Raw genomic sequence first — 57,352 nt, forward strand, 5'->3', positions numbered from 1 at the left:
GGCCACCGGCTTGCTCCTCAACGCCTTCCCACCAGAAGAATGCGCCAACTATCTCAGAAACTCAGGCTACGCCGCCTAATCTCAACAGGCTCTAGAGCAAATCGCGCGATATAGGAATCGCACGATTTGCTCTAGCTCTTTGTTTTCGCATCGCTTTGCGGAAAGCCGGCATCCACTTTTCCGCGCGATGCTCTAGGCCGCCCGGTGGGTGGCGACGACCTTCTGCGGGCCTTCGCGGAAGCGCTTCTCGGCGACCACGATGCGCTCGCACAGGGCGTCCAGGTCGCTGAGCAGCGAATAGGTGGCGTAGATCGGGATTTCCATCATCGCCACCTGGGCGCGGGGCATGAACTCGCAGTACTTCTTCCACGCCACATGGTTGTCGCGCGCGTTCATGGCCCGCTGGCCCAGCGGGTTCCACAGGTTCAGGCCCATCAGCTCGTCCCGGCACTCCTTCATCACTGGCAGGGCGATGTAGAGGAACAGGAAGGTCGGGGTGGCGGCGCGGGCGAACTGCGGCTGCACCTGCATGTGCCAGATGCGGAAGGCCTCGAAGAAGTTGGCCTTGCGGGTCGGGTCCGGCGGCAGCCACTGCAGGTCCGGATTGATCAGCTCCTGGGCCGAGCCCGAGCGCTTGACCAGTTCGTCGGCCGAGCGGCCGTCGGCCATGGTCTTGTTCAGGGCGTTGATCGGGATCGCCAGACGCTTGGCCACCTCGGTATAGGCCACCTGCCGGCCAGCCATCGGCGTCCATTGGCCAAAATTGGGGGCGTTGGGGGCCTGGGCCCGCTTCATCGCCGCCGCCTGGTGCATCAGCTGCTGAGCCTCGCGGCTCTTGGCGGCCTGCTGGCGATCGAACTCTTCCTCGTGGACGGCCTGTTCCTCGGCCGTCATCCACCGCGCCCGTCCGGGGCCGTAGGTGCGTTCGTTGCGATTGAGCAGGATGAAGTTGTGGGCCTCGCTGGGCCGGCGGCCGACGGCGATCAGGAAGGCCCGGAAGTCGCGCCATTCCGGCGCCAGGCCCGTGCCCCGGCTCATCAGCATGTTGCGATGCAGCGACGCCTCGTGGGTGTACTTGCGACACAGGGTCGGCAGCGTCAGGTCCTGAAGGTCGTGCGCAAACTCGGCGTCAGTAATCGTCGTCAACGCCAGCCCTCCCCGCGCAAAGATCCCGCCTGCCTGGTCATAGGACCGAATGTCGCACGATCTGTTTTAACATTTCGTCACGATGCCGAACGCGGTTCGACGTGGCAAAGCGACGCTTCGAGGCCGGAATCAGCAGGTCAAACGCTTGCCAGGCTTGGCCGTAGGCGGGTTTCGGCTCGACGCGAAAGCCGCCTTGCGACAAAAGACGCTCATGAAATTCTTGGACCAGTGCAAAATCTATGTCCGCTCCGGCAACGGCGGCGGTGGCGCGGTCTCGTTCCGACGCGAGAAGTACATCGAATACGGCGGCCCCGACGGCGGGGACGGCGGGCGAGGCGGCGACGTGTGGATCGAGGCGGTCGAGGGCCTCAACACCCTGATCGACTACCGCTACCAGCAACACTTCAAGGCCGGGACCGGCGTCCATGGCATGGGCCGGGCCCGCCACGGCGCGGCCGGCGAGGACGTGATCCTGAAGGTTCCCGTCGGCACCCAGGTGCTGGAGGAGGACAAGGAGACCCTGATCGCCGACCTCGACGCCCCCGGCATGACCCTGCGCCTGGCCAAGGGCGGCAACGGCGGCTGGGGCAACCTGCACTTCAAGGGCCCGGTCAACCAGGCGCCCAAGTACGCCAATCCCGGCCAGGAGGGCGAGGAGCTGTGGGTCTGGCTGCGGCTGAAGCTGATCGCCGACGTCGGTCTGGTTGGTCTGCCCAACGCCGGCAAGTCGACCTTCCTGGCCGCCGCCAGCGCCGCCAAGCCGAAGATCGCCGACTATCCGTTCACCACCCTGACCCCGAACCTGGGCATGGTGGACCTCTCCACCAGCGAGCGGTTCGTGATGGCCGACATCCCCGGCCTGATCGAGGGCGCCAGCGAGGGCGCGGGCCTGGGCACCCGCTTCCTGGGCCATGTCGAGCGCTCGGCCGTGCTGATCCACCTGGTCGACGCCACCCAGGACGACATCGCCGGGGCCTGGACCACGATCCGCGGCGAGCTGGAAGCCTATGGCGACGAATTGGCCGACAAGTCCGAGATCCTGGCCCTGAACAAGATCGACGCCCTGGACGACGAGACCCGCGCGGCCAAGGCCGCCGAGCTCGAAGCCGTGGCCGGGACCAGGCCGATGCTGGTCTCCGGCGTGTCCGGCGAGGGCGTCACCGAGCTGCTGCGCGCCGCCTACACCCAGGTGCGCATCCGCCGGGGCGACGCGATCGAGGAGATCGAGGACGACGAGGATCACGTCGAGGAGACCCCCGGGGGCTGGACGCCTTAGATGAGTGTTTCGGGGGAAGCCCTCGCCAGGGCTCGGCGCGTCGTGTTCAAGGTCGGCTCCGCCCTGCTGGTCGACGCCGCCACCGGTGCGCCGGATCGCGCCTGGCTGACCGCCTTCTGCGCCGACGTCGCCCGGCTGCGGGCCCGGGGGCAGCAGGTGGTGGTCGTGTCTTCCGGCGCTGTGGCCCTGGGCCGTCGGCGCCTCGGCCTGACGGGACGCAAGTCCCTGACCCTGCCGGAGAAACAGGCCGCCGCGGCCGCCGGCCAGTCGGTGCTGATGCGGGCCTGGGAGGAGGCGCTGGAGCCGCATGGCGTCGGCGCGGCCCAGATCCTGCTGACCCGAGACGACACCGAGGTCCGCCGCCGCTGGCTGAACGCCCGCGCCACGGCCGAGACCCTGATCGCCCTGAACGTCGTGCCCGTGGTCAACGAGAACGACACGGTGGTGACCGAGGAGATCCGCTACGGCGACAACGACCGCCTGGCGGCCCGCGTGGCCCAGATGGTCGGCGCCGATCTGCTGGTGCTGCTGTCCGACATCGACGGCCTCTACACCGCCGACCCGCGTCGTGATCCGTCGGCCACCCATATCGAGCGGGTGTCCGAGATCACCCCCGAGATCGCCGGCATGGCCGAGGGGGCCAACGCCTCGGCCGGGGTCGGCACCGGCGGCATGGCCACCAAGATCGCCGCCGCCCGCATCGCCCGAGCCGCCGGCTGCGCCACCCTGATCACCCTGGGCTCGCGCCCCGCCCCGCTGCAGGCCATCGAGGACGGCGCGCCGGCCACGGTGATCGAGGCCGGCGCCTCGCCCGCCGCCGCCTACAAGGCCTGGATCGCCGGTTCGCTGGCGCCCCAGGGCTGGCTGACCGTCGACGCCGGCGCCGCCGCGGCGCTGGCCAGCGGCAAGAGCCTGCTCTGCGCCGGGGTCCGCGCCGTCGAGGGCCCGTTCGACAAGGGCGACGCCGTGCGGGTCCGCGACGAGACCGGCCGCGAGGTGGCCCGCGGCCTGGTCCGCTACGACAGCGCCGACGCCCACCGCATCGCCGGCCTGCGCTCCGACGCGATCGAGGCCGAACTGGGCTTCACCGAAGGCCCGATGATCCACGCCGACGACCTGGCGGTGGGAGGCTAGGATGCGGACTGCGCTGCTGTCCGTGCTGGCCGGCGCGACGCTGCTCTGCGGCTGCGCCGGCCTGACGCCGGCGGCCTGTCCGGCCGGCCAGAGCCCGGGCCGCACCGCCCAGCTGTTCTTCGGCCGCGACATCGGCGATCAGGTCGGCGTCTCGGACGCCGACTTCGCCCGCTTCGTCGACGAGGAACTGACGCCGCGCTTTCCCGACGGGCTGACGGTTCTCGACGCCGCCGGCCAGTGGCGCTCCAGCGCCGGGCCGATCGTCCGCGAGCCGTCGAAGGTGGTGGTCCTGGCCCTGCCCGGCCGCGCCGGCGGCGAAGACCGGCTGGAGGCCGTGCGGACCGCGTACAAGGCTCGCTTCTCCCAGGAGGCGGTGATGATCGTCACGCAGCCGGTCTGCCTGGGGTTCTAGGCCCTGTCCCAGGGCGATGGCGCCGGCTGCGACGCGGTCGCCTTCAAGTCCCGCTGGGAGAACTTTTCCGCGAGCGCTCTTCTGTATACAACTGAAGGGTGTTAACCTCTTCCAACACAAGGGGAGGGCGACATGCTCGACAGACGCACGATGCTGGGCGCGGGTCTCGCCGCGACCGGAGTTTCCACGGGACTGGGCCTGACCACGGGCCGGGCGCTGGCCGCGCCTTACCGCACCCGGGCGGCCTGGCCGGCGTTCGTCGCCAGCCCGTCCTATCCGAAGTTCCTGGCCGCGGTGAAGGCGATGCGGGCCAACAAGGACGCCAGCGATCCCAACAGCTGGTACTATTGGGCCAATATCCACCAGAACTTCTGCCCGCACGGCCAGCCCTATTTCCTGACCTGGCACCGGGGCTACATCTATCGGTTCGAGCAGCAGGTGCGGGCGATCTCCGGCGACCCGGCCTTCAACCTTCCCTACTGGGACTATTTCGCCAATCCCAACCTGCCCAAGGAGTTCACCACGCCGGGCGACGCCACCAACCCGCTGTGGACCCAGCGCAAGAACACCAACGTCGCCGCCGCCCTGGGCTATGGCTTCACCCAGCCGCAGTACGTCAACTTCCCGCGCAACTGGCCCTCGCCGATGGAGCCGCAGATCGAGAGCGTGCCGCACAACCCGGTGCACAACATCATCGGCGGCTTCATGCCCACCCTGCAGTCGCCGCAGGACCCGATCTTCTGGGTCCACCACGGCAATATCGACCGGCTGTGGTGCGCCTGGATCAGCGCCGGCGGCGGGCGGACCATGCCGGCGGCCGACAGCGCCTACTGGAACGGCGCCTTCGTCTATGGCGCCAGCCCCGGCATGGCCAAGATCCAGACGCGGGACACCACCAGCGTGCTCGGCTACGTCTACGACAATGAGCGCCTGCCCCGCCCCCCCGTCTTCCGGACCCCGGCCCGCCCGATGCTGCGCGCCGTGCCGATGAACGGCGAGAAGGCCCTGGACGGCGTGGTGTCGCTGGGCGACAGCCAGGGCGCCCTGACCCTGGACGACCGCTCGTTCAGCGTCAGCGTGCCCCTGGGTCCGCAGGGCCGGCTGAAGGCCGGCGCCCTGGCCGCCGCCCCGCCGCGCGGCCCGACGCCGACCGAGCTCAACATCGTGCTCGACGAGGTGGCCCTGACCGAGGTCGGCAAGGACGGCGGCTATTTCTACAAGGTCTATGTCAACCTGCCCGCCAACGGCGGCGCGCCGGAGGAGAAGCACCTGATCGGCACGGTCGGGGCGTTCGAGATCGCCGGGGCCCTGCACCATGCCGAGGGCGGCGAGCACGCCGGCCACGACATGGGAGCGGACGGCAAGGCCCGCCTGGTCCTGCCGGCCACCGACGTGCTGCGCGGCCTCTCGCCCGGCCAGCTGCGCCAGCTGGTGGTGTCGTTTGTCCGCGTCGACGGCGCCAACGCGCCCAAGGGCCCGGCGATCACCATCGGCGACTTCAGCGTCCAGGCGGCGACCCCGGCGCGGTGAGGACGGCGACGGCCTATTTCCCATAGCCCGTCATGCTCATCGGCCGGTCCTTCGCCGCCGTCGCCCAGGTCTTGTTCGGGGTGGCGCTCATCGTGAAGACCAGCTCGCCGCCGGCCCGCAGCTCGGCGTCGCGGACGAAGCTGCGCGTCAGCGGCCGGCCGTTCAGGGCGATCGCCCCGACATAGGGCTTGTCGTCGGACAGCCCCACGGTCCGCACGGTGAAGCGTTTGCCGTTCGGCAGGTTGAGCACCGCCCGCTCCACGAACGGCCGGCCGATGACGTATTCGTTGGAGCCCGGCGCCACCGGATAGAAGCCCAGGCTCGTGAACACCAGCCAGGCCGACATCTGGCCCAGGTCGTCATTGCCCGACAGGCCGTCCGGCGTGGGCTTGTACTGGCTTTTCACGATCTGGGTCAGCCGCGCCTGGGTGCGCCACGGGGCGCCGGCGTAGTCGTAGAGATAGGCCACGTGGTGGCTGGGCTCGTTGCCGTGGATGTACTGGCCGATCAGGCCGGCGATGTCCTCGGCGTGCGAGTAGTCGAGCTTGGAATTGTCGAAGTCGAACATGGCGTCCAGCTTCCGGACCGTGGCCGCGTCGCCGCCCATCAGCCCCACCAGCCCGCCCAGGTCCTGGGGCGCGAACCACGAATATTGCCAGGCGTTGCCCTCGGTGTAGTCGCTGCCGTAATTGATCGCCGTCGGGTCGAACGGCGTCCGGAACGTCCCGTCGCTCCTGCGGGCCCGCAGGAAGCCGGTCCTGGCGTCGAAGCTGTTCCTCCAGTTGCCGGCCCGCGTCTCGAAGGTGGCGGCGACGTCGCTGCGGCCCATGGCCTTGGCCATGCGGGCGATGGTCCAGTCGTCATAGGCGTATTCGACGGTCTTGGAGGCCGCCTCCGGCTCCTTGTCGATCGGCACATAGCCAAGGGCCATGTAGTCGCCCAGGCCTCCATAGGGGGCGTAGGTGGCGCTCCTGACCATGGCGTCCAGGGCGGCCTTTTCGTCGAAGCCGCGGATCCCCTTCAGCCAGGCGTCGGCGATCACCGGCACGGCGTGGTAGCCGATCATCGTCCAGGTCTCCTGGCCGTGGAACTGCCAGACCGGCAGGATCCCGTACGGGCTCTCCTGTTGCGAGGCGATCAGCGAATTGACCACGTCGCTGGTGCGCCGCTCCGGCTGGACCAGGGTCAGCAGCGGGTGCTCGGCGCGGAAGGTGTCCCACAGCGAGAAGGTCGAGTGGAAGGTGAAGGCCTTGCCGTCCGAGGTCCTGGCCGTGTGCACGGCGTTGTCCGGCCCGCGATAGCGGCCGTCGACGTCGCTGAATACGCTGGGGGCCAGCAGGGCGTGGTAGAGGGCGGTGTAGACATTGGTCCGCATTGCGGGCGGCGCGGCGATCTCGACCGCGCCCAGGGCCGTCTCCCAGTCGGCCTTGGTGCGGGCCCGCAGGCCGTCGAAGTCGAAGCCCTTCTCGTCGCTGTCCAGGTTGAGGATCGCATTGTCCTCGCTGACCGACGAGATGGCGACCTTGGCGACCAGCGGCCCGTCGATCGTCCCGAAGTCGAAGACCCCGACCAGGGCGCGGCCCTCCAGCTGGGCGCGGTCGCCCGGCGTGCGGCCCGGCTGGGCGAAGCCCTTGTAGGGAATGTCGGCTTCGGTGTTGTAGAGCGCCTTGCCGACCAGCGGCCGGCTGAAGCGGATCGCGAAATAGAGCTGGCGGCCGGGCGCCCAGCCGCGGGTCTCGCGGAACCCGGTGATCGTGCCGTCGTCGGCGACGCGGATCCGCGACCAGCTGACCTTGCCCGGATAGTTGTAGATCGAGGTGCGCAGGTCGAGCAGCACCTGGGCCCGCGCGCCCTTGGCGTAGCTGTAGCGGTGCAGGCCGGTGCGCAGGCCGGCCGTCAGCTCGGCCCGCACCTGGCTGTCGGTCAGGGTCACGGCGTAGTAGCCGGGCTGGGCGACCTCGCCGTCGTGGGTGAAGCGCGAGCGGTAGCCGGAGCCGGGCTTGTCGGCCTCCCCCGGCTCCAGCTTCGCCTCGCCCGAGACCGGGGCCAGCAGCACGTCGCCGAGGTCGGAATGGCCCGAGCCGGAGAAGTGGGTGTGCGAGAAGCCCAGGATCGTCGGGTCGCCATGGCGGTAGCCGGCGGCGCGGGAATAGCTCTGCTTGAACGGCAGGATGTCGGTGTCGGGGCTGAGCTGGACCATGCCGAACGGGGCCACGGCGCCGGGGAAGGTGTGGCCCTCGCCGCCCGTGCCGATGAACGGATCGACGGCCTGGTAGGGGGTCTTGTCCTGGGCCAAGGCCGGAGCCGCCGACAGCGCCGCGATCACGGCCAGCACCAGTCCAGGACGCATGGGATTCTCCTCCGCTTCGACGGCGACCCTAGCGGGGGAAGGCCGGCGGCGTCACCCGGTTTGACTTGCCCCCTACGGACCGCTGCGCGGTCGTCTTCCCCCAGAGGGGGAAGAGCGCTGTCGTAGGCGCCGTGCGAAGGCTCCGCCCCCTCGCCGCGACAGGCGGCGAAGCCGCCAGGTGGGGGCAAGTGGGCGCGATCTCACGCGATCTCTCGCTGAGCGTATGGAAAGGGTCGCGAAGCGCCGGACATCGTCCGGTGTGTTTGAGTATGTGTACCGTTTCGACGAAGCCCAGATCGCTCCGCGCGGTCGTTATCCGGAAGCGCGCGACGCCGAGCCCTGTTCGAGCCTCGCCGCCTTGAAGCCTCCGACGGGCGGGCCAGGTCAACGACACCCGGTCCCGGACCGCGAGCGCGTCACCGCCCGCCTGTTGCTAAGTCAGCCCTTGCATCACGTCGTATCTGTGTTCCAGGCCCGACCGGCACCAGAGACGCAAGGTTTGGTCCTGTCCTTACGCACGCGGACAGCACCGCCGACAGAGCTTCCCGCTCGATCGCCCCCCGCCGCCGCATCGGTCGCTGGCCATGCGCCCTTTCCCTGCGACGAGGTGAGGTCAGGATAATGGTGGTTTGAAGGGGTGAGGATGGATTGGGGTCGAGAAAGTTCAGGGCGTTGAAATCGCTGGGGTTCATTCTCGATACCCCAAGGATAAGCCCGCCACCGGGGGACACGCCCTTGCGGCGTGTCCCCGCGCGAGGAGGCGGGGACAGGATCGCAAGGCAAGGCCTCCGCGGGCCTGCCGAAGCTTCGGGGGTGCGTGCCTGTCCCCTAAGTCATCCGCGGCGCGTGATCGCTCGTCCTGAAGAGCGGGTCCAAGGCCGGACTCAGCGGATCAAGGAGGGGACACGCACTCACGGCCGCCACCCTGCAAACCCGCTAACGCCTTGCCGTGAGTGCGCGTCCCCGGTGCGAAATTTTCCGCCCCAGTCCCCATCCGCCCGCAGCGGCGAGGCCTCGCCTTAGACCCTTGATGGCGAGCCTGCTCTGGCGTCTGGCCGTGTCAAGGACCGGCCTCCGGCCGGCCGCGCCGCGGTCGCCCCGCGGGGCGATCCTTGACACGGCCAGACGCCAGAGCTCCGATCCACCAAGGGTTTAAGGTGAGGCTTCATCCGCCGGGGCGGATGGCGCCATGCACCTCACAAATGTCAGAACAAACTTCAGCTTAGGGTCGCCACACCGCGCTCAAGCGCTTATCTGTTCAGTATGACCTATCCGGACCTGCATAGCACGATCGCGATCTACCCTCTGAGATACACTGCGGCGGACCTCAAGGTCGTGCCTGAAGACGAAGCAGTATTCTTCTTAATGTGCGGACAATTACAGAACGATATAGTAATTCTGCTACGACAAGTGATCCAAGCTCGTATTGTCGATAGCGATATCGAGCCGCTTCGTCTCGCAGCAGCCACGGCCGGCATGATGAATATACGCATGCTGGCAGCAAGGATTTCGGAAGGTTGGAAGCTGATCAAGGACCGCTTCCAGATCATTTTCATGAAGACATATGGCGACACAATCGACCAGACAGCGAAGAACGATCTGGCTTGGCTCAAAACTTATTTCAGTAACTCCAACCTGGTACGCCAGGTGCGCGATAACGCAGTTGCGCACTTCGATCCCAAGATGGCGCTCGAAGGCTTTCGACGGCTAAAGGCAGAAGAGCCGATGATCGACCTGCATGCGAGAGAAGAGGGGAACACAATCTTCTTCTCCGCGGAATCCCTAATGCTGTCATCACTCCATCACATGGTCGGAACTGATGAGCCTCTTGAGGCTCTGAATCGCATTGGAGAAGAGGTTATCGACATCACACGGAAGCTGGGAAACGTTGTCCGCGCCTATCTGAAGGCGTTTTCGCAGCGACACTTGGCGCGCCACCTCGAAGGGTTGGGCGCGGAGAAGATTCTAATAGAGGGTCAACCAAAGCTATCGACATTCACGGCACCGATTTATCTCGCAGTTCCTAGGTCATCGGGGTTTGCTCGACGGCTATTTTCAGGCACTTCTCCGAGCGCAATTAACTGGTTCTCCAAATAGCGCCCCTCCCCCAACAGCCCCGCTAACACCGCCCGCACCCTTTCCCCATTCCCCCGCCGCCCCAAAGCGCCTAGGTAAGCCTCACTCTGAGCATATCAGGGCGGACATATCCGGGATCGGATCAAGGCGATGGACGACGCGGGCATGAGCTTGCAGGCGACGATGACGGCGATGGGACAGGCGGCTCGGCATGGGGCGTCGGCCCTGCGCGTGGCCACGCCAGCCCAGCGCACCGACGCCCTGCGCGCCATGGCCGCCGCGATCCGCGCCGACGCCGCCGTCATCCTGGCCGCCAACGCCCGTGACCTCGAGAAGGCCGGGGCCGGCGGCCTGACCGCGCCGATGGTCGAGCGGCTGATGCTCAATCCCGAGCGCCTGGAAGGCGTGGCCGCCGGGGTCGAGGCCGTGGCCGCCCTTCCCGACCCGCTGGGCGTCGAGACCGCCCGCTGGACCCGGCCCAACGGCCTGGACATCGCCCGGGTGCGCACCCCGATCGGGGTGATCGCCATGATCTTCGAGAGCCGCCCGAACGTGACGGCCGACGCCGCCGCCCTGTGCGTGCGCTCGGGCAATGCGGTGATCCTGCGCGGCGGGTCCGAATGCCTGCAGTCCAACCTGGCCATCCACGCCGCCATCGCCAAGGGGCTGAAGGCGGCCGGCATCTCGGCCGACGCGGTGCAGATCGTCAGGACGCCGGACCGCGACGCGGTGGGGGCGATCCTGGCGGGCCTGGACCGCACCATCGACCTGATCATCCCGCGCGGCGGCAAGAACCTGGTGGCGCGGGTGCAGAAGGAGGCCCGGGTGGCGGTGCTGGGCCACCTGGAGGGCCTGAACCACGTCTTTGTGCATGAAGCGGCCGATCCGAAGAAGGCGGTCGAGATCGTGCTGAACGCCAAGATGCGCCGGGTGTCGGTGTGCGGCGCGGCTGAAACGCTTCTCATTGACCGCGCGGCGGCCTCGCGCCTGCTGCCGCCGATCGCCGACGCCCTGATCAAGGCCGGCTGCGAGCTGCGCGGCGACGGTCCCTCGCGGGCCATCGAGCCCACGATGAAGCCCGCCGTCGAGGCCGACTGGTCGACCGAATATCTGGCGCCGGTGATCTCGGTGGCCGTGGTCGACGGCGTGGAGGGCGCGGCCGCCCACATCGCCGCCTACGGCTCGGGCCACACCGACGCGATCCTGACGCAGGACGTGGCGGCGGCCGAGCGGTTCATCGCCCTGGTCGACAGCGCCATCGTGCTGGTCAACGCCTCGACCCAGTTCGCCGACGGCGGCGAGTTCGGCTTCGGGGCCGAGATCGGCATCGCCACCGACAAGCTACACGCCCGCGGCCCGGTCGGGGCCGAGCAACTGACGACGTTCAAATATGTGGTTCGCGGGACCGGCCAGACTCGTCCCTGAGGCCGGCCGGCCCGCCGCGCAGAGGCTGGGGCTCCACCTGGAGCCCGGCATGCGCGTGGGGCTGTTCGGCGGCAGCTTCAACCCGGCGCACGAGGGCCACGCCCACGTCGCCGAGACGGCCCTGCGACGCCTGGAGCTGGACAAGGTGGTCTGGCTGGTCTCGCCGCAGAACCCGCTGAAGTCGGCGCACGAGACCCGGCCCCTGGCCGAGCGGCTGGCCGGGGCCCGGCTCCAAGCCCGCGGGGGGGCCCGCGGATCGGGCATGATCGTCTCCGACGCCGAGACGCGGCTTTGCTCGCAATACACCATCGACACCCTGCGGGTGCTGCGGGCGCGCTATCCGGGCGTCAAGTTCGTCTGGATCATGGGGGCCGACAGCCTGGCCACCTTCCACCGCTGGCGCGGCTGGACCCAGATCATGCGCGAGGTCCCGGTGGCGGTGATCTCGCGGCCGTGGATCGCCCTGAAGGCCCGCACCTCGCCGGCCGCCCGCCGCTTCGCCTTCGCCCGCAAGCCGGCCAGCGCCGCCGCCACCCTGGCCGACGCCACCGCCCCGGCCTGGGTCTACCTGACCGGCCCGCTGAACTACGCCTCATCGACGGCCCTGCGGAAGCGGCAGGCGAAGGGGTAGGCCTTCTCCCGCAAGGAGAGGAGGATCTGGGCGCCCAAATCCCCCCGCGACGACGAACCCCCTCATCATTTGGAGTCTTCCGTGCTATGGGAGGGTTTGCGCGAACCCACCAAGGAGCATTTCCGCTGCGTAGCGACCCCGCGCCAAGTGCGCACGAGGGTACGGTTTCCACCGAAACCTCGACCAAGACAGAGTCCGAGCTGGACCTGAGTATCAAGGCCCTCGAGACCCTGATCCTGTCGCGTCTCGACGACGACAAGGCCCAGGACATCGTCCACATCGACCTGACGGACAAGAGCTCGGTCGCCGACAGCCTGATCGTGGCGTCCGGCCGGTCGCACCGTCACGTCGGCGCCCTGGCCGACCACATCATCCGGGCGCTCAAGGAGAGCGGCTTCGGCAAGGCGCGGGTCGAGGGCCTGCCGCATTGCGACTGGGTGCTGATCGACGCTGGCGACGTGGTGGTCCACCTGTTCCGCCCGGAAGTCCGCTCGTTCTACAACATCGAGAAGATCTGGGCCGTCGACGCGCCGCACCGGCTGGCGTCGAACTAAGCGGGTCCGCCCTCGTCCTTCGACAAGCTCAGGATAAGGGCTACTTTGCCCACAGCGCCATTGGGACCTCATCCGGAGCCTGTCGAAGGACGAGGCCTCGACGCACGACCATGAAGATCACCCTCCTCACCGTCGGAAGGCTCGGCCGCATGGCCGAGGCGCAGCTGGCCGTGGACTATGCGTCCCGGGCCACGGCGTTCGGCCGCGCCCTGGCCCTGGGGCCGGTCGAGATCGTCGAGGTCGAGGCCCGCAAGCCCGGCAAGGCCGCCGAGGCCGAAGTGCTGCGCCCGCACCTGGAGGGCGCCTATGTGATCGCCTGCGACGAGCACGGCAGGGTGCGGCCGTCGCGCGCCTTCGCCGAGCACCTGGGCCGGCTGCGCGACGACGGCCAGCGCCGGGTGGTGTTCCTGATCGGCGGAGCCGACGGACTGGATCCCGCGATCCTGGAAGCGGCCGACGAACGGCTGGCGTTCGGCCCCCAGACCTGGCCGCACGCCCTTGCACGAGCGATGTTGGCCGAGCAGGTCTACCGCGCCGTCACCATCCTGGCGGGCTCGCCGTACCATCGCGATTGAGCGATCCATTTTCCGGGCATGGGATTAGGTTGTCGCTGAAACCCAATCGGCGCATTGATCCTGGCATGTCGCGCCGCGTCGTCCTGATCACCGCCAGCCTCCTGGCCGCCCTGCTGGGCGCGGGCGGGCTCGTCGCGGCCCAGGGCGGCAAGCCGGTCAGCCAGCGGGCCAAGGACGAGCAGGCCGCCGCCGACACCCGGCGCGAGATCGCCGACCTGCGCGGCGAGCTGGACGCCCTGGGCCGCCAGCGGGTCGACGCCGGCGACGACGTGGCCGCCAAGCGCGCCCGGCTGGAGGCCCTGCACCAGCGGGAATCGGCCCTGGTGGCCGAGCTGGGCCGCGACCGCGGGCAGCTGGCCCGGCTGCTGTCGGCCCTGCAGCTCTTCCGCCGCGATCCGCCGCCGGCCCTGCTGGTCAGCCCGGGCGACGCCCGCGACGCGGTGCGGGCCGCGATCCTGATCCGCGCCATGACCCCGGAGCTGCAGGCCCGGGCCGACGGCTACGCCCGCCAGGCCCGCGCCGTCTCGGCCCTGCGCCGCGAGGCCGCCGCCGCCTCCGAGCAGCTGTTCACCGCCGAAAGCCTGGTCGCCGACCGTCAGGGCGATCTGGAGCGGATGATCGTCGAGAAGACCCAGCTGGAACGCGCCTATGCGCAGGAAGCGCTGACCGGCGACGACCAGGGCACGCTGGGCGCCCTGACCGACGGCCTGGCGCCCCGGCCGGCGACCGGGCCGCTGGTCCTGGCCTCGCCCGTCCCCGGGCCGCTGGCGCGCCGGTTCGGCCAGGCCATGCCGGCCGGGGGCCGCGCCGCCGGCCTGACGATCCGAACGGAAAAGGGCCACGCCGTGGCCAGTCCCGCCGCCGGAGTGGTCGAATACGCCGGACCGCTGAACGGCTGGGGGACGGTCTTGATCCTGCGCGCCCGAGGCGCCTACGCTGGGGGCGCCTACCATCTGGTGCTGGCCGGCCTGGACCAGGTTTCGGTCGGACCCGGACAATCTGTCGCACCCGGCGCGACGGTTGGCCGGATGGCGGACCATGGCGCCTCGGAGCCAGAACTCTATTTCGAGGTGCGGGAAGACGGCGTTCCGGCCGACCCGGAGCGCTGGCTGAAACAGGGATCGCGGTGAACGGCTTTTTCAGCGATGATGGCCGTCAAATGAACAAGGGTCCGCTGCAGTCAGGCGGAACGACGAGTTTTCAACGCGGCGCGACGGCGCCGTCAGGGAGCCATTTCGGCCACATGCGCAAGTACCTGCTCATCGGTGTTTCGGCCTTCGTCCTCGGTGCGGGGACCATGGCCTATGTCAGCCCCATCGCCCAGGCGACCAGCGCGAGCAAGGGCCAGACCTACAAGATGCTGGAGCTGTTCGGCGACGTCCTGCAGACGGTCGACAACCAGTACGTCTCGGAGGTCGACAACAAGAAGCTGATCGAGGCGGCGCTGGACGGCATGCTGACCAGCCTGGACCCGCATTCCGGCTACCTGTCGCCCGACAGCTTCGAGGACATGCAGGACACCACCCGCGGCGAGTACGGCGGCCTGGGCATCGAGGTGACCAGCGAGGACGGCGTGGTCAAGGTGATCTCGCCGATCGACGGCACCCCGGCCATGCGGGCCGGCATCCAGGCTGGCGACTACATCACCGCCGTCAACGGCCAGTCGGTGCTGGGCCTGACCGTCAACGAGGCGGTCAAGCAGATGCGCGGCGCGGCCGGCGAGGCCGTCACCCTGACCATCGCCCGCGAGAAGACCGACCCGTTCGACGTCAAGCTGGTGCGCGAGGTGATCAAGCCCAAGGCCACGATCGCCCGCATGGAAGGCGACTACGGCTATGTCCGCCTGCCCGGCTTCAACGAGAAGGCCACCGACGCCCTGACCGCGTCGATCAACGACCTGAAGGCCAAGAACCCCCACATGAAGGGGCTGATCTTCGACCTGCGCAACAATCCCGGCGGTCTGCTCGACCAGGCCGTGGGCGTTTCGGACGTGTTCCTGGACGGCGGCGAGGTGGTCAGCCAGCGCGGCCGCGACCCGCGCGACATCCAGCGCTACAACGCCAAGCCCGGCGACCTGCTGAACGGCCTGCCGGTGGTGGTGCTGATCAACCAGGGCTCGGCCTCGGCGGCGGAAATCGTCGCCGGCGCGCTGCAGGACCGCCACCGCGCCCAGCTGGTGGGCATCACCAGCTTCGGCAAGGGCTCGGTGCAGACGGTGATCCCGCTGCGCGGCGGGGCCGACGGCGCCCTGAAGCTGACCACGGCCCGCTACTTCACCCCGTCGGGCCGCTCGATCCAGAAGACCGGCATCGAGCCCGACCTGGAAGTGGCCCAGACCAAGGAGCAGGCCCAGGACATCGCCAACCGTGTGTGGTTCAGCGAGGCCAGCTTCAAGAACGCCCTGAACGCCGACGAGGGCAAGAGCCGCCAGGGCGTCCATACCCCGGCCGAAGCCCCGCCGCCCGGCTTCGACGACAAGAAGGGCGACTTCCAGCTGGAGCGGGCCATCGCCGTGCTGAAGGCCGGCTCGGTCGAGGCCGTGCCCAAGCTGCCCAAGCCCACCGCCAAGATCGCCGAAGTCACCGCCAAGGCCGCCGCCGCGGCCGGCAAGGCGCCGGTGGTCGAGAAGAAGTAGGACCCTCTCCCTTCTCCCCTTGCGGGAGAAGGTGGCCTGCGAAGCAGGTCGGATGAGGGTTTTCCAGACTGATCCGCCGCGTCCAGCCTGACCGCTGGGTGCGGCGGTTTCGTTCTTCGACCCCTCACCCGTCGTCCTCCGGACGACCCTCTCCCGCAAGGGGAGAGGGAATTCGAACCATTCCGCCGCACCCCCATTAACCATATATTCGGCGCTTGCCCGTAAGGCTCGGACCATGGCCGTGACCTTCTCCCGCAAGCCCGCCTATGGCGCCGACGCGCCCGCGTCCCGGCGCGAGGACGGCGACCTGCGCGCCAGGATCCTGGCCGCGGCGGCCAATCCCTATATCGGCGCCAGCGCGGCGGCCTTCCTGTTCCTGCTGAGCCTGGCCCTGCTGGTGCTGGTCACCGGCGACCCCAACAAGGGCTCGCCCCTGGTGCGGGTGGCCCTGGACCAGGTGGGCGCCACCAAGAACGTCCCGCCCGGTTGGCGCGAGGCTCTGACCGGCGAGAGCGAGCAGGAGGCCCCGCTGCTGCCGGGAGCCCTGGACCTGTCGAACCTGCCGTTCCTCAGCCACCCTCCGGCCGACGACGCCGAGGCCGGGGCGATCGCCGCTCCGCCGCCTCCCGCCTCGGCCGACGGCCCGCTGCCGCCCGCCCCGATCGCCGGGCTCTACGCCCCCGGCCCCGGCGGCGGTTCGCTGCCGGTGATCGCCCCCGACGGCCGCACGGCCGCCGACGCCTACGCCCGTCCGTTCACCGCCGACGGCCGCCCCAAGGTGGCCCTGGTGATCGGCGGCCTGGGCCTCAACCCCCAGACCACCCGCGCGGCCATCGAGACCCTGCCGCCCGAGATCACCCTGTCGTTCGCGCCCTATTCCGAGGGCCTGCAGGGCTGGATCGACCTGGCCCGCAGCCATGGCCACGAGGTGCTGCTGGAAGCGCCGATGGAGCCGGTCGACTATCCCGCCAACGATCCGGGCCCCTACACCCTGATCGCCGCCAACCGCCCCGAGGACACCGTGCGCAAGCTGGAATGGCTGATGTCGCGGGCCACCGGCTATTACGGCCTGACCAACTATCTGGGCTCGCGGTTCGTCACCAGCGACACGGCCATGACCACCTTCACCCTGGCCCTGAAGGCCCGGGGGCTGGCCTTCATCGACGACGGCCAGGCGTCCCTGCGCGGCGGGCCGATCCCCCGCGCCTCCGCCGACCGGATCATCGACGACGAGCTGGCGGCCGGGGCGATCGACGGCCAGCTGAAAATGCTGGAGGCTGGCGCCGCCGGCCGCGGCCAGGCCCTGGGCTCGGGCTTCGCCTATCCGGTGACCATCAACCAGGTGCGGCTGTGGGCCGCCGGCCTGTCCGGGAGGGGCTTGCAACTGGCCCCCGCCTCGGCCATGGCCAAGCGATGAGCGCCAGCGACTCCTATCCCGATCACCGCCCCAATGTCGGCGTCGTCCTGTTCCACCCGGACGGCCGCGTCTGGCTGGGCAAGCGCCACAACCAGCCGCCGCCGCATAACTGGCAATTTCCGCAGGGCGGGGTCGACGACGGCGAGGACCTGCTGGCCGCGGCCCGCCGCGAGCTGGCCGAGGAGACCGGCGTCACCTCGATCGAGTATCTGGGTCGCACCGAGAACTGGCTGATCTACGACTTCCCCGCCGATTTCGCCTCGTCGAAAAAAGCCCGCGGATTCAAGGGGCAGAAGCAGGTGTGGTTCGCCTTTCGCTTCCTGGGCGAGGAGTCCGAGATCGACCTGGAGGCCGACGCCCATGTCGAGTTCGACGCCTGGAAATGGGGCGCTCTCGACGAAACGCCCGAACTGATCGTACCTTTCAAGCGCGCGGTGTACGAACAGGTCGTCGCCGCGTTCGGTGGGTTCGCGCGCGGCGGCTGAAGTCTCGCCGCGCTCCAGGGGGGCGGAATGGCGGAAACGATCCTGCTGATCCACGGTTACGGTTGCGCCGGGGACGTCTGGGATTCCGTGGCCGAGCGGCTGCGGGCCGAAGGCTACCGCGTCGTGGCCCCGACCATCCGTTCGGCCGTGCGGACGGTCGACGGCCCCCGCGCGGGCCTGGCCGGCCTGACCCTGGCCGACTATGTCGCCGAGATGAGCGCCCTGGCCCAGTCCCTGGCCAAGGAAGACGGCCGCAAGCCGATCGTCTTCGGCCACTCCATGGGCGGACTGATCGCCCAGAAGATCGCCGAGGCCGGCCATGCCGATCGCCTGGTGCTGTTCGCGCCCGCCTCGCCGGCCGACGCGCGCGGCAAGCCCAAGCTCTCGCCGGTCTTCACCTTCCTGAACCTGGCCCTCCAGTCCAAGCCCGAGACCCGGGCCGGCAAGATGTGGAAGACGGGCTTCAAGTTCGGCGTCATGAACGCCGTGCCGGCCGCGCGGCACGACGCGCTGTACGCGGCCATGGTCCACGACAGCGGCCAGGTGCTGGCCGACCTCGCCTGGCCGCACAAGGATCCGAACAGGACCGCCCATGTCGACGCCGCCAGGGTGACCGTCCCGGTCCTGGTCCTGGCCGGCGCTCTCGACCGCACCACGCCGCTCGAGGACGTGCGGCGCGTCGGTCGGAAATACCCGGTCGCCGACCTCAAGATCTACCCCAGCAACGCCCACTACCTGATAGACGAGCCAAACACGATGAGCATTCTCGACGACGTGATCGCCTGGCTGACGGGCAAGAAGAAAGCCGCTTCGGCCGCGACCCCGGCTCCGGCTCCGGCGCCCGAACCCGCGAAGGCGGTGGAATCCGCTCCGGCGCCGGCGCCCGCCCCGGCTCCTGTCCCGGTCGCCTCCGAGCCGGCCCCGGCCGCCAAGCCCGCCGCTTCGAAGACGCCCGCCGCCAAGGCTCCGGCGAAACCGAAGGCCGAACCCAAGCCCGCGGCCGCCAAGTCCAAGGCGGAGGCGAAGCCGGCCGTCGCGCCAAAGGCGAAACCCAAGGCCGAGGCCAAGCCCGCCGCCGCCAAGGCGCCGGCCGAGGCCGCCGCTCCGAAGGCCGCGCCGGCTCCGAAGGTCGCCAAGGCCGCTCCGGCCGCCAAGCCCGCCGCGGCCCCGAAGGCGGCCGCGAAGCCGAAGACCGAGGCCAAGCCCGCAGCCGGCAAGGCGCCGCCCAAGGCTGCTCCGGCGCCCAAGGTCGCCAAGGCTGCTCCGGCCTCCAAGCCCGCCGCCAAGCCGAAAGCCGAGGCCGAGCCCGCCAAGGCCGCCGCCGCGCCGAAAACGGCCAAGGCCAAGCCGGCCGCCAAACCCGCACCGGTCGAGAAGACCCCCGCCGAGGCGGCGACGCCCAAGGCCTCGCCCGCCTCAAAGGTCACCCGAGCGGCCAAGGCGACACCGGCGAAGGCCGCCGCCAAGGCGGATGCCGAAGCCAAGCCCGCCAAGGCTCCCGCCACGCCGAAAACGGCCAAGGCCAAGCCGGCCGCCGCCGCCGCGAAACCCGCCGCTGAGCCGAAGGCCAAGGCCGCGCCCGCCGTCAAGGCTCCCGCGTCCGAAAAACCAGCCAAGGCGGTTGCGACGAAGTCGACCGCCAAATCTTCGCCATCTGCGAAGAAGAGCGTGTAGGCTGAAAGCTCGGCGCTCTGGCCGATCCTGGAGCCCCGACCTGACCTTCGTCAGGCCGCGGCTCCAGATATTTGTTTTGACGCATTTTCCGACGACGAACCGGTGTCCGCTTCGTCGGAAAATGCTCTAGCGGCGAGGCGCGCGTGGCGAGTCCGGTGATCATGGTGCACGGCGCCTTCTGCGGCGGCTGGACGTTCGACGCGTTCCGCCGTCCGTTCGAGGCCGCCGGCCACCTCGTCCAGACCCCGAACCTGCTGGGGCATGGCGACGGCGCTCTGGTGGCCGGCCGGTCGATGCACGACTACGCCAAGCAGATCGCCGCCCTGTGCCGGGCTTGCGACGAGCCGCCGGTGCTGATCGGTCACTCGATGGGCGGGCTGGTGGCCCAGATGGCCGCGAGCCGCGCGCCGATCTCGCGGCTGATCCTGCTGGCCCCCTCCCCGCCCTGGGGCATTTCCGGCGCCACGATCGAGGAGGCCGTCTCGGCGGTCAGCCTCTACGCCCTAGGGCCCTACTGGCTGCAGGCGGTCGAACCCGACTACGGCGTGGTGCGCCGCTACAGCCTGGACCGCCTGCCCCGCGACCGGCGCAAGGCGCTGTACGGCCGCATGGTCGCCGAGAGCGGCCGGGCGCTTTGGGAGACGCTGAACTGGTTCATGGACCCGTTCATGACCACCAATGTCGGGCCGGTGGGCGTGCCGACCCTGGCGATCGCCGGCGGTCGGGACGTGATCCACCCGCCGGCCACCGTCCGCCAGACCGCCGCGCGGCTGGGCGGATCGTGCGAGGTCTTCCCGTCGATGAGCCATTGGCTGCCCGGCGAGCCCGGCTGGGAACAGGTGGCCGAAACCTGCCTGGACTTCATCGCCGACGAGAGCCGCGCCGCGGCCTGAGCCCACGGCGTCGCCACTTTAGCAGCCCTGTCAAATAAGGCCCTTTCACGGCCGATCTTCGGCCCAGGCGGGGCAAGTGCGCTCGTATTTGACAGTATTCGACCGCGTTTTGCTCACAAATTTAGCGTTGATACACTAATGTCACCGAGCACCTGAACTTGCGGAACCTTGAGGCGCGGGACGAGTTTCCGCGCGGAAGAGGTTTTCATGCACGCCTATACGCATCCGCTACAACGACGCGAGTCGGAGCGCCGTTCCTTCGGGGACTCGGACCAGATTCCAGACGCCGCCACGCCGCCGCCGGCGCCCCTGGCCATGCCCGACCAGCCGCTGCACCGCGCCGCCGAGCCGCGTCGTTTCACGCCGGAACCGGGCCTGGGACGGCGGAGAGCAGCCCTGGCGGCGTTCTGCGCCCTGGCGACCGGCCTGGCGGTGTTCGCGGTGACGGCGGCCATGGCCCGCGACGGGCTGGACCCGCTGGAGGTCGTGCATGTGAGCCTGATCCTGGTGCTGTTCGGCTGGATGGCCTTCTCGTTCGCGGCAAACCTGGGCGGCCTGTGGCTGTCGCGACGGGCCGACGCCTGGGAGCGGGCCATGGCCCGGGCCCCGCTGCCGGCCCTGACCACCCGCACCGCCCTGCTGGCCCCGATCTATCACGAGGACGTCGGGCCGTTCTTCGCCCGGCTGGCCACCATGCGGGCCGGGCTTCACGCCCTGGGCCTGACGCCGGTGTTCGACCTCGTCGTGCTCAGCGACAGCCGCCGGCCCGAGGTGGTCGCCGATGAGCAGCGGCGCTTCGCCGCCTTCCGGCGCGGCGGCGTCGGTCCCCGGGCCTATTACCGCCATCGCCCCGAGAACACCGACCGCAAGGCCGGCAATGTCGCTGAATGGGTGCGCCGCCACGGCGGGGCCTATGACCACATGGTGGTGCTGGACGCCGACAGCCTGATGGACGGCCTGACCCTGTGGCGGCTGGTGGCGGCCATGGAGGCCGACCCGTCGCTGGGCCTGATCCAGACCGCCCCGACCATCGTCGGGCGCCGCACGGTGTTCGGCCGGCTGGAGCAGTTCGCCAACAATCTCTACGGCCCGCTGGCCGCCTGGGGCGTGGCCTGGTGGAGCGGGGCCGAGGGCAACTATTGGGGCCACAACGCCATCGTGCGGGTGGCGGCGTTCGCCCAGGCTGGCGGCCTGCCGCACCTGAAGGGCAAGAAGCCGTTCGGCGGCCACATCCTGAGCCACGACTTCGTCGAGGCCGCGTTCCTGCGCCGGGCCGGCTGGGGCGTGCGCCTGGCCCCGGCCCTGGGCGGCAGCTTCGAGGAGAGTCCGCCGACCCTGATCGACCACCTGATCCGTGACCGCCGCTGGTGCCAGGGCAACCTGCAGCATCTGGGCGTGGTGAGCGCCGCGGGCCTGCATCCGGTCAGCCGGCTGCATCTGGCGCGCGGCGTGCTGAGCTACGCCCTGGCCCCGCTGTGGATCGCCCTGGTGGTGACCGGCGCCCTGCTCTCGGCCCCCGACGCGGCGACCGGCGAGGCCGGCGGCTACCCCCTGGCCGGGGCGGCCGTCCTGGCCGTCAGCCTGGGCTTCGTGCTGCTGCCCAAGCTGATGTCCTACGCGATGATGCTGTCCGAGGGGCGGGCCCAGCGGTTCGGCGGCGCCTGGCGGGCCTTGGCCAGCGTCGGGCTGGAGACCGTGGCCTCGACCCTGACCGCCCCGATCATCATGGCGGCCCACACCCGCGCCCTGCTGTCGGTGGCCCTGGGCCGCGACGCCGGCTGGTCGGCCCAGCAGCGCGACGAGGGCCGGCTGAGCGGTCGCGCGGCCCTGGCTTTCCACTGGCCCGAGATGGTGATCGGCCTTTCCCTGGCCGCGCTCGGCCCGGCGATGGGCGCGGGCCTGTCGCCGTGGCTGGCGGTGGCCGCCGCCAGCCTGGTCGCCGCGCCCTTCATCGTCTGGTGGACCGCCAGCATCGCCCGCGGCGTGCGCCTGAGGGACGCGGGCCTGCTGCTGACGCCGGGCGAGCGCGCGACGTCGCCGGTTCAGGTCGAGGGCGTGAACAGCTTCAGGCCCAGTATGCCCGAGACGATCAGCGCCAGGCAGACCAGCCGCCCGGCCGTGGCCGGCTCCTTGAACAGCAGGATGCCGACGATGGCCGTGCCCACGGCCCCGACGCCGGTCCAGACCGCATAGGCCGCGCCCAGCGGCAGGGACCTCACCGCCCAGCCCAGCAGGCCCATCGAAGCCACGAGGCTGACCGCGGTCAGCACCGTGGGGATCGGCCGCGTGAAGCCCTGCGTGAACTTCAGGCCCACGGCCCAGCCGATCTCGAACAGACCGGCGACGAAAAGGATAATCCAGGCCACGACGGGCTCCCATTGCCCCCGAAGGGGTGAGCGGGGTCGTCCCCGGGACAGCAAAAAAGGCGCAGGGTCGTCCCCGCGCCTTTTCTAGATAGGACCACCGGACCGGGCGGCAAGCCCCGACCGGGCCACCGCCTAGCGGCTGGTGGTGCTGTACAGGATCTGGGCCTGCTCGTAGTTCTTGCCGATCGAGGTGTCGTCCAGCTTCTTCAGGCGCATATAGACCAGGCCGGCGTGGCCGTCGGCCCAGGCGTCGTCCCACGACACCGTCAAGCGCTTGACGTCGCTGACCGTCAGGTCGTTGCGGATCAGGCGCAGCTGCGGCTTGTTCTCCCAGGTCGCCCAGTCGTGCAGGGCGTTGGCCAGGGCCTGGGCCTGGGCGTCGCCCTGGGCGTACTGGATGGTGATGGTGCAGACGTTCTTGTTGCTGCCGGGGTTGTCGACGGCGATCAGATACGGCTTGCCGATGTCCAGAACCCACTGCTCTTTCTTCTTCTTCATGCCCGCCGCCTTGGTCAGCGCCGCATAGTCGCCGCCGACGACACCCGGCTTGCAGACCTTGTCCAGCACGCCCAGCAGCTGCAGCGCGACCGGGTCGGTGGTCGGCGGGCCGCGGGTCGGGGCGACGTATTCCGGGGCCTGGCCGGCAGGCGGCGCGGCCACGGCGGGCGTCGCCGTCATGGTGTCGGACGGGGTGGCCGGCGTGGCGGGGGTCTGGGCCGCCGGATCGGCGGCGGGCGCGGTGGCGGGAGCCGTAGCGGTCGGAGCAGTCGGAGCGGTTTGCTCCTGGGCGACGGCGGTCGAAACCGCGCCGAGAGCGATCAGGCTGGCAAGCGCAAGGCGCATGGTCGAGTTATCCCCGTTAGGCAAGAGGTCGGCATTAAAACCGACAAGCGGTCCCTCGCAACCCTTATGGTGGCCGATTAAGGCGGAGAAGCGGTCACAGGTGTAATTTTTTCACCGGAGATATGCGGCGTGGCGCCTCAGGGCTTGTCAGTAGTCAGGTAAAAGTTTGGCGCATCCGGAAAATTGGCCACCACCACGCGCATCTTCAGCCCCGGATAGGCGGGCGAAACATAGGTCCCCTGCTGGATCAGCACCGCGTTCTCGCCCGTCTTGACGAAGCCGGAGCCGACGGCGAGGCCGGCATGGATCATGATGTCGTGCAGCTTCTTGGAGAAGGCGGCCGGATCGGTGACGACTTCCTGGCCGTCGTAATAGCCGACCTGACAGAAGCCTTCGGTCGGCGCCTGGGCGAGGTAGAACCGGGCCGTGGTCGGCGACACCCAGACCTTGGTCGCCGGCCCCTGCCCCGCCGCCTTGATCGTGGCCGGCGCCGGCTTCCAGCCCAGCTTGGCGGCGGCGACGCCGACGGCCCCGGCGTTGGTCCCGGCCGACAGGCAGACCGACTTGAAGACGTCGACCACCTGCTGGCGGTAGGTCGGGGCGGCGTCGGCCGAGCCGGCCGCGAGCAGCGCCGCCGTGGTCAATAGGATCGCAGCCCGCATCGCGGTTTCTCCCCAGCGCCGAAACGGCCCGAAGCCAGGTTAGCCATAACCGCCAAGTGAGAACAGCGTTATCCAAATTCGCCATCTGTCCGCCGTCGCCCGGCTTTGAAAGGATAGGGTGGGATGCAGGACACCCCGATCGTCGGCCTCGCCTTTCTTCCCGGGCGCGACCAACGTCGAAACCAGCCCGTGCGACAGGTGCGGCAGATCGCCGCCAACACGATGTCCGGTCCATTCGACCGCCGCTATCAGGGTGCGAGATGATCTCGCGCAACTCGCTGAATTTATTCGATTTATTTGCGGTCAGAAAGATTTTGACTCGCAGCAGGCGACTCGAATCGAACGGCTGTAGCCCAGGTGCGACAAACCGAACTTCGGCGTTTTACCGTTCGTTGACCACGGATCGGCTCCCTTGCAGGAAAGCTTATAGGGGAAACGCCGATGATCGGCCTAGGCACGCGTTCGAATGGTCATTCGGCCAACACCCTGGTTGCGCTGGACCGCTCGCTGGCCACCATAGAGTTCGACCTGAGCGGCAAGATCCTGACGGCCAACGCCAATTTCTGCGCGGCGATGGGCTACAGCCTCGGAGAGATCGCCGGCAAGCACCACAGCCTCTTCGTCGAGCCCGACTATGCGGCCAGCCGGGAGTACCGGGAGTTCTGGGCCAAGCTGGCGCGCGGCGAATTCGACGCGCGTGAGTATCTGCGGATCGGCAAGGGCGGACGCCAAGTCTGGATCCAGGCGTCCTACAATCCCGTGCGCAACAGAGCGGGCAAGGTCGAGAGCGTGGTGAAGGTCGCCACGGTGATCACCGAACAGAAGCTGCGCAATGCGGATTTCGAGGCCAAGCTCGCCGCGATCAGCCGCGCCCAGGCGGTCATCGAGTTCTCGACGGACGGTTCGGTCCTCGCCGCCAATCAGAACTTCCTCGACGCGCTCGGGTACAGCCTTGCGGAAATCAAGGGTCAGCCCCATCGCATGTTCGTCGAAGAGACCTATGCCAGATCTCCCGAATATGCCGACTTTTGGCGGCGGCTGAACGCCGGCGAATATGTCGCGGCCGAGTTCAAGCGCATCGGCAAGGGCGGCCGGGAGATCTGGATCCAGGCGTCCTACAATCCGGTGTTCGGCGCCAAGGGCCAGGTCGAGAAGATCGTCAAGTTCGCCACGGTGGTCACCGGCCGGGTCGACGCGATCAGCCAGATAGCGGCGGCGCTGGAACGTCTGGCCGCCAACGACCTGACCTGCCGCCTCGATCGACCGATCGATCCGCAGTTCCAGAAGGTGCGCGACGACTTCAACGCGGCCCTGACCGCCCTCGACGAAGCCATGAGCGCGGTGGCCGCGATCACCGGCAGCGTCGGGGCCGGCGCCGATGAGATCTCCAACGCCTCGGACGATCTTTCACGCCGCACCGAGCAACAGGCCGCCAGCCTTGAGGAAACCGCCGCCGCCCTCGACGAGATCACCGCCACGGTCAATCGCAGCGCCGAAGGCGCGCGCCAGGCGGCGACGACGGCGGGCGCGGCCCGGCTTGACGCCGCGCATTCGGGCGAGATCGTCAGCGACGCCGTCGCGGCGATGGGCGAGATCGAGGCGAGCTCGGCCCAGATCGGCCAGATCATCGGCGTGATCGACGAGATCGCCTTCCAGACCAACCTGCTGGCCCTCAACGCCGGCGTCGAGGCGGCGCGCGCCGGCGACGCCGGCCGCGGCTTCGCGGTCGTCGCCCAGGAAGTCCGGGCGCTGGCGCAGCGTTCAGCCGAGGCGGCCAAGGAGATCAAGACCCTGATCTCCAACAGCGGCGCTCAGGTGGAGCGCGGCGTGAAGCTTGTCGGTCAGACCGGTCGGGCGCTGGGCGAAATCGTCGAGAAGGTCAGCCAGATCGACAACCTGATCTCCGAGATCGCCCAGTCCTCCCGCGAACAGGCCACCGGGCTCAGCGAGGTCAATGTCGCGGTCAACCGGATGGATCAGGTGACCCAGCAGAATGCGGCCATGGTCGAGGAGGCCACCGCCGCGTCGGCCGGCTTGAGGGCCGAGGCTGGCGAACTGCGGCGGATGGTCGGCCGATTCAATGTCGGCGGCGCCCCCGCCGCGCACACGGCGCGGACGTCTCGCGAACGTCCCGGCGCGATCGAACGCCCTCGTCCGGCGGCGCGGGCGCCCATGCCCTACCGAGGCTCGGCGGCGCCGGCGGTCGCCACTTGGGAAGAGTTCTGATCAAGCCCGCGTGACCCCAGGGCGACGCGCCTGGCGCGCCCGTTCCGGCTGACCCCTGCCCCCGACCGGCGGAGCCGTTCGCAAGGTCGGGTCGGCGGCCGGGCGCCAGACGCAGAACGGCCCGGACGCTTGCACGCCCGGGCCGCAATGTTCGCCGCGAAGGGCCCAGAAACCCTTAGACCGCCTCGACGGCGTGCTCGGCCAGGATCGTCAAGCCGTCCGGCCCGACATCGGCGAAGCCGCCCTGGATGTCGAACAGGCGCACGGTCGAACCGTCGCGGACCGTGACCCGGCCTTCGCGCAGGGTGGTCATGAACGGGGCGTGGTTCGGCAGGACGCCGAAGTCGCCTTCCGTGCCCGGCGCGTCGACCTGGTCGACCTCGGCCGAGAACAGTTCGCGCTCGGGCGCGACGAGGGAGAAGTGCAGCTTAGCCATCAGTCATGAGTCTCCACGGCGCCCAGGGCCGCTTCGATGTCTTCGTCGGTCTGGATCTCGGTCCCGCAGAACGGGCAGAAGCGGATGGTGGCCAGGACCGTACCCGTCTCGCCATCCTCTTCCCGGTGACCCAGGTTGAGCAGGATCAGGCCGCTGTCATGCTCGATGAGCGAGGCCTCGGGGTCCGAAGACACCGCCTCCTCCAGCTCCTCGCAGCAGAAGCCGACCTGATCCTCGTAGTCGGTCATCAGGCTTCGCCGGCCAGCTTTTCAGCCTTGGCCACCGCTTCCTCGATCGGGCCGACCATGTAGAAGGCGGCTTCGGGCAGGTGGTCGTACTCGCCGTCCACGATGCCCTTGAACGAGCGGATGGTGTCCTTCAGCTGGACGAAGGCGCCGGGCGTGTTGGTGAACTGCTCGGCGACGTGGAACGGCTGGCTGAGGAAGCGCTGGATCTTGCGGGCGCGGGCGACCGTCAGCTTGTCCTCTTCCGACAGCTCGTCCATGCCCAGGATGGCGATGATGTCCTTCAGGGCCTTGTACTGCTGCAGCACTTCCTGGACCGAGCGGGCCACGTTGTAGTGCTCCTCGCCGATGACCAGCGGGTCCATGATCCGCGAGGTCGAGTCCAGCGGATCGACGGCGGGGAAGATGGCCTGGGCGGCGATGTCGCGCGACAGCACGGTGGTGGCGTCCAGGTGGGCGAACGAGGCGGCGGGCGCCGGGTCGGTCAGGTCGTCGGCGGGCACGTAGATGGCCTGGACCGAGGTGATCGAGCCCTTGTTGGTCGAGGTGATGCGCTCCTGCAGGTTGCCCATCTCGGTGGCCAGGGTGGGCTGATAGCCCACGGCCGAGGGAATGCGGCCCAGCAGAGCCGACACTTCGGCGCCGGCCTGGGTGAAGCGGAAGATGTTGTCGACGAACAGCAGCACGTCCTTGCCTTCTTCATCGCGGAAGTACTCGGCGATGGAGAGGCCGGTCAGGGCCACGCGGGCGCGGGCGCCCGGGGGTTCGTTCATCTGGCCGTAGACCAGGGCGCAGCGGCTGCCTTCGGTCGAGCCGTTGTTGGCCTTCGGATCGACGTTGACGTTGGACTCGATCATCTCGTGATACAGGTCGTTGCCTTCGCGGGTGCGTTCGCCCACGCCGGCCAGCACCGAGTAACCGCCGTAAGCCTTGGCGATGTTGTTGATCAGCTCCTGCATCGTCACGGTCTTGCCGACGCCGGCGCCGCCGAACAGGCCGATCTTGCCGCCCTTGGTGTAGGGGCACATCAGGTCGATGACCTTGATGCCGGTGACCAGCACTTCGGCGGTGTTGGTCTGGTCGGCGAACGACGGGGCGTCGCGGTGGATGGTGCGGAAGATGTCCGACTGGATCGGGCCCTGCTCGTCGATCGGCTCGCCGATGACGTTCATGATCCGGCCCAGGGTGCCGGGGCCGACCGGAACCCGGATCGACTCGCCGGTGTCGCGCACCGCCTGGCCGCGGACCAGGCCTTCGGTGGCGTCCATGGCGATGGCGCGGACGGTGTTCTGGCCCAGGTGCTGGGCGACTTCGAACACCAGGCGCTGGCCCGAGGCCTGGTTGACGGTTTCCAGGGCGTTCAGGATGGCCGGCAGCGGGCCTTCGAACTCGACGTCGACGACGGCGCCGATGACCTGCACCAGCTTGCCGGTGGCGGCGCCGAGCGTGGCCGGAGCGGTCGGCGTGGCCGCCTTGGCGGCGGCCGGGGCCTTCGGGGCGGCCGGCTTCTTGGCGGCGGCGGCTGGCGGGGCGGCCGCGGCGGCGGCGGCCTTCGGGGCGGCGGGCTTCTTCACGGCGGCCGGCTTGGCGGCGGCGGCGGGAGCCTTAGCGGCGGGGGTCTTGGCCATGGCGTTCAGGGTCTTTCGTGCGGGTCGTGCGGGCGTTTTATGGTGGGAAGTCAGGATCAGACAGCTTCGGCGCCGGAGATGATCTCGATCAGCTCCTTGGTGATCTGAGCCTGGCGGGAGCGGTTGTATTCGAGGGTGTAGCGCTTGATCATGTCGCCGGCGTTGCGCGTGGCGTTGTCCATCGCCGTCATCTGGCTGGCGTAGAAGCCGGCCATGTTGTCGAGCAGGGCCGACAGGATCTGGACCGTCAGGTTGCGCGGCAGAAGGGTCTCGAGGATGGCCTCTTCCGAGGGCTCGTACTCGTAGACGGCGGCGGGGCCCGAGGCCGCTTCCGCGCCCTCGACCACGGCCGGGACCAGCTGCAGGGCGGTCGGGACCTGCTGCACCACCGACTTGAAGCGGCTGTAGAACAGGGTGACCACGTCGACCTCGCCGGCCTCGTAGAGGCGGGTGACGACGTCGGCGATCGGCTGGGCGACCGACAGGGTGAACTGGCGATAGGCCGACAGGTCGAAGTTCTCGATGACCTTGTCGCCGTAGGGGCGCTTCAGCTGGGCGGTGACCTTCTTGCCGACGCAGACGATCTTCACCTCCTTGCCCTGGGCGACCAGGGCGTCGATCCGCTCGCGGGCGGCGCGGACGATCGACGAGGTGAAGCCGCCGGCCAGGCCGCGGTCGGCGGCGGCGACGATCACCAGGTGGCGGTCGTCCCGGCCGGTGCCGGCCAGCAGGGCCGGGGCCCCGTCGCCGGACACGCCGGCCGCCAGGTTGGCGATGACGTTCGACAGCCGGCGCGCATAGGGGCGCGCGGCCTCGGCCGCGTCCTGGCTGCGGCGCAGCTTGGCCGCGGCCACCATCTGCATCGCCTTCGTGATCTTCTGCGTCGCCTTGACGCTTGAGATCCGATTGCGCATTTCCTTTAGGCTTGCCATCCGCCTATCAGACCTTCCTAAACAACCACCAGGTGCTGTCGTCCATCACGGTCGCTCTTCTCCAGAAGAACCCGTAATCGACCAACTGCAGATCTGGAAACATATCCATGTAGAGCGAGCCAAAATCGTTCTTGAACAGAAGATCTTGTTCGCCACGGTAGGTAATCGCTTCAGCCTTCGGCGAAAAATACTCGGAGCAGAAGACGTACTTGGCGGCCACGCGGTGCACTTCGCGCATCGTCGCCTCCAGCTGGCTGGGATCGACGTGGATCAGGACGCCGGCCGTGAAGGCCATGTCCACCGCGCCGTCGGCCAGCGGGATGCTGTGACCGAAACCCTCGAACAGCCGCTCGGCCGGCAGGACGCCGCCCTCGACCAGCTGCTTGCGGGCCGAAGCATTGGGCTCGATGGCCCACTGCTCCATGTCCGACAGGGCCTGGATGCCCAGCAGGTTGAGGCCGACATTGGGCCCCACCTCCAGGACGCTCCGCGGCATGTCGCCGGCCATGCGCCGAAGAACCTCGCCCCAAACCCGTACGCGGCCGCGAACGGCCTCGGCGCTGGCGCCGCTACGTTGCGTGTAGCGGTCGCCGAATTCGCCGGACCATGCGTCCAAGGATTTGGGGTGGCCAGCCATCGATGACCTTAGGCGAAGGTCGCCGAGAAGCTGTCGAGCACGCTCTTCAGCGTGTTCTCCAGATCCTTGTCGAGGGCCTTCTTGGTGCGGATGCCGTCCAGCAGGTCCTTGTGCTGGCTGTGCAGGCGGGCCAGCAGCTCGCTTTCGAAGCGGCGGACGCTGCTGGTCGGGATCTTGTCCAGATAGCCGCGGGTGCCGGCGTAGATCACGCAGACCTGCTCCTCGACCGACTGCGGGGCGTATTGGGGCTGCTTGAGCAGCTCGGTCAGGCGCTCGCCGCGGGCCAGCATCTTCTGGGTCGAGGCGTCCAGGTCGGAGCCGAACTTCGCGAAGGCGGCCATTTCCCGGTACTGGGCCAGCTCGCCCTTGATCGGGCCGGCGACCTGCTTCATCGCCTTGATCTGGGCCGACGAGCCGACGCGCGACACCGAGATGCCGACGTTCACGGCCGGGCGGATGCCCTGGTAGAACAGGTCGGTTTCCAGGAAGATCTGGCCGTCGGTGATCGAGATCACGTTGGTCGGGATGTAGGCCGACACGTCGTTGGCCTGGGTCTCGATGATCGGCAGGGCCGTCAGCGAGCCCGAGCCGTTGTCCTCGTTCAGCTTGGCGGCGCGTTCCAGCAGGCGCGAGTGCAGGTAGAACACGTCGCCCGGATAGGCTTCGCGGCCCGGCGGACGGCGCAGCAGCAGCGACATCTGGCGGTAGGCGACGGCCTGCTTGGAAAGGTCGTCATAGATGATCAGGCCGTGCAGGCCGTTGTCGCGGAACCACTCGCCCATGGCGCAGCCCGAGAACGGGGCCAGGTATTGCAGCGGGGCCGGCTCCGAGGCCGAGGCCACGACGACGATCGTGTATTCCAGGGCGCCGTGCTCTTCCAGGGTCTTGACGATCTGGGCGACGGTCGAGCGCTTCTGGCCGATGGCGACATAGACGCAGTAGAGCTTGGCGCTCTCGTCCGAACCGGCGTTGGCGGCCTTCTGGTTCAGGATGGTGTCGATGGCGACGGCGGTCTTGCCCGTCTGGCGGTCGCCGATGATCAGCTCGCGCTGGCCGCGGCCGACCGGGATCAGGGTGTCGATCGACTTCAGGCCGGTCTGGACGGGCTCGTGCACCGACTTGCGCGGGATGATGCCCGGGGCCTTGACGTCAACGCGGCGGCGCTCGGTGTATTCGATCGGGCCCTTGCCGTCGATCGGCTCGCCCAGCGGGTTGACGACGCGGCCCAGCAGGCCGCGGCCGACGGGCACGTCGACGATCTCGCCGAGGCGGCGGACTTCGTCGCCTTCCTTGATGGCCTGGTCCTGGCCGAAGATCACGGCCCCGACGTTGTCGCGCTCGAGGTTCAGGGCCATGCCCTTCACGCCGGCCTTGGGGAACTCGACCATCTCGCCGGCCTGGACGTTGTCCAGACCGTAGATGCGGGCGATGCCGTCACCGACGGACAGCACCTGGCCGACGTCCGAGACGGCGGCTTCTTCGCCGAAATTGGCGATCTGCGACTTGAGGATGGCCGAAATCTCGGCGGCGCGGATGTCCATGGCTGTTTGGGCTCTCTGCGATCTATCTTTTGGGCGCGCTTATACGCTTAGGCGCGCTTCAGGGCGAATTTCAGGGAATCGAGCTTCGAACGGAGCGAAGCGTCGAACAGGCGGGAGCCGACGCGCACCTTGATGCCGCCCAGGATGGACGGATCGACGCGGGTCGAGATTTCGGGGGTCTTGCCGACGGCGGCGGCCACGGCGGCCGAAACGCCCTTCAGCTGGGCGGGGGTCAGGGCCTTGGCGGTGACCACCTCGGCGGTGACGACGCCGCGGTGCTGGGCCGACAGCTCGACGAAGGCGCCGATGGCGCCCAGCAGGTCGCCGGCCCGGCCGTTGCTGGCCACCAGGCCCAGGAACTTGGCGGTCAGCAGCTGGAACTGGGCCTTGGCGGCCACGGCGGTCAGGCCCTTGGCCTTGTCCTCGGCCGAGAAGGCCGGGCTGTCGATCAGGCGGCGCAGGTCGGCGCTCTGCGCCACCATCGCGCGCAACGCCTTCAGGTCGGCCTCGACCTGGACCAGCTGGTTGCTCTCGATCGTCAGTTCGAACAGGGACTGCGCATAGCGCTGACCCGCATCCGTCGCCTTGGTTTCGTCCGCCACTTGTTCCGCCCGGTGCGTTGCAATCGCCGCGGACAAGAAGATTAATCCTCATCCCGGCTTAAAGGCTTGAGCGCGCTCTAGAAAAGCGCATGGACGGCCGGCGCTGACGCGCTGCCCTGTCCGAAGCCGCGCGCCTGATAACACGCAGCCTTCGCAGTCGCAACCAAGGCCGATGCGTAAGGGGCGGCGGCGTTTCGGAAAAGCGGTCCGCTAGCCTTGCGTGACCCTGCGGAACACCGCCGCGGCCGTAGCGACCAGATTTCCGTCCTCGGTACGGGCCTCGGCCTGGGCGAAGACCAGGCTGCGGGTCGAGCGCTCGATCCACGCCCTGTGGGTGGAGACCGCTTCGGCGGCCGCGTAATCGACGATCATCGAGGCCGGTTGGGCGTCGGGTCCGGCGACCCGGCGCAGGGCGTCTTCCAGCAGGGCGGCGGTCGAGGCGGTCATGGACGATCCCTTGATCGGAGCCTGTCCGAAGAAAAAGGGCGGCGGAACCGGCCCGCCGCCCCATCAGGCGAATGCTCGAGGAAACAGCCGGACGGGGCGGGAGGGCCCCAAGGCGTCCGGGTACTAAAAGGCCGGATTACTTCTCGGCCGTCTGCACGCCGGCCTTGGCCGACGCGTTGCAGCGGGTCAGGTCGTCGGCGTCCAGCGACTTGGTCTCGCCGCCGAAGGCCGCCACCCGGCCGACTTCCTTGGCCAGGGCCTTGCACGAGACGGCGGTCAGGGCCCGCGACGGGGCGGCGGTCGAGACGCATTCGGCGCCTTCGCAAACGAAGACGGCGCCGCCGGCCACGACCTTGGTCTTGACGGCCAGCGGGTTTTCCAGGGCGACGGCGATGCGGCCGTCGGCGAAGGCCGAGCCGGCGAACAGGCAGGTCGTCAGGGCGGCGGCGGCCGCCAGGGATTGGAGCTTCATCAGAGAGCCCTCCAGCGTGTACAGGGAGTTGGATCGAATGATCGGCGATAAGCTGTACTGGTCGTTCCGAACCGGGGATGTCGGCGCCGGTATCCCCACCGGGGCGCCGGATCAGAACTAAGCACTGCTTAGATATCAGTGTTCAGAAATTGCGCAAGCGGATTTTATTTCGCATGAGCATTTTTTAATGAAACGGACGGTTTGGGCTACTGGCCCAGGATCGAGTCCAAACGGCCCTTGGCCGCGGTCGGGGCCTCCCGCTCCTGGATCATCCCCTCCAGGCGAGCATATCGGCCGTCCTTGCCGGCCTTGCGGCGGATCTCGTCCGCGTTGATCACCACGGTCCGGCTTTCGCGCTCCATGACCTTGCCCATGATCGCGGCGAACACCGCGCCGGCCACGGCGGCCGCCATCGGCCCGACGGCGTCCAGCCAGGTCTCGCCGAAGATGGCGTGCAGGCGGCCGATCAGCAGTTCGCGATTGGGTTGCTGGTCGATCAGGTCGATGAAGAAGCGCTCGCCGCCCTCAATGCCGGCGACCAGGGCCAGGGCGATGGCCACGCCCAGCCAGCGCGGCTTGGCGTAGAGGCCAAGCACGGCTCCCAGCACAGCGCAGGCGGCCATCATGATCATGGATGCGATGCTGCCAGGCTTGGGTGAGCGCGGGGTTAAGGCGGACTGGCGACCGATTGTCACAAGAGGGTCCGATTGACCGCCGAGCGCGGCGCGCGCTGACGTTTCGAGGATGACAAACGCGCGCATTGCGCGAGAATGCACGCGCAGGTCGTCATCGCGTTTGCATCGGCGCGAAGCTGGCCCTTAGTGTGCGTCCAACGACCGCCAAGAGCGACACACAGCGCTACGTCCGGATCCAACCAGGCCCGAAGGGACTTCATGCGGATGCTCAGAACCCTCACCCGTCTCGCCCCCGTCATCGCCGTGAGCCTGTTGCTGGCCGGCTGCGGGATCAACACCATCCCCACCCAGGACGAGGCGACCAAGACCGCCTGGGCCGAGGTGCAGAACCAGTACCAGCGCCGCGCCGACCTGATCCCCAACCTAGTGGCGACGGTGAAAGGCTACGCAGCCCAGGAGAAGGGCGTGCTGACCGCCGTCACCGAGGCGCGAGCCAGCGCCACCCAGGTCAAGGTCGACGCCTCGACCATCACCGACCCCGCCCAGTTCCAGCAGTACGCCGCCGCCCAGGACAAGCTTTCGGGCGTGCTGGGCCGGCTGATGATGATCCAGGAAAGCTATCCGGAGCTGAAGTCGAACCAGAACTTCCTGGCCCTGCAGAGCCAGCTGGAGGGCACCGAGAACCGCATCTCGATCGCCCGGCGCGACTACAACAACACCGCCCAGGTCTACAACACCACCCTGCGGACCTTCCCCAGCATCATCTGGGCCAAGACCCTGTACGGCTCCCAGAAGCCGGCCCAGCTGTTCCAGGCCACGGCCAACGCCCAGTCGGCGCCGAACGTCAGCTTCGACGCGCCCGCGGCCCCGGCCGTGAACACCCAGCCCAGCCCGGCGAACTGAGGTGCTCTTTTCTTTCCGCTCATCCCGGCGAAGGCCGGGACCCAAGCTGAAGGTCCGGTCGAAGCTCGGCGCTTGGACGGCCCGCTCGGCTTGGGTCCCGGCCTTCGCCGGGATGAGCGGACTGTTGATGGCGTTGGCGCTGGCCTTCAGCGCCCCCGCCCTGGCCGCCGGCCCGACCTTCCCCGCCCTGACCGGACGGGTGGTCGACGGCGCCAACATCCTGTCGCCGGCGGTCGAGGCGGAGCTGACCACCAAGCTGGAAAGCCTGGAGAAGACCACCGGCCGCCAGCTGGTGGTGGCCACCGTGCCCAGCCTGCAGGGCTATGAGATCGAGGACTACGGCTACCAGCTGGGCCGCACCTGGGGCATCGGCCAGAAGGGGACCAACACCGGCGCCCTGCTGATCGTCGCCCCGACCGAGCGCCGGGTGCGCATCGAGGTCGGCTACGGCCTGGAGCCGATCCTGACCGACGCCCTGTCCAGCGTCATCATCCAGACCGCCATCCTGCCGAAGTTCAAGGCCGGCGACCTGGAGGGCGGGGTCGTGGCGGGAACCGACGCGGTCATCGCCCAGCTGGCCCTGCCCGACGAGGAAGCCAAGGCCAAGGCGGCCCAGGCCTTCAAGGTCTCGCAGCAGGCCGAGCGGAGTTCCGGCGCCTCGCCGATCCTGGCCCTGCTGATCCTGTTCGTCGTCATCGTGGTGCTGAGCCAGGTGTTCGGCCGTCGAGGCCGACGGAGCGGCGGCCTGGGCTCGGCCCTGCCGTGGATCATCCTGAACGGCATGCTCAGCGGCGGCCGGGGCGGAGGCGGCGGCTGGAGCGACGGGGGCGGAGGCGGCGGGTTCTCCGGCGGCGGCGGCTCGTTCGGCGGCGGCGGATCTTCGGGGAGCTGGTGATGAAGACCCTTTCGCAAGCCGACCAGAACCGCATCGCCCTGGCCGTGGCCGAGGCCGAGAAGACCACCGCCGGCGAGATCTACTGCGTGCTGGCCCCCGAGGTCGGCGACGACCGCGCGGTTCCGCTGATCTGGGCGACCAGCGCCGCCCTGCTGCTGCCGGCCCTGGCCCTGCTGGCCGGCTTCCGGCCCGAGATGCTGAGCCGGCTGTTCGGCGGCTGGAGCATCGGCCACGCCGCCGCCCAGGACGTGGCCATCTTGTCGGCCCTGCTGACCTATGTCGGCCTGCAGGCTGCGATCTTCGCCGTCGTCGCCGCCCTGGTCTCGATCCCGGCCGTGCGCCGCGCCCTGATCCCGCCCGCCGTCAAGAAGGCCCGGGTGCGCCAGGCGGCGCTGGACTATTTCATGACCAAGGACCTGCACCTGACCCGCGAGCGCACCGGGGTGCTGATCTTCGCCGCCCTGGCCGAGCACCGCGTCGAGGTGATCGCCGACGACGGCGTCCACGCCGCCGCGCCGAGCGGGGTCTGGGACGAGGTGGTGGCCGATCTGGTCGCCGGCCTCAAGCGCGGCGCGATCGCCGACGGTTTCGTGGCGGCCATCGCCAGGGCCGGCGCGATCCTCGCCGCCCACGCGCCGCCCCGGCCGGACGACCGCAACGAACTGCCGGACGGGCTGACGGTGCTGCCAAGATAGAGAGCCCTCCGCGATAGGGAGGAAAGGTGCGTTCAGCGCCCTCGCGCGTTCTGGGCGTGACGCTTCAGGAGGCTCTCATGACCGACCAGGACGACTTCACCGCCTTCCTCGACCAGCGCCGACGCGTCGCCCAGGCCTATGTCAACGGCGACGCCGGACCGCTGGGCGAGATCGCCGCCCAGGCCAACCCGGCCACCTTCTTCCCGCCCAGCCGCGGGCGCGAGCAGGGGGCCGGGCATGTCACCGCCGTCAACGCCCGCGGCGCCAGGAGCATGGCGGCTGGCGAGACCACGCTGGAGATCCTGCACAGCCAGGCCAGCGGCGACCTGGCCTATTGGACCGGCCTGCAGCACGCCACCGTGCGCTTCGCCGACCGCGACGCGCCGGCCGAGATGCACCTGCGGGTGACCGAGATCTTCCGGCGGGAGGACGGCGACTGGAAGATGATCCATCGCCACGCCGACTTCCTGGCCGAGGCGGGGTCCGCGCCCAAATAGAGCCTCTTCTTCCGCTCATCCCGGCGAAAGCCGGGACCCAAGGGGCCTATCAGGACGCGCGCTGAGAACGGCATGGCCGCGAACGCTCTGGTCGACTCGGCTTGGGTCCCGACTTTCGTCGGGATGAGCGGATGGGTGGGGCGAACCCAAGCGCCTCACCACCCCGCCCCCCCCTGACCTAGAACGACTTGCGGATCGTCAGGCCGGCGGTGCGCGGCTGGCCGATCGAATAGCCCAGCCGGGCCCGGCCGCCGCGCTCGCGGTCGAACGACAGCAGGGCGTTCTCGTCGGACACGTTGTTGACGTAGGCGATGATGTCCAGGCCGTTGTCCATCTGCACTCCGGCGCTGAGGTTGATGATGTCGTAGCTGGGCAGTTGCAGGTTCAGCACCGTGGCGTCGGCGCCCGAGGCCCCTCCGAACGGCAGGCCGGAGACGAAGGAGCGCGGATTGTTCTCCTGGTCGCTGGCCTGGGTGTAGCGGTTGCCCACGTGCTGGAACGAGGCGGTGACATAGCCGTCCATCGTCTCGGTCAGGGTCCGGGTATAGGTGGCGCTGATCGAGATCTGGAACTTGGGCACCGACGGCAGGCGGTTGCCTTCGCGGATGCCGCCGATCACCGCGCCCGCGCCGTCGCGGACCGTGGAGTCGAACTCGGCCTGCAGCAGGCTGCCCGAAACGCTGAGGTCGAAGCCGGGCGCCAGGCGGGCCGACAGTTCGCCCTCGATCCCCTTGGTGTGGGCCTTGGGCACGTTGAACACCACGCGCGACGAGCACGAGCCGGCGTCCAGCGTGGTCTGCAGGTTCTTGATGTCGGTGTAGAAGACCGCGCCGTTGAACGTGACGCCGCCCATCCGGGTCTTCACCCCGCCCTCGTAGTTCCACAGCGTCTCGTCGTCATAGGACTGGAAGCCGCCGAAGATCGCCGCGTCGGCCGGGGTGCACAGCGGCAGGTTCAGCGGGTCGTTGACCCCGCCCAGCCGGAAACCCTTGGACGCCTGGGCGTTGAAGGTCAGGGCCGGGCTGGCCTTGTAGCTGAGCAGCAGGCGGGGGGTGAAGCCGTCGGACGAGGTCTTGTCGACCTGGTCGTCGCCGTTGGCGAACAGGCCGCCCGAGGTGAAGCGGCGGTTCTCGCTGAAGTCGTAATAGCGGCCGCCGGCGGTGATGGTCAGCTTCTGGATCTCGTAGCTGGCCTCGCCGAACACCGCCTTCTGCTTGATCTTGTAGGGCAGCGAGGCGTTGTAGGGCGAGTTGGCGGGAAAGCCGTTGGCCACCGCGGCCGACGTCCCGGCCCCCAGGGTGGCGTCGGTATAGGCGTCGTAGCCGGGGGTCGGCAAACGCTGGTTATAGACCCGATCGACCTTCGAATAGAACGCCCCGACCAGCCATTGGAACGGGCCGTCGCCGTCGGAGCCGAGGCGCGCCTCCTGCGTGAACTGCTCCAGGTCGGTGGTGTCGACCAGCTTGGACGGCAAGGTGACCGCCGCCGCCGGGAAGCCCAGGTCCACCGACACGCTGCCGGTCAGGGCGCTGGCGTCGCGGTTCACGGCGATCTTGCGGTCGATATAGCTGGTCACCGAGGTGAGCTTCAGGCCGTTGAAGCCGAACGAGGCGGTCAGGTCGCCCAGGAAGGTCTTGTCGCCGAAGCTCTCGTCCAGCAGCAGGTACTGCTCGCGCTCGCCCAGGGTGATCGCCGGACGGGTGGTGGTGAACGGGTTGGCGAACAGGTTGAACGCTTCCTGGCGATTGAAGCCGCCGGCGTGGATCTTCTGGTAGACGAGGCGCGGGGTGATGGTGATGTCCTCGGTCGGCTTGAACAGCAGCGACACCCGGCCGCCGCGGCGATAGCCGTCGTTGACGTTCTTCTTGCGCGCGCCGCCCTCGCCCAGGGCGTCGACGAAGCCGCCATATTCGGTGTCGTAGCCCACCACCCGCAGGGCGGCCTTGTCCGATAGCGGCAGGTTGACGGCGCCCTTCACATAGCCGCCGACGTCGCCGCCCTTCAGGGTGTTGAAATTGGCCTCGACCGTGCCCTCGTAGGCGCCAAGCTTCGGCTGGTTGGTGATGTAGCGGATCGTGCCGCCCACCGAGCCCGAGCCGAACAGCGTGCCCTGCGGCCCACGCAGGGTCTCGACGCGGTTCAGGTCGAACAGGTCGATGTCGGGGGTGAACAGCGACAGCGAGATCACCGACTCGTCGAGATAGACCCCGACCTGCTCCTTGACCCCCGGCTGGTCGCGGACCACTTGGCCGGCCGAGACGCCGCGCACCGACACCTGGCTCTGGCCGGGGCCGAGGTTCTGGATCGTCAGGCCGGCGACGTTGCGCGACAGGTCCTCCAGGGTCACCGCCCCGGACTTCTGGATGTCGGCCTGGCTCTGGGCGTTGATCGAGAACGGCACGTCCAGGATGGTCGCGTCGCGCTTGGTGGCGGTGACGATGATCTCCTCGACCACGTCCGCCCGGTCCTGGGCGGAGGCGACCGTCGGCGGGACGACCAGCGCCGCCAGCGCGGTGGCGGCCAGCAGCGCGTGTCGCACGCCCCGGCGATGGGTCTCAAGACGCATGAGTTCCTCCCGTTCCACGATCCTGGTGGTTCTTGGATTTTCAATTCTGACCACAACCTGAGCGTTCTTGGCCGAATCATCGAAAGTCAACACCGAAGGAAACCGGAACTTCGAAACGCCGGATATTTCAGGCGGAGCGTGAGATCGGCGCAACAATGCCGGAGTGGTCTTTCCAAGGTCGCTCATCCATGGTCAAGCTTTGGGTCTTTGCCTCGAACTGTTAGCGCTACCGTGTGCAGACCGGCTTTTCGGCGGGATCGCTGCTTTACGTTCGCGTGACCTTTCGCGGACGGAAATCCCGGTCTAGGGTGGCCGCCAATTCAAACTAACGTTTAAAGGGGAGAGCGCCCATGCGCGAAGCGGTCATCGTCTCTTACGCCCGGACCGGCCTGGCCAAGTCCAACCGCGGCGGGTTCAACAACACCCATGGCGCGGCCATGGCCGGCCACGCCATCCAGCACGCGGTCAGCCGGGCGCGCCTGGAGGGCGCCGAGGTCGAGGACGTGGTCCTGGGCTGCGGCGGTCCCGAAGGCGCCACCGGCATGAACGTCGCCCGCAACGCCGCCATCTGGGCCGGCCTGCCGGTCACCACCTCGGGCCAGACCGTCAACCGTTTCTGCTCCTCGGGCCTGCAGGCCATCGCCACGGCCGCCAACTATGTCCGCAACGACGGCGCGCCGGTCGCGGTCGGCGGCGGCGTGGAGTCGATCTCGCTGGTGCAGGGCGGCGGTCACATGAACCGCTTCCACATCACCGAAGACAAGCTGATGAAGGAGAAGCCGGCCCTGTGGATGGCGATGATCGACACCGCCGACATCGTCGCCAAGCGCTACAACGTCAGCCGCGAATACCAGGACGAATATTCGCTGCGCAGCCAGCAGCGGATCGCCGCCGCCCAGGCCGCCGGCCTGTTCGACGACGAGATCGTGCCGATGGCCACCAAGATGAAGGTGGTCAACAAGGAGACCAAGGAAGAGAGCCTGGTCGACTACGTGGTCACCAAGGACGAATGCAATCGTCCGGAGACCACCCTGGAGGGCCTGGCCAGCCTCAAGCCGGTGATGGGCGAGGGCAATTTCGTCACGGCCGGCAACGCCAGCCAGCTGTCGGACGGCGCCGCCGCCGTGGTGGTGATGGAGGCCAAGGAGGCCGCCCGCCGCAACCTCGAACCGCTAGGTCTGTTCAAGGGCTTCGCCATCGCCGGCTGCGAACCCGACGAGATGGGCATCGGTCCGGTCTTCGCCGTGCCGCGCCTGCTGGAACGCCACGGCCTGAAGGTCGACGACATCGACCTGTGGGAGCTGAACGAGGCCTTCGCCAGCCAGTGCCTCTACAGCCGCGACCGCCTGGGCATCGATCCGGAGAAGTACAACGTCAACGGCGGCTCGATCGCCATCGGCCACCCGTTCGGCATGACCGGAGCGCGCTGCGCCGGCCACCTGCTGCTGGAAGGCAAGCGCCGCAAGGCCAAGCTGGGCGTGGTGACCATGTGCATCGGCGGCGGCATGGGCGCGGCCGGGCTGTTCGAGATCTTCTAGACTTTAGGGGACAGGCGCATGCGCCTGTCCCCGTCGGCGTCGGCGTCGGATGGCCGGTCCTAGTGGCGGAACACCCGCACGCCGGTGAAGGCCATGGCCAGGCCCTGCCGGTCGGCGGCCTCGATCACCTCGGAGTCCCGCATCGAGCCGCCCGGCTGGATGATCGCCGTCGCCCCGGCCTCGGCCGCCTGGATCAGGCCGTCGGCGAACGGGAAGAAGGCCTCCGAGGCGCAGGCGCAGCCCTTCAGGTCCAGGCCGAAGTCGGCGGCCCGCAGCGCCGCGATCCGGGCGCTGTCCTTGCGGTTCATCTGGCCGGCCCCGACGCCCAGGGTCTGGCCGGCGCGGGCGTAGACGATGGCGTTGGACTTGACGTGCTTGCCGACCGTGAAGGCGAAGAGCATATCGCGCACCTCCTCGTCCGTGGGCTGACGTTTCGTGACGATCTTCAGGTCCGAGGCCTTGATCCGGGCGTCGTCGCGCGACTGGACCAGGAAGCCGCCGGCCACCGACTTGAACGTGTCGCCGGTCGACAGGGCGTCGGGCAGGCCGCCGGTCACCAGCAGGCGCAGGTTCTTCTTGGCCGCGAACACCGCGACCGCGTCGTCGTCGGCCTCCGGCGCGATCACCACCTCGGTGAAGATCTCGACCATCGCCTCGGCCGCCTCGCGGGTCAGGCGCGAGTTCACGGCGACAATGCCGCCGAAGGCCGAGGTCGGATCGCAGGCCAGGGCGCGCTCATAGGCCTGGCGCTGCGACGCGCCGACGGCCACGCCGCAGGGATTGGCGTGCTTGATGATCGCCACGGCCGGGCCTTGGGCCGGATCGAACTCGGCGATCAACTCGAACGCCGCGTCGGTGTCGTTGATGTTGTTGTAGCTGAGCGCCTTGCCCTGCAGCTGGGTGGCGGTGGCCACGCCCGGGCGCGGGTTGGGGAAGGTGTAGAAGGCCGCCTTCTGGTGCGGGTTCTCGCCATAGCGCATGGTCTGGCGCAGCTCGCCGGCGATCGACTTGCGGGCCGGGAAGTCCTGGCCCAGCGGGCCCTCTTTCAAGGTTTGGGCGAACCAGGCGGAGATCGCCGCATCATAGGCCGCCGTGCGGGCGTAGGCCCGGGCCGCCAGGATCTGGCGGAGTTGCAACGAAGTCGCGCCGCCGGCCTTCAGCGCCTCCAGCACCTCGGCCAGGTCCGAAGGATCGGTGCAGACGGCGACATAGCCGTGGTTCTTGGCCGCCGAGCGGATCATGGCCGGGCCGCCGATGTCGATGTTCTCGACGCATTCGGCGTAATCGCCGCCCTTGGCCACCGTGGCCTCGAACGGATAGAGATTCACGTACAGGATATCGATGCCGCCGATGCCGTGGTCGGCCATGGCCCTGGCGTGCTCGGGGGCGTCGCGCACGCCCAGCAGGCCGCCGTGCACGATCGGGTGCAGGGTCTTGACCCGGCCGTCCATCATCTCCGGAAAGCCCGTCAACTCCGAGACGTCCTTGACCGGAAGACCCGCCGCGGCGATCGCCGCCTTGGTGCCGCCGGTGGAGACCAGCTCGACGCCGGCCGCGTGCAGGACCTGGGCGGCCTCGACCAGGCCGGTCTTGTCGGACACCGACAGCAGGGCCCGTTTGGGAGCGACCAGATCGGGGGCGGACGGATAGTCGGGGGCGGCGGGCACGGCGGACTCCTCGGGTCTGTTGACGACGGAATGGAGCCCAGGCGCGCGGCGGTTGAGGTCCGCGCTCCCCGATGGTTGCCCATCACTAGCGCCAGTCACGCGGACGGCGCGGAAAATACGGAGGCCGGCGGGGGAGTCAATGCAGGTCTTGGACCCGTCGGACCCGGCCTGATCGCCCACCGATCGGCCCAAGAGGGCGGGCGCGCTGACCGTAAAGGCCAGTGCGCCGACCTTGTCTTCAGAGGATGAAATCGCTGGCGACCAGGGTCGGACCGTAGACGATCAGGGTAGCGTCGGCGATATGGTCGAGATTGTTGTCGAGCTGGACGTAGTAGTAGTTCGCGCCCGTCGGGTGCGAGACCAGCAATTCTCCCGCCACGCCATGGAATTGGCTCACCAGGGTGAAGGCCGTGTCGCCATTGGCCGCCTTGCCGTCCGCGTCGATGGCGCTGAAGTCCAGCTTGTCGATCCCGGACTCGAAGGCGTTGATGGTTTCGTACTTGCCGACCGGCAGGTCGGTCCTCGCCAGGAACTGGAAGATGTCCTTGCCGCCCCCGCCGTCCATCGTGTCGACGCCGGCGCCGCCGATCAGGATGTCGTTGCCGCTGCCGCCCAGCAGACGGTCATTGCCGTCGCCGCCGCTGATGAAGTCGTTGCCGCCCATGCCGTCGATGCGGTCGTCGCCGGCCTCGCCATAGAAGGTGTTGGCCTGGGCCCCGCTGTCGGACAGGTTGTCGTTGCCGGCCCCGGCATAGACGGTGCTGGCGCTTTTGGTCACCAGCGTGTCGGAGCCGCTGCCCAGCTTCCAGACCTCGATCGAGCTGACCGTGTCGATGAAGCCGTCGCCGGTGTTGACCACGCCAGTCGCCTCGTTGCCGACGATCGCGGTGGTGATGTCCGACCAGTCGCCCGTGTCCCGGCCCAGGCCGCCGTCGAGCAGGTCATTGCCCGCGCCGCCGTGCAGGATGTCGTCCCCGGCCTTGCCGTACAGGAAGTCGTTGCCGATCCCGCCGTCCAGCACATTGGCGAAATCGTCGCCTGAAAGCTTGTCGGCGCCCGACCCGCCGGTCAGGTTCTCGATATTGATGAAGGTCATCGACCCCAGGGCGGTGGTCTGGGCGGTCGTCACGCCCAGGTCGACCACCATGGCGCTGGTCAGGCCCTTGAACGAGACCGTGTCGACGCCCGCGCCGCCGTCCAGCAGATAGGCGCCGTTGGCGGCCATCAGGATGTCGTTGCCTGCCTCGCCATGCAGGATGTCGGTCTTGGACGCGCTCGTCAGGGTGTCGGCGCCCGCCCCGCCGGACACGATGGCGTGGACCGGCGTCACGGGCGCTACCGGCGCCGCCAGCGCGGCTTCGACGCTGTTGGCGAGCGCGACGCTGGACGAGGGCTGCGGGAGGACCGTATCGCTGATCGTCTTGATCGACAGACCCTTGAAGTCCGCCGCGAAGGTCTCGGGAGAGGACTCCCGGTAGACCCCTTCCTTGAAATAGGCCCCGACCAGGTCGTTGAAGCCCAGGGCGCCATGGAAATCGACCAGTTGGACGCCGTCGCGCAAGACCACCAGATGACCCTGTCCGAACGGATCGAACTTGATCTGGATCTTGAAGTCGTACCACTGGCCGCGGACGACGTCGGCGCTGTCGGTGTAGTGCCGGACATAGCGGGTGTTGGCTTCCGTCGAGATCGCCGCGGCGGAATCGCGGGTGACGATGCGCATCTTGTCGCCGACCATCTCCAGCGCGAACGCCGGGCTGTGGCCCGCTTCGCCCGGGTCGAAGGTCGACTGCAGCTGAACCAGCGTCATCCAGTCGGCGGTGTTCTTCGCGCCCGGTTCGATCATGACGCTGAAGCTGATCTCGTAGGTCTGCCCGGCCTGCATCTTGGCGGCGCTGGCGATCTCCGACCGCTCCTTGGTCAGGCCGTCGCCGGCCAGATTGTCGCCCGCCCGCACTTCGAACCGCGAGACGCCGTCGGCGACCCGATAGTTCCAGCCGTTGCCGACGTTCTGTATGTAATAGACTTGGTTTTCCGAACTCATGGACCTTGCTCCCCGACCCGTGGGGAAAATGGCCAAGCGCCCTATATTCGACTTTAAAAAACTCGGATAAAAGAATCCTAATGAGATAACATCGAGACATCTTGCGACCCGAGCTCCACTTTTCGGGCGGTTTATTAAATTAAATTCGGGTAAACGGAAGGCGTTCTGAATCAGTTACACTATGTAGTGTCGCCGTGCTGACGACAACTTTGCTCTAATGTGTATAAATACGGAAAATCTTACGCCGCAAGATCGGAGATGTTCGAAGGCTCCGGACATGTTAACGATTGTCGAGATCTCGATCGGGCCTTTGTCGATGCGTCGCTTCGGCGCAGCTTGGCGCACTGCGACACTTGCTAAGCTTGGCCATTGAAGACGATCCGCCCGCGGACGCTCGGCCCCGCGTGGCGAAACGACGCGCTGCGCCTTCGCGAAGATTTGGCGCAGAAAATTGCGTGCGGGTTTCGGATTGGGGCACGCCCGAACGTCGCCAGGCGAAACAGGGGCCGCCATCACCATGTCGAACGGCGGCTAGGAAGCCTTCTAGGCCAGCCTGACGGGAAGCACGGCGCGCACGCCTTCCACGTCGAAGGTCAGCTTGGGCTGGCCGCCGAGATCGGCCGACAGGCCGCGATCCAGCAGCCGGGTGCCGAAGCCCTTGCGGTCGGGAGGGGCCACCGGCGGACCGTCGCGCTCGGCCCAGGTCAGGACCGCCCCGTCGTCGCCGGCGTGGTCCCAGGCGATGGCCACCTTGCCCGCCGGAGTCGACAGCGCCCCGTACTTGGCGGCGTTGGTGGCCAGTTCGTGCACGGCCAGGGCCAGGGAAAGCGCGGTGCTGGCGCCGACCCGCAGGCTGGGTCCGGCGATGCTGACGCGTCCCGGCTCGCGTTCGTCGACGAACGGGGCGACGCCCTGGCGCACGATGTCGTCCAGCGCCGCGCCCTCCCAGCTTTCACGGGTCAGCACGTCGTGGGCGGCGGACATGGCCAGGAGCCGCTCGATCAGCCGCTCGCGCACCCTCACCGGCGCCTCATCGGCCCGCAAGGTCTGGCGGACGATCGACTGGATCGAGGCCAGGGTGTTCTTGACCCGATGGTTCAGCTCGTTGATCAGCAGGCGCTGGCGGGCTTCGGCCGCCTTGGTCTCGGTCATGTCCATGGCCATGCCGATATAGCCCTGGAACTGACCCCGGGCGTCGATCTGCGGCCGGGCGTTGGCCACCATCCAGCGATAGGTTCCGTCGCCGCACCGGAACCGGGCCTCGAAGCTCCAGGGCCGGGGTCCCTCGGGCGCGCCGCGCGCCGCCGCGCGCTTGGCCCCAACCGCGGCGACATCGTCCGGGTGGATCATGCCGATCCAGGCGTCGCCCAGCAGGTCCTGGGCGTCCAGCCCGGCGAACTCGGCGAAGGCCTCGTTGGCGAAGGTGATCCCGCCCTCGGCCGAGGTCATCCAGACCGGGGCTGGCGCCGAGTCGGCCATGGCCCGGAATCGGGCCTCGCCCTCGCGCAGCCGCTCCTCGGCCCGCTTGCGCTCGGTGATGTCGGTATGCACGCCGATCCATTCGCGGATCGAGCCGTCGGCTTCCAGGACGGCGACCGCGCGGACCGCGAAATCGCGCCAGGCGCCGTCGTGGCGACGCACCCGGTGCTCGAAGGTGTAGGGCCCGCCCCGGGCGACGGCGGCCTTCCACGCCTGGAGGGTCGGTTCGACGTCGTCGGGGTGCACCGCCTCGGCCCAGCCGAAGCCGTGATACCGCTCCGGTGTCTGGCCGGTCAGGGCGGACCAGCCGGGTTGCTCGCCGACCATCCGGCCGGAGGCGTCGTTGGTCCACAAAATACCGTCCACCGCGCCGATGGCGGCCCGGAACCGCGCCTCGCTGGCGGCCAGCCGATCATGGACCTCGACGCGGTCGGTGACGTCGCGGATAAAGCCCAGAAAGACCGTCGCGTTCCCCTCCCCGAAAGCGGCCAGCGACACCTCGATCGGAACCTCGACGCCGTCCTTGCGCACCGCCATCAGCTGGGACTTCTGGCGCTCGACGGGCGGTTCGGGCGAGGCCAGGCGCCGGGCCAGGATCTGGCGATAGGCGGCCTGGTGGCGCAGCGGCGCCAGCACCTCGATCAGGCCTCGCCCCAAGACCTCCTCGCGCGGCCAGCCGAAAGCCGCCTCGGCCCGGGCGCTCCAGTCGAGGAGCGCGCCCCGCGGGTCCATGACCACCACGGGGTCGATCGCGGTTCTGAGGATGGGCTGCAGGGCGGCGAGATTCGACATCTGCCCCTCCCCGGCCGACGCGGTCGAAAACAGCTACAGGACGAGCCGGGGACTGTGAATTCCACCGCCCGACGCGGGCGTGGGACCTAATGTCGCAGGCCGGCGCGATCCTAGTGGTCGGCCGCCCGGGCCAGTTTCCAGCGGATCTTGGCGCCCTTCTCCGGGCGGACCTGGCTCTTGAGCACGATGGCCCCGGCCCGCCGCGGGTGGCCGTGATCGAAATGGGCCGAAGCGGCGATGTGGACGTCGACGGCGTCGTTGCGCAGCCACCAGCCCACATTGGACGGCCCCTTGATCAGCACGCTCTTGCCGTCGCGGGCCAGCGAGGCGCGGGCGTCGGGATGCAGGTGGAAGGTGACCGAGAACGGCAGGTAGCGGCGCGGGCCGTCGGGGTTGGCCGAGCCGACGGGCAGAAGACTGTCCTCGCCGCGCAGCTCGTCGGCCTTGATGTCGAGATAGAGGCGCCGGGCGTGGGTCAGGCCCAGGCGCCGCCAGCCGTCGTGGATGACGTCCAGCCAGACGCCGACCTCGGCGTCATGGCGCTTGACCTCCACCTCGGTCGCGCCGTCGATCAACCAGGGGCCCAGGGCCTCGGCCCGCCAGCCCGACAGCGGCCGCCCGGCCGAGCCATCGCCGACCGACACGGTCGAGGCGGCGTCGGACAGACGGAAGGCGTTGGCCCCGGTCGCCTCGGGACTCCAGCCGCAGCTGGTGATCAGCCGGTCCTTGCCGAACACGATCTCGACGGCGGCCGGCTGGGCGCAGGCGGCGACGCTGAGCGCCCCGACCGCCGGCGGGCCGGCGTCGGCCATCACCTGGAGGCTGCCGCCCTGCATCTTCTGATAGCCGACGTGAGGCGCGGCCTGAGGCGGGCGCGGTCCGTGGTCGTCGTGGGCCAGGGCGGCCGCGATCCGCCGCGGCTCGACCGCTTCCCCGCCCTGGAACGCCGCCAGGCAGCCGTCGGCCAGGGTGAAGAACCGCACCGACGAGCTGAGGCGGTCGATGGCCCGCCCCAGGCCCTCGGGCGCGGGACGGCCGCGCTGGCCCAGGGCGTCGTCGAGGGTCAGCAGATCGAACAGCAACTCCAGCCCCGCCTGCGGCGAGCGACTGGCGTGGCCGCCGTCGGGCAGGACCGTGGCGTCCAGCAGGGCGGCCACCCGCTTCAGCCCCTGGACCATCAGCCGGTCGCTGACCTTGCCGGTCAGGGCGCAGCCGGCGATGGCCACGACCACGGCGCGTTCCAGCTTGCGGTCAGGGGCGTCGGAGGCCTTGAGCAGCTGGCGGGCGCCGCGGGCGATGTCCAGCGCCATGGCCGCGATCTCGGCGTCCGACGCCCCCGGCGACAGGGCGCGGGCGGCGCAGGCCAGATGGAACGTGCGGCGTTCCAGGCGCTCGCCGCTCCACGAAAACACGTTCCAGGTTCCGAACACTCGCCGCCAGTCCTGCAGCAGGCGCAGCGCCAGACGGGCCGAGCCGGGGCCCGCCGCCAGCAGGTGCGGCAGCCAGTCGAAGCCATGCAGGGCGGCGGCGAACTGGCGGGTCGGGCTGGGCTGGTCGAACGGATCGCCCGTCTCGCCCAGCCGCAGGACCCCGCCGTCCAGCACCATCAGGCCGTCCAGAAGCTGGCGGCCGCGCTCGGGATCGACCGGGCGCGGGTCGTGCGGGTGGGCGGCTAGGCCGACCGGACGAGGCCGGCTGATCGCGGCCCGATGCGGCGGCGAGCCGAACCATTCCCGCTCGACATTGCCCTTGATCGCCGCGCCCAGCGCCTTGAGGAACACGCCCTTGGTGCGCTTGCCGCGGCCACGGGCCTTGGAGCCGCCGGCCAGGGCGGAGGACTTGCGGGCGGAACCTGTCTCGGGAGCCCCCTCCATGCCGCCGGATCAGCCCCCCTTCAGGGCGCGAATATTGTCGGCATAGGCGGCGGGCCCGCCCTTGAACACCGCCGAGCCGGCGACCAGGGCCGTGGCTCCCGCCGCCACGCACTGCGGGGCCGTGACCGGGGTGACTCCGCCGTCGACCTCGATGATGATGTCGGCGCCCGCCTTGTCGACCATCCGCCGCAGGGCCTCGACCTTGCGCAGCTGGCCGGGGATGAAGCTCTGACCGCCGAAGCCGGGGTTCACCGACATCACCAGCAAAAGGTCGACGTCCTCGAGGATCCATTCGACATGGTCGATCGAGGTCGAAGGGTTGAACACCACCCCGGCCTTGGCCCCCAGCTCGCGGATGCGCTTGAGCGAACGATGCAGGTGGGGACCGGCTTCCGGGTGGATGCTGATCAGGTCGGCGCCGGCGGCGCGAAACGCCTCCAGATAGGGATCGGCCGGGCTGATCATCAGGTGGACGTCGAACGGGATCCTGGCGTGCGGCCGGATGGCTTTGACGATGTCGGGACCCAGCGTGATGTTGGGCACGAAATGGCCGTCCATCACGTCGACATGCACCCAGTCGGCGCCCGCCGCCTCGATGGCGGCGATCTCCTCGCCCAGCCTGGCGAAGTCGGAGGCGAGAATGGAGGGGGCGATCAGCGGCGCGGTCATGCCCATGGCTTAGCGGGCTAAGGCTCGCGCGACAAGCGAGCCCGATGTCAGCATGTTCGCCGGCGCCCTGCGCGCGCTCGAGACGACGAAAGCTGTCATCGGTTCAACCGCCGCCAATCGCCCAAGGCCGCGCTTCGCCAGCCGTACGAAGCTGCACAAGCAGGCAGCTTCGCGCCGCAATCTTTCGCATCAAGCTTAACCGAGCATCGAAGCGATGCAGGGCCTTGTAATGGCTGAGCAAAGCTGTTTGATCAGCCAAAAGCTGATCGCGGCCAACGCCGCAACCCTGAACGGGGGTGTTCGCTTGCGAACCAACCTGAACGATTCCGCAGCTTGCACCATTGCGGCGGCCGCCGCGGACAGGGTGATCGTCAACCTGCAATTTCTTCGCGGAATAGCCGCGCTCTTCGTCGTCGCGGACCATCTTCTGGAACGGTTGGTCAAGCGCGGAGCCTATCCGGCCGAGTATCGCGATCTGGCGTGGTCTCTGGGAACCGTAGGCGTGGAAGTCTTCTTCGCGATCAGCGGGTTCATCATGGTCTACACCATGGCCGACGCCTTCGGCCGGCGTGGCGCGTCCATCGGCTTTCTGATCCGCCGCTACCTGCGAATCGCTCCTCTCTACTATCTGACGACGGTTGCCGCGATCTTGATGACGGCGATCGTCAAGCACGTATCCCCTCAGGGACTCGACCTCGCGAAAAGCCTCGCGTTCATCCCTTACCGAAACGCCGAAGGTCTGTTGCAGCCTGTCTACGCCCTGGGCTGGACGCTGAATTACGAGATGTTCTTCTATGTCGTGTTCGCGATCGCGATGCTTCTACCTTTGCGACTGGGCCTTGCGGCGGTGCTGATCATCTTGAGCAGCCTTGTGGTCGCACCTCTGGCGGGTTGGAATATTTCGTCTGCACCAAGTCAGGTGCAAGACATCTTGGAATTTCTAACCCGGCCGATAATTCTTTACTTTACGCTGGGGATCCTGGTGGCGATCGCCTATCGCCGCGTTGGGCGGCGGGGCGTCGCCCTGCCCGACGCGGTCATTTGCCTCGGAGTCTTTTTGCTTCTGCTGGCCTCGGCGTTGTGGCGTTGGCCTCACGGGCTCTCCATCGGTGCAGCCATAGTGCTTACGACCCTGGTGGGCGCTCTGAAGCCCTCCCCGATGTTCAACGCTCTGGCGCGCACCATCGGCGACGCCTCCTACAGCGTATACCTGACCCACAGTTTCCTGCTGGGAGGGCTGGCGTCCGCCTTCGCTCGCCTCCCGATGCGGGGGTCAGCCTGGTTGATCGCCTATTGCGCCCTGGCTTGCGTCGTTTGCCTGACCGTCGGATGGCTGACCTGGCGCCATGTGGAAACGCCCCTGTCCAGGATCCTGCGGAAAAAGGCGCGACCCGGCGTGATCCTTGCCCAGGGTCGTCCGGCCTAGAGCGAGCGACGAAGCCAAGGCCGCCGCCCCTGCTTCGCGGACGTCAATTTCGGCTAGTTTTTCACGAACCGCGCCGCGAAGAAGCCGTCCAGCCCGCCTTCGCGGTGGTGGGGCAGGATCCGCAGGGTTCCGCGCGGCGTCAGGCTGGCGGCCGGGGCGCCGCCCTCCTCCGAAGCGATCGGGTCCAGGGCGATGTCGGGACGACGGGCCAGGAAGGCCTCGACCTGGGCCTCGCCCTCTTCCGGCTCGAGGGAGCACACGCAATAGACCAGGCGACCGCCGGGCTTCAGCCGGCCCGCGGCGCTGTCGAGCAGGCGGCTCTGGACCGCGGCCAGGCTGGCCACGTCGCCGGGGCGCGCGGCCCACAGCACGTCCGGATGGCGGCGGAAGGTGCCGGTGGCCGAGCACGGGGCGTCCAGCAGCACGGCGTCGAAGCCGCGGGCGTCGTCCCAGGCGCCGGCGTCGGCGGCGACCACCTCGGCGGTCAGGTTCAGGCGAGCCAGATTCTCGGTGACGCGCTGCAAGCGGGCGGCCGAGCGGTCGACGGCGACGGTGGTCGCGCCAGCCGCGGCCAGTTGCAGGGTCTTGCCGCCGGGCGCGGCGCACAGGTCCAGGGCGGTCTGGCCGGGCTGGACGTTCAGCAGACGGGCGGGGATGGCGGCGGCGGCGTCCTGCACCCACCAGGTCCCGTCGTCGAACGCGGGCCAGGTCGAGACGTCGCCCCGGCGCGCGGTGCGCAGCGTGCCGCCCGGCAGGATCTGGCCCTCCAGCGCGACCGCCAGGGCGACCGCGTCGGCGCCAGGCTTCAGCGACAGGTCGGTGGCTGGCTCGAAGTCGATCTGGGCGGCGACGGCGTCGGCGGTCTCCTTGCCCCAGGCGCCAGCCCAGCGGGCGTACAGCCAGGGCGGCGCCAGGTGCTCTGGCTCGGCCGGGGGCGGGCCGTCGCGCAGCAGGCCGCGCAGCACGGCGTTGACCAGGCCCTTGAACGGCCGGCTGGCCTTGTTGGCGCCGGCCAGCTCGACGCTGGTGGCCACGGCGGCGAAGGCGGGGACCTCCAGAAAGAAGGCCTGGGTCGCGCCCAGCCGCAGCAGGTTGCGCACCCGGGGCGGCGGCTCCTTGGCCAGCTTGCCGGCCAGGGTGCGGTCGATGGGCCCAAGATGGCGCAGGGTGGCCATGGCCAGGGCGCGCGCGAAGGCCCGCTCCCGTGGTTCCAGAAAGCGGAAGGCGTTGGCCGAGGCGGCCTCATCGAGGCCGCCGCGCCGCGACAGGGCCGCGTCGATGAGGGCGAGAGCGCCTTCCCGCGCGGGGAGGCCGTCGTTGAGTTCCTGAGTCACTCGCCCGCCGTGCCCAAACGCGACGGCGAGCGCAAGCTTTTTGGCGCCGACGGTGCTAGGAAGACGGTCATGTCCGAGACCGACCTGCCGCCCGGCGCGGCGCCCGACAAGCCGCTCACCCCCGCCGCCCGCCGCGCCCTGGAAGAGGCCGCCGCCCGCCGCGCGGCCGAACAGGCCGCCGCCCTCCCCACCGAGGAAGGCGGCCGCGACGGCCCCGAGCCGACGCGGTTCGGCGACTGGGAGCGCAAGGGCGTGGCGGTCGATTTCTAGAGCAAATCGCGCGACAAGGGAATCGCACAATTTGCTCTAGAATTTTGTTTTCACATCGCTTTTTCGGAAAGCTGGCGTCCACTTTCCCGGGCGATGCTCTAGGCTTGGCTACAGGATGAAATCGCTGTGGACCAGCGACGTGGCGTTGGCCAACAGGATCGAGAAGTCCGCATGGCCGTCGCCGTTGACGTCAGCCTGGACCGTCAGCCCCCCGGCGGTGGCGTCGTAGCGAACCTCGCCCGCCACATGGTGGAAGGCGCTCTGGCCGATGAAGGCGAAGGGATCGTCGAGGCCGCCGGGCACGGGGTCGATGGCCGACAGGTCGATGCGATCGCCCTGGGCGTGCGAGAAGTCGAGGATCCTGTCGACATCGCCGGCGTTGAAGGCGCCGAACACGAACAGGTCCCCGCCCGCACCGCCCTTCAGCACGTCGAAGCCCGCGCCCCCGGCCAGGGTGTCGGCGCCGCTTCCGCCCGTCAGGCTGTTGTTGAAGGCCGAACCGTTCAACCGGACCCCGGCCGTGGCGGCCGCGGCGTCGACATCCTCGAAGCCCGCCACATAGGCCGAACCGCCGCTGATCTGGCTGGTCGAGAAGTTGCCCAGGTTCACGGTGGCGGCGGTGTTGAGGACCAGGGTGTCGCGCCCGGCGCCGCCGTCGATGACGGTGTCGGCGGCGTCGTAGACGATGCGGTCGTCGCCCGCCTCGCCGCGCACCTGGTCGACGCCCGCGCCGCCGTCCAGGACGTCGCCGCCCAGGCCGCCCTTGAGGACGTCGGAGCCCGCTCCGCCCATCAAGGTGTCGGCGCCGCCGCCGCCCGTCAGGCTGTTGTTGAACTGTGAGCCGGTGACGGTGATCCCGGCCGTCGCATCCGTGGCGTCGACACTTTCGAACCCTGTGACATAGGCCGAACCGCCGCTGACCTGGCTGGACGAGAAGTTCTCCAGATGCACCGTGGCGGCCGCCTTCAGGACCAGGGTGTCGCTACCGGCCCCGCCGTCGATGACGGTGTCGGCGGAGTCGTAGACGATGCGGTCGTCGCCCGCCTCGCCGCGCTGCTGGTCCGAACCGATCCCACCATCAAGGAAATCGGCCCCGCCCCCGCCCTTGAGACTATCCGCGCCGCCGCCGCCGACCAGGGTGTCGGCATAGGCGCCGCCCGTCAGCCTGTTGTCCAAGGTCGAGCCGTTCAGGACAACGGCGCCGCTGGCGGCCGAGGCGTCGACGTCCTCGAAATCGGTGACCACGGCGGCCCCGCCAGCGACCTGGTTGACCGAGTCGCCCAGATTGACCGTCGCGCTGGCCTTCAGGACCAGGGTGTCGTGGCCCGCGCCGCCTGAGATGGAGACGGCCGTCCGGTCATAGGTGAGGGTGTCGTCGCCGGACAGGTCGAGCGCTTTAGGCGGCGTGGCGACCTTGTCGACGCTGGCCATGATCGTCGTGGTGGTCGTGCCCGAGCCCTCGACGTGCATGACCTTGGTCGAGCCGTCGAGGTTCCGGGCCCGGACGTCGAGGTCCAGGTTGTTGACGGTCAGCGACCCGGCGCCCGAGACAACCTCCGCCCCCAGCTCGACCGAGGCGACATAATCGGCCGACGAGACCAGCTTCAGCCCTTCGAGCGTCTTGAGGATCCCGGCGATGTCGATCTGGCCCTTGGGCGTGTCCTGGTCGAGGACCACGGCGGTGTAGGTCCAGTCGCCGGTGGTGTTGGCGTAGATCTTGCCGGTGACCGAGCCGTTGGAATAGGTCCCGACCTGCTGGCCGGAGGGGGCGAAGTCGCCCTTGTGCACCCAGACCATCACCTCGCTGGTGACGGTGTCGGCGCCGCCGTTGGGCGTGTCGGTCAGCCAGATGTCGAAGGCGACGTTGAAGCCGCCGGTGTTGCCCTTGTAGCTGACGTCGTAGTCGGCCGTCAGTTGCCCCAGCGTGCTGACCTGGACGGGGAAAACCCCGGCGATGTCGCTGACCTTGTGGCCGCCGCTCATCGGGGCCGGGCCGAAGATCACCTCGGGATAGGCGCGGATGGTCGGATAGGGTTCGGTGACCACCGGGAACGACCAGTTGAAGGTGGTCTTGGAGGTCATGTCCGAGGCGCTGTAGGCGCTGTCGATCGTATAGTTCTGATTGTAGACGAGAGCGCCGGGGTTCCAGACGTTGTTCAGAACGTACCAGCCGTTGGCCGTCCAGGCCGCCCCGGGACCCGTCAGCTGGGCGTAGCCGGCCGGAATGGCGGCGGGATCGGCCTTCAGGCCGAAGTCGTAGGCGGTCAGGCTGGACAGGGCGGTGTCGCGGATCACCAGGCTCTCGCCGTTGGCGAAGCTAAGCTTGACGTCGGCGCCGCTCTGGGTGGCCAGGGTCTTGAGCTGGGCGAAGCTGGTGACGCCGTAGCCGGTCAGCTGGATGACGTCGCTGCCCGGCTTGAAGTTCAGGATAGCGTCGGAGCCGTTGCCGGCGGCCACCTTGAAAAGGTCCCCGCCCGCGCCGCCGACCAGGACGTCATCACCGCCCAGGCCGTTCAGCGTCGCGCCGACGGTCCCCGCCACGATGATGTTGTTGAGGGCGTTGCCGGTCCCGGCGGTCGAACCGGCCGAGTTCAGCAGAAGGTTCTCGACATTGGCCGCCAGCGTCACCGGACCCCAGAACCGGGCGTCGACGGTGTCGATCCCTTCGCCGGCCTTCTCGACCACGACCGAAGTGTTGTCCCACAGATAGTAGGTGTCGTCGCCCGCGCCGCCGATCAGCGTATCGCCGCCCGAGCCGTGGAACACGTCGTTCTTGCTCGATCCGAGCTGGGTTTCCTTGGCCGTGCTGTTGGCCACCCAGTTGCTGGGCGAGCCCGAGAGCAACAGCTCGGGCCCCTTGGCGGTGATATACTTGGACATTGTACCCCTCCGAACGAGGGAGGGTCTAAGCGTCGCACGCTGAACGATGAGTAGAACTTCGTGATTAATCTAAGATTACGATAGTATAATGGATTGTTAAATCCACAACCTTACCGAAAGCTCCGCCAAGATTTCGCCTCACGCAGTGGTCCAATTCCAACATTTACGGCACACCACGAGATATACTGAGGAAATAGCGAATTCCGAAAAGTATAGGCGAGCATCCAACGATGCTCAGGGCGAACGAAGATCAAAAGCACAGCAGAGCGGCCAAAGAGTCGCCGATGTTCGGGCGTCATGAATCGCTCTCGGCCGAGGCCGGCGCGCGCCCTCGCTGCTTGCCCAGGGAACGGCGACGGCGCGCCGTTTTGTCGCGCCGTTCGGGACGGTCGATCGTGCGGCGAGCGCGGCCTCAGGCCTCGGCCATCTCGGCCACCACCTTCAGCGCCGCCTCGCGCGGGTCGTTGGCCGCCGTGATCGGACGGCCGCAGACCAGGTGGCTGGCGCCGGCCTTCAGGGCGTCGGCCGGGGTGGCGGCGCGAGCCTGGTCGTTCTTGGCCGACCAGTACGGGCGCACGCCCGGCGTCACCACCAGGAAGTCCGGACCGGCGATCTCGCGGGCCAGGGCGGCCTCGTGGGGGGACGAGACGATGCCGTCGACGCCGCAGTCCACCGCCTGGCGGATCCGCCGCGCCACCAGGTCGCGGGCGCTGAACGCATAGCCAAGTTCGATCAGGTCGGCGTCGTTCAGGCTGGTCAGCACGGTGACGGCCAGGATCTTCAGGTCCGAGCCGCCCTTGGCCTTGACCGCCGATTGCATCACCTGCGGCTCGGCGTGGACCGTCAGCAGGTCGCAGCCGGCTCCGGCCAGCACCCGGGCCGAACGTTCGACGGTCGCGCCGATGTCGTGCAGCTTCCAGTCCAGGAAGATCGACTTGCCCTCGCCCTTCAGGTCGCGGGCCAGGGCCATGCCGTCGGTGGCCAACAGCTCCAGCCCGATCTTGTAGAACGACACCGCGTCGCCGAGCCTGTCGACCATGGCCCGGGCTTCGGCGACACTGGGCAGGTCGAGCGGCAGGATCAGGCGCGGATCGGCGGTCATGGGCGTTCCCCGGGGTGTGGCGCGCACGTCCGCATCACCCTAAGAAGGGTGCGGATCCGCGCGAATTGAAAGCTAAGCACCCCGAATGAGCCAGGCCGAGCTCGCCGTCAACTTCTTCGTCGCCCTGTTCGCCCTGATCGACCCGATCGGCAACGTGCCGCTGTTCGCCGCCGCCACCCTGGGCGCGGCCGCCGCCGGCCGACGGATGGTGGCGGTCTATATCGGCCTGTTCGTCGCGGCCTTCCTGATCTTCTTCTATTTCACCGGCGTGTCGCTGCTGGAGTTCTTCGGCATCTCGATGCCGGCCTTCCGCATCGCCGGCGGCATCATCCTGTTCATCCTGGGCCTGGACATGGTGCGCGACGACTTCACCACCATGTTCGCCGACGCGGCCGAGGGCGTTGAGGGCCAGTCGGCCCGGGTCTACGCCAGGCAGCGGTTCGAGCGGCTGATCGTTCCGTTCGCCATGCCGCTGCTGATCGGGCCGGGCGCGATCTCGACGGTGATCATCTACGCCAGCGAGGCCAAAAGCTTCGGCTTGGCGGGCATGGCCATCGGCTGCGGAGTGATCGCGGCCGTGGCGCTGGTGCTGGTGGCCACCTTCTGGGCCTCGCCGATCATCAGCCGGGTGCTGGGCCGGATCGGCATGAGCATCGTGGTGCGGGTGCTGGGCCTGATCCTCTGCGCCCTGGCGGTGCAGTTCGTGCTGATCGGCGTGGGCGACGCGACGCGCGGCCTGATCCGGGCCGACGCCAAGGCGCCGTACACGGAGCATCGGTAGGGCCGATCAAACCTTTCTGAACCGCGACCCCTGGCTGGCCATCAGCGCCAGGGCC

Annotated in this window: 49 protein-coding genes, 2 pseudogenes and 1 riboswitch (1 of these 52 cut by a window edge); of the genes and pseudogenes, 26 read left to right on the forward strand and 25 right to left on the reverse strand. The window is 68.8% G+C overall.

All coding sequences use genetic code 11. The features are described 5' to 3' along the window. Positions 1-192 precede the first annotated feature (192 nt). A complete protein-coding gene (locus tag EV278_RS16165) occupies positions 193-1,146 on the reverse strand; it encodes a hypothetical protein (protein WP_243692220.1) in 954 nt (317 codons plus the stop codon). Positions 1,147-1,357: 211 nt separating this feature from the next. Here EV278_RS16165 and obgE point away from each other — a divergent pair, with 211 nt between their 5' ends. The 4 genes from obgE (at position 1,358) to EV278_RS16185 (ending at position 5,498) form a co-directional block, all read left to right on the forward strand. Continuing rightward, on the forward strand, positions 1,358-2,422 hold the full coding sequence (gene obgE, locus EV278_RS16170; RefSeq protein ID WP_132093627.1) for a GTPase ObgE: 1,065 nt from the start codon (positions 1,358-1,360) through the stop codon (positions 2,420-2,422). Then, the gene (gene proB / locus EV278_RS16175; RefSeq protein ID WP_132093630.1) at positions 2,423-3,556 is read left to right on the forward strand and encodes a glutamate 5-kinase; all 1,134 of its coding nucleotides are present in this window, start codon (positions 2,423-2,425) and stop codon (positions 3,554-3,556) included. It abuts the gene before it with no gap. 1 nt (position 3,557) lies between these two features. Next, a complete protein-coding gene (locus EV278_RS16180) occupies positions 3,558-3,968 on the forward strand; it encodes a DUF3574 domain-containing protein (protein ID WP_207905500.1) in 411 nt (136 codons plus the stop codon). 132 nt (positions 3,969-4,100) lie between these two features. Next, positions 4,101-5,498, forward strand: coding sequence for a tyrosinase family protein (locus EV278_RS16185; RefSeq protein WP_132093633.1), 1,398 nt, complete (start codon positions 4,101-4,103; stop codon positions 5,496-5,498). 13 nt (positions 5,499-5,511) lie between these two features. On the opposite strand, the gene EV278_RS16190 is transcribed toward EV278_RS16185, so the two are convergent. Continuing rightward, positions 5,512-7,848: a GH92 family glycosyl hydrolase gene (locus tag EV278_RS16190; protein WP_132093636.1), complete on the reverse strand. Its 2,337-nt coding sequence runs from the start codon at positions 7,846-7,848 to the stop codon at positions 5,512-5,514. Between the two features lie 1,263 nt (positions 7,849-9,111). Here EV278_RS16190 and EV278_RS16195 point away from each other — a divergent pair. The 12 genes and pseudogenes from EV278_RS16195 to mdoH form a co-directional block, all read left to right on the forward strand. Continuing rightward, a complete protein-coding gene (locus EV278_RS16195) occupies positions 9,112-9,945 on the forward strand; it encodes a hypothetical protein (RefSeq protein ID WP_132093639.1) in 834 nt (277 codons plus the stop codon). A gap of 129 nt (positions 9,946-10,074) precedes the next feature. Continuing rightward, entirely contained in the window at positions 10,075-11,349 is a 1,275-nt protein-coding gene (locus tag EV278_RS16200; RefSeq protein WP_132093642.1) for a glutamate-5-semialdehyde dehydrogenase, read from the forward strand. Then, the gene (locus EV278_RS16205) at positions 11,315-11,980 is read left to right on the forward strand and encodes a nicotinate-nucleotide adenylyltransferase (RefSeq protein WP_132093645.1); all 666 of its coding nucleotides are present in this window, start codon (positions 11,315-11,317) and stop codon (positions 11,978-11,980) included. The genes EV278_RS16200 and EV278_RS16205 overlap by 35 nt, the downstream gene beginning before the upstream one ends. Before the next feature lie 125 nt (positions 11,981-12,105). After that, positions 12,106-12,534 carry a ribosome silencing factor gene (gene rsfS, locus EV278_RS16210; protein WP_165916680.1) on the forward strand — a complete coding sequence of 143 codons (429 nt, stop codon included), beginning with the start codon at positions 12,106-12,108 and terminating at the stop codon, positions 12,532-12,534. A gap of 110 nt (positions 12,535-12,644) precedes the next feature. After that, a complete protein-coding gene (rlmH, locus tag EV278_RS16215) occupies positions 12,645-13,109 on the forward strand; it encodes a 23S rRNA (pseudouridine(1915)-N(3))-methyltransferase RlmH (RefSeq protein WP_132093647.1) in 465 nt (154 codons plus the stop codon). Between the two features lie 65 nt (positions 13,110-13,174). Beyond that, positions 13,175-14,239, forward strand: a complete 1,065-nt coding sequence (locus EV278_RS16220) for a peptidoglycan DD-metalloendopeptidase family protein (protein ID WP_132093650.1) — start codon at positions 13,175-13,177, stop codon at positions 14,237-14,239. A 113-nt stretch (positions 14,240-14,352) separates the two neighbouring features. After that, positions 14,353-15,744: a S41 family peptidase gene (locus tag EV278_RS16225; RefSeq protein WP_132093653.1), complete on the forward strand. Its 1,392-nt coding sequence runs from the start codon at positions 14,353-14,355 to the stop codon at positions 15,742-15,744. 235 nt (positions 15,745-15,979) lie between these two features. After that, on the forward strand, positions 15,980-17,161 hold the full coding sequence (locus EV278_RS16230) for a divergent polysaccharide deacetylase family protein (RefSeq protein ID WP_132093656.1): 1,182 nt from the start codon (positions 15,980-15,982) through the stop codon (positions 17,159-17,161). Further along, positions 17,158-17,646, forward strand: a complete 489-nt coding sequence (locus EV278_RS16235; protein WP_132093659.1) for an RNA pyrophosphohydrolase — start codon at positions 17,158-17,160, stop codon at positions 17,644-17,646. Before EV278_RS16230 ends, EV278_RS16235 begins: the two co-directional genes overlap by 4 nt. A gap of 27 nt (positions 17,647-17,673) precedes the next feature. Further along, positions 17,674-19,053, forward strand: a pseudogene (locus tag EV278_RS16240) (alpha/beta hydrolase); the annotation flags it as partial. Positions 19,054-19,463: 410 nt separating this feature from the next. Continuing rightward, positions 19,464-20,213, forward strand: a complete 750-nt coding sequence (locus EV278_RS16245; RefSeq protein ID WP_132093665.1) for an alpha/beta hydrolase — start codon at positions 19,464-19,466, stop codon at positions 20,211-20,213. A gap of 315 nt (positions 20,214-20,528) precedes the next feature. Further along, positions 20,529-22,244 (forward strand): annotated as a pseudogene (mdoH, locus tag EV278_RS24450) (glucans biosynthesis glucosyltransferase MdoH); the annotation flags it as partial. Positions 22,245-22,255: 11 nt separating this feature from the next. Here mdoH and sugE read toward each other — a convergent pair. The 3 genes from sugE to EV278_RS16265 form a co-directional block, all read right to left on the reverse strand. Beyond that, entirely contained in the window at positions 22,256-22,579 is a 324-nt protein-coding gene (sugE, locus tag EV278_RS16255) for a quaternary ammonium compound efflux SMR transporter SugE (protein WP_132093671.1), read from the reverse strand. A gap of 132 nt (positions 22,580-22,711) precedes the next feature. After that, on the reverse strand, positions 22,712-23,422 hold the full coding sequence (locus tag EV278_RS16260; RefSeq protein WP_132093674.1) for a hypothetical protein: 711 nt from the start codon (positions 23,420-23,422) through the stop codon (positions 22,712-22,714). A gap of 137 nt (positions 23,423-23,559) precedes the next feature. After that, positions 23,560-24,084: a hypothetical protein gene (locus EV278_RS16265; RefSeq protein WP_132093676.1), complete on the reverse strand. Its 525-nt coding sequence runs from the start codon at positions 24,082-24,084 to the stop codon at positions 23,560-23,562. Between the two features lie 123 nt (positions 24,085-24,207). Between EV278_RS16265 and EV278_RS24065 the strand changes: the two genes are divergently transcribed. Together EV278_RS24065 and EV278_RS16270 are read left to right on the forward strand one after the other, a co-directional pair. Next, positions 24,208-24,348 carry a hypothetical protein gene (locus EV278_RS24065; protein ID WP_165916670.1) on the forward strand — a complete coding sequence of 47 codons (141 nt, stop codon included), beginning with the start codon at positions 24,208-24,210 and terminating at the stop codon, positions 24,346-24,348. A 177-nt stretch (positions 24,349-24,525) separates the two neighbouring features. Then, positions 24,526-26,310, forward strand: a complete 1,785-nt coding sequence (locus tag EV278_RS16270) for a PAS domain-containing methyl-accepting chemotaxis protein (RefSeq protein WP_132093678.1) — start codon at positions 24,526-24,528, stop codon at positions 26,308-26,310. 175 nt (positions 26,311-26,485) lie between these two features. Here EV278_RS16270 and EV278_RS16275 read toward each other — a convergent pair whose 3' ends face one another. The 10 genes from EV278_RS16275 to EV278_RS16320 form a co-directional block, all read right to left on the reverse strand. Continuing rightward, the gene (locus EV278_RS16275; protein ID WP_132093680.1) at positions 26,486-26,746 is read right to left on the reverse strand and encodes an ATP synthase F1 subunit epsilon; all 261 of its coding nucleotides are present in this window, start codon (positions 26,744-26,746) and stop codon (positions 26,486-26,488) included. Next, on the reverse strand, positions 26,746-26,994 hold the full coding sequence (locus tag EV278_RS16280) for a hypothetical protein (RefSeq protein WP_132093682.1): 249 nt from the start codon (positions 26,992-26,994) through the stop codon (positions 26,746-26,748). Before EV278_RS16280 ends, EV278_RS16275 begins: the two co-directional genes overlap by 1 nt. Next, complete coding sequence (atpD, locus tag EV278_RS16285; RefSeq protein ID WP_132093684.1) at positions 26,994-28,619, reverse strand: F0F1 ATP synthase subunit beta; 1,626 nt, start codon at positions 28,617-28,619, stop codon at positions 26,994-26,996. The genes EV278_RS16280 and atpD overlap by 1 nt, the downstream gene beginning before the upstream one ends. A gap of 56 nt (positions 28,620-28,675) precedes the next feature. Further along, positions 28,676-29,551, reverse strand: coding sequence for a F0F1 ATP synthase subunit gamma (locus tag EV278_RS16290; protein ID WP_132093686.1), 876 nt, complete (start codon positions 29,549-29,551; stop codon positions 28,676-28,678). Between the two features lie 7 nt (positions 29,552-29,558). Beyond that, positions 29,559-30,167: a pseudaminic acid biosynthesis-associated methylase gene (locus EV278_RS16295; RefSeq protein WP_243692221.1), complete on the reverse strand. Its 609-nt coding sequence runs from the start codon at positions 30,165-30,167 to the stop codon at positions 29,559-29,561. 29 nt (positions 30,168-30,196) lie between these two features. Next, positions 30,197-31,729, reverse strand: coding sequence for a F0F1 ATP synthase subunit alpha (gene atpA, locus EV278_RS16300; RefSeq protein WP_132093691.1), 1,533 nt, complete (start codon positions 31,727-31,729; stop codon positions 30,197-30,199). Positions 31,730-31,776: 47 nt separating this feature from the next. After that, positions 31,777-32,331: a F0F1 ATP synthase subunit delta gene (locus tag EV278_RS16305; protein ID WP_132093694.1), complete on the reverse strand. Its 555-nt coding sequence runs from the start codon at positions 32,329-32,331 to the stop codon at positions 31,777-31,779. A 210-nt stretch (positions 32,332-32,541) separates the two neighbouring features. Further along, positions 32,542-32,778: a hypothetical protein gene (locus tag EV278_RS16310; protein WP_132093697.1), complete on the reverse strand. Its 237-nt coding sequence runs from the start codon at positions 32,776-32,778 to the stop codon at positions 32,542-32,544. A gap of 136 nt (positions 32,779-32,914) precedes the next feature. Further along, the gene (locus tag EV278_RS16315) at positions 32,915-33,250 is read right to left on the reverse strand and encodes a hypothetical protein (protein ID WP_132093700.1); all 336 of its coding nucleotides are present in this window, start codon (positions 33,248-33,250) and stop codon (positions 32,915-32,917) included. Between the two features lie 206 nt (positions 33,251-33,456). Further along, the gene (locus EV278_RS16320) at positions 33,457-33,882 is read right to left on the reverse strand and encodes a hypothetical protein (RefSeq protein ID WP_132093703.1); all 426 of its coding nucleotides are present in this window, start codon (positions 33,880-33,882) and stop codon (positions 33,457-33,459) included. 261 nt (positions 33,883-34,143) lie between these two features. On the opposite strand from EV278_RS16320, the gene EV278_RS16325 reads away from it, so the two are divergent. The 4 genes from EV278_RS16325 to EV278_RS16340 all read left to right on the forward strand — a co-directional run bounded on the left by EV278_RS16325 (position 34,144) and on the right by EV278_RS16340 (position 36,875). Beyond that, positions 34,144-34,788, forward strand: a complete 645-nt coding sequence (locus tag EV278_RS16325) for a LemA family protein (protein ID WP_132093706.1) — start codon at positions 34,144-34,146, stop codon at positions 34,786-34,788. 127 nt (positions 34,789-34,915) lie between these two features. After that, complete coding sequence (locus tag EV278_RS16330; RefSeq protein WP_243692222.1) at positions 34,916-35,683, forward strand: TPM domain-containing protein; 768 nt, start codon at positions 34,916-34,918, stop codon at positions 35,681-35,683. Further along, positions 35,683-36,378, forward strand: a complete 696-nt coding sequence (locus EV278_RS16335; protein WP_132093712.1) for a TPM domain-containing protein — start codon at positions 35,683-35,685, stop codon at positions 36,376-36,378. The genes EV278_RS16330 and EV278_RS16335 overlap by 1 nt, the downstream gene beginning before the upstream one ends. A gap of 77 nt (positions 36,379-36,455) precedes the next feature. Next, the gene (locus EV278_RS16340; protein ID WP_132093715.1) at positions 36,456-36,875 is read left to right on the forward strand and encodes a DUF4440 domain-containing protein; all 420 of its coding nucleotides are present in this window, start codon (positions 36,456-36,458) and stop codon (positions 36,873-36,875) included. Between the two features lie 178 nt (positions 36,876-37,053). Here the strand turns inward: EV278_RS16340 and EV278_RS16345 are convergent, their stop codons facing one another. Next, positions 37,054-39,441: a TonB-dependent receptor gene (locus EV278_RS16345; RefSeq protein WP_132093718.1), complete on the reverse strand. Its 2,388-nt coding sequence runs from the start codon at positions 39,439-39,441 to the stop codon at positions 37,054-37,056. A gap of 350 nt (positions 39,442-39,791) precedes the next feature. On the opposite strand from EV278_RS16345, the gene EV278_RS16350 reads away from it, so the two are divergent. After that, a complete protein-coding gene (locus EV278_RS16350; RefSeq protein WP_132093720.1) occupies positions 39,792-40,979 on the forward strand; it encodes an acetyl-CoA C-acyltransferase in 1,188 nt (395 codons plus the stop codon). A gap of 59 nt (positions 40,980-41,038) precedes the next feature. Here the strand turns inward: EV278_RS16350 and purH are convergent, their stop codons facing one another. The 5 genes from purH to rpe form a co-directional block, all read right to left on the reverse strand. Next, positions 41,039-42,646 (reverse strand): bifunctional phosphoribosylaminoimidazolecarboxamide formyltransferase/IMP cyclohydrolase, encoded by a 1,608-nt coding sequence (gene purH / locus EV278_RS16355; RefSeq protein ID WP_132093722.1) that lies wholly within the window; start codon positions 42,644-42,646, stop codon positions 41,039-41,041. 28 nt (positions 42,647-42,674) lie between these two features. After that, positions 42,675-42,755, reverse strand: a riboswitch (ZMP/ZTP riboswitch). Positions 42,756-42,884: 129 nt separating this feature from the next. Further along, positions 42,885-44,690, reverse strand: a complete 1,806-nt coding sequence (locus tag EV278_RS24645) for a heparin lyase I family protein (protein WP_132093725.1) — start codon at positions 44,688-44,690, stop codon at positions 42,885-42,887. A 543-nt stretch (positions 44,691-45,233) separates the two neighbouring features. Further along, the gene (locus EV278_RS16365; RefSeq protein WP_132093728.1) at positions 45,234-46,961 is read right to left on the reverse strand and encodes a PAS domain S-box protein; all 1,728 of its coding nucleotides are present in this window, start codon (positions 46,959-46,961) and stop codon (positions 45,234-45,236) included. A 110-nt stretch (positions 46,962-47,071) separates the two neighbouring features. Then, positions 47,072-48,835, reverse strand: a complete 1,764-nt coding sequence (locus tag EV278_RS16370; protein ID WP_132093730.1) for a heparinase II/III family protein — start codon at positions 48,833-48,835, stop codon at positions 47,072-47,074. 9 nt (positions 48,836-48,844) lie between these two features. Next, on the reverse strand, positions 48,845-49,504 hold the full coding sequence (gene rpe / locus EV278_RS16375) for a ribulose-phosphate 3-epimerase (RefSeq protein ID WP_132093733.1): 660 nt from the start codon (positions 49,502-49,504) through the stop codon (positions 48,845-48,847). A gap of 229 nt (positions 49,505-49,733) precedes the next feature. Here rpe and EV278_RS16380 point away from each other — a divergent pair, with 229 nt between their 5' ends. After that, positions 49,734-50,930: an acyltransferase gene (locus tag EV278_RS16380; protein WP_165916671.1), complete on the forward strand. Its 1,197-nt coding sequence runs from the start codon at positions 49,734-49,736 to the stop codon at positions 50,928-50,930. Between the two features lie 53 nt (positions 50,931-50,983). Here the strand turns inward: EV278_RS16380 and EV278_RS16385 are convergent, their stop codons facing one another. Then, positions 50,984-52,264, reverse strand: coding sequence for an RsmB/NOP family class I SAM-dependent RNA methyltransferase (locus EV278_RS16385; protein WP_132093739.1), 1,281 nt, complete (start codon positions 52,262-52,264; stop codon positions 50,984-50,986). A 69-nt stretch (positions 52,265-52,333) separates the two neighbouring features. On the opposite strand from EV278_RS16385, the gene EV278_RS16390 reads away from it, so the two are divergent. Beyond that, complete coding sequence (locus EV278_RS16390) at positions 52,334-52,534, forward strand: DUF1674 domain-containing protein (protein WP_132093742.1); 201 nt, start codon at positions 52,334-52,336, stop codon at positions 52,532-52,534. Positions 52,535-52,642: 108 nt separating this feature from the next. On the opposite strand, the gene EV278_RS16395 is transcribed toward EV278_RS16390, so the two are convergent. Beyond that, entirely contained in the window at positions 52,643-55,414 is a 2,772-nt protein-coding gene (locus EV278_RS16395) for a hypothetical protein (RefSeq protein ID WP_132093745.1), read from the reverse strand. A 412-nt stretch (positions 55,415-55,826) separates the two neighbouring features. Further along, a complete protein-coding gene (pyrF, locus tag EV278_RS16400) occupies positions 55,827-56,516 on the reverse strand; it encodes an orotidine-5'-phosphate decarboxylase (protein ID WP_132093748.1) in 690 nt (229 codons plus the stop codon). A gap of 85 nt (positions 56,517-56,601) precedes the next feature. On the opposite strand from pyrF, the gene EV278_RS16405 reads away from it, so the two are divergent. Next, complete coding sequence (locus EV278_RS16405) at positions 56,602-57,297, forward strand: MarC family protein (protein ID WP_132093751.1); 696 nt, start codon at positions 56,602-56,604, stop codon at positions 57,295-57,297. Positions 57,298-57,303: 6 nt separating this feature from the next. Here the strand turns inward: EV278_RS16405 and EV278_RS16410 are convergent, their stop codons facing one another. Continuing rightward, positions 57,304-57,352, reverse strand: the 3' portion of a protein-coding gene (locus EV278_RS16410; protein WP_132093754.1) for an SDR family oxidoreductase. 752 nt of this gene lie beyond the right edge of the window; 49 of the gene's 801 nt are visible here — the last part of the coding sequence; its start codon lies beyond the right edge, outside the window; the stop codon is at positions 57,304-57,306.

It is taken from the genome of Caulobacter sp. BK020, from assembly GCF_004342605.1.
Classification (GTDB): domain Bacteria; phylum Pseudomonadota; class Alphaproteobacteria; order Caulobacterales; family Caulobacteraceae; genus Caulobacter.

Coding starts and splice junctions, on each gene's coding strand:
- EV278_RS16280 (WP_132093682.1), bottom strand. CDS start 26,994: ATGACCGACTACGAGGATCAGGTCGGCTTCTGCTGCGAGGAGCTGGAG.
- EV278_RS16225 (WP_132093653.1), top strand. CDS start 14,353: ATGCGCAAGTACCTGCTCATCGGTGTTTCGGCCTTCGTCCTCGGTGCG.
- EV278_RS24065 (WP_165916670.1), top strand. CDS start 24,208: ATGCAGGACACCCCGATCGTCGGCCTCGCCTTTCTTCCCGGGCGCGAC.
- EV278_RS16325 (WP_132093706.1), top strand. CDS start 34,144: ATGCGGATGCTCAGAACCCTCACCCGTCTCGCCCCCGTCATCGCCGTG.
- EV278_RS16185 (WP_132093633.1), top strand. CDS start 4,101: ATGCTCGACAGACGCACGATGCTGGGCGCGGGTCTCGCCGCGACCGGA.
- EV278_RS16395 (WP_132093745.1), bottom strand. CDS start 55,414: ATGTCCAAGTATATCACCGCCAAGGGGCCCGAGCTGTTGCTCTCGGGC.
- rlmH (WP_132093647.1), top strand. CDS start 12,645: ATGAAGATCACCCTCCTCACCGTCGGAAGGCTCGGCCGCATGGCCGAG.
- EV278_RS16180 (WP_207905500.1), top strand. CDS start 3,558: ATGCGGACTGCGCTGCTGTCCGTGCTGGCCGGCGCGACGCTGCTCTGC.
- EV278_RS16260 (WP_132093674.1), bottom strand. CDS start 23,422: ATGCGCCTTGCGCTTGCCAGCCTGATCGCTCTCGGCGCGGTTTCGACC.
- rpe (WP_132093733.1), bottom strand. CDS start 49,504: ATGACCGCGCCGCTGATCGCCCCCTCCATTCTCGCCTCCGACTTCGCC.
- EV278_RS16350 (WP_132093720.1), top strand. CDS start 39,792: ATGCGCGAAGCGGTCATCGTCTCTTACGCCCGGACCGGCCTGGCCAAG.
- EV278_RS16195 (WP_132093639.1), top strand. CDS start 9,112: ATGACCTATCCGGACCTGCATAGCACGATCGCGATCTACCCTCTGAGA.
- pyrF (WP_132093748.1), bottom strand. CDS start 56,516: ATGACCGCCGATCCGCGCCTGATCCTGCCGCTCGACCTGCCCAGTGTC.
- EV278_RS16370 (WP_132093730.1), bottom strand. CDS start 48,835: ATGGAGGGGGCTCCCGAGACAGGTTCCGCCCGCAAGTCCTCCGCCCTG.
- EV278_RS16275 (WP_132093680.1), bottom strand. CDS start 26,746: ATGGCTAAGCTGCACTTCTCCCTCGTCGCGCCCGAGCGCGAACTGTTC.
- EV278_RS16340 (WP_132093715.1), top strand. CDS start 36,456: ATGACCGACCAGGACGACTTCACCGCCTTCCTCGACCAGCGCCGACGC.
- EV278_RS16315 (WP_132093700.1), bottom strand. CDS start 33,250: ATGAAGCTCCAATCCCTGGCGGCCGCCGCCGCCCTGACGACCTGCCTG.
- EV278_RS16380 (WP_165916671.1), top strand. CDS start 49,734: ATGGCTGAGCAAAGCTGTTTGATCAGCCAAAAGCTGATCGCGGCCAAC.
- EV278_RS16330 (WP_243692222.1), top strand. CDS start 34,916: ATGGCGTTGGCGCTGGCCTTCAGCGCCCCCGCCCTGGCCGCCGGCCCG.
- EV278_RS16190 (WP_132093636.1), bottom strand. CDS start 7,848: ATGCGTCCTGGACTGGTGCTGGCCGTGATCGCGGCGCTGTCGGCGGCT.
- EV278_RS16290 (WP_132093686.1), bottom strand. CDS start 29,551: ATGGCAAGCCTAAAGGAAATGCGCAATCGGATCTCAAGCGTCAAGGCG.
- atpA (WP_132093691.1), bottom strand. CDS start 31,729: ATGGACATCCGCGCCGCCGAGATTTCGGCCATCCTCAAGTCGCAGATC.
- EV278_RS16265 (WP_132093676.1), bottom strand. CDS start 24,084: ATGCGGGCTGCGATCCTATTGACCACGGCGGCGCTGCTCGCGGCCGGC.
- EV278_RS16365 (WP_132093728.1), bottom strand. CDS start 46,961: ATGTCGAATCTCGCCGCCCTGCAGCCCATCCTCAGAACCGCGATCGAC.
- EV278_RS16320 (WP_132093703.1), bottom strand. CDS start 33,882: ATGATCATGATGGCCGCCTGCGCTGTGCTGGGAGCCGTGCTTGGCCTC.
- EV278_RS16390 (WP_132093742.1), top strand. CDS start 52,334: ATGTCCGAGACCGACCTGCCGCCCGGCGCGGCGCCCGACAAGCCGCTC.
- EV278_RS24645 (WP_132093725.1), bottom strand. CDS start 44,690: ATGAGTTCGGAAAACCAAGTCTATTACATACAGAACGTCGGCAACGGC.
- EV278_RS16345 (WP_132093718.1), bottom strand. CDS start 39,441: ATGCGTCTTGAGACCCATCGCCGGGGCGTGCGACACGCGCTGCTGGCC.
- EV278_RS16335 (WP_132093712.1), top strand. CDS start 35,683: ATGAAGACCCTTTCGCAAGCCGACCAGAACCGCATCGCCCTGGCCGTG.
- EV278_RS16205 (WP_132093645.1), top strand. CDS start 11,315: ATGTGGTTCGCGGGACCGGCCAGACTCGTCCCTGAGGCCGGCCGGCCC.
- obgE (WP_132093627.1), top strand. CDS start 1,358: ATGAAATTCTTGGACCAGTGCAAAATCTATGTCCGCTCCGGCAACGGC.
- EV278_RS16200 (WP_132093642.1), top strand. CDS start 10,075: ATGGACGACGCGGGCATGAGCTTGCAGGCGACGATGACGGCGATGGGA.
- EV278_RS16235 (WP_132093659.1), top strand. CDS start 17,158: ATGAGCGCCAGCGACTCCTATCCCGATCACCGCCCCAATGTCGGCGTC.
- EV278_RS16310 (WP_132093697.1), bottom strand. CDS start 32,778: ATGACCGCCTCGACCGCCGCCCTGCTGGAAGACGCCCTGCGCCGGGTC.
- proB (WP_132093630.1), top strand. CDS start 2,423: ATGAGTGTTTCGGGGGAAGCCCTCGCCAGGGCTCGGCGCGTCGTGTTC.
- EV278_RS16230 (WP_132093656.1), top strand. CDS start 15,980: ATGGCCGTGACCTTCTCCCGCAAGCCCGCCTATGGCGCCGACGCGCCC.
- EV278_RS16405 (WP_132093751.1), top strand. CDS start 56,602: ATGAGCCAGGCCGAGCTCGCCGTCAACTTCTTCGTCGCCCTGTTCGCC.
- EV278_RS16270 (WP_132093678.1), top strand. CDS start 24,526: ATGATCGGCCTAGGCACGCGTTCGAATGGTCATTCGGCCAACACCCTG.
- EV278_RS16220 (WP_132093650.1), top strand. CDS start 13,175: ATGTCGCGCCGCGTCGTCCTGATCACCGCCAGCCTCCTGGCCGCCCTG.
- atpD (WP_132093684.1), bottom strand. CDS start 28,619: ATGGCCAAGACCCCCGCCGCTAAGGCTCCCGCCGCCGCCGCCAAGCCG.